The sequence below is a fragment of the Deltaproteobacteria bacterium genome, assembly GCA_016874775.1.
In the GTDB taxonomy this organism is placed as follows: Bacteria; Desulfobacterota; Binatia; order Bin18; family Bin18; genus VGTJ01.
Genome location: VGTJ01000024.1, coordinates 1 through 43,129 on the forward strand (window position 1 = coordinate 1; position 43,129 = coordinate 43,129).

Consider the following 43,129-nt stretch of genomic DNA (forward strand, 5'->3'; position numbering starts at 1 on the left):
TCTTCCAAATGCTCGGCCAGATACGTACAGGTGCAATTCTTCGGCGTGCTCACCAAATATTCGACGTACTGCTTCTTGGTAATCATATCCCTAAAATGATACTTGTGGTCCTCAAGCGTAAGTCCTGTATACGTTGCCATCCATGAAAACGTTCCATGAGCGGGAGCCAACGATGTGAACACAGAACAGGCATCAGTGTATTCGCTACGGACGAAACTCCTCTTCTTTGCCACCGCACTTGTCCTCGTCCCAGGTGGCATCTACGGGGCCATTACGCTATCGAGCAGTCGAGCCGCCTTAGCTCAGGTCATTGGGCGACAGCTGGTTGAAGAAGCACGCCATAGTGCCGATCGTCTGGCCTCCACATTTCGTTCTGAACGCGAACGACTCGCATCGTTTGCTGCTCAGGACGTTATGCGCGAGGTTCGCATTGCTGATCTCGACAAACGGATCTCCTCATTTCTCATCTCTGCCAAGCTTGGCTGCCCGGCATGTATTGACCTGTTGGTCTTCGACCGTAGCAACCGGGTCGTTGCTTCAAGTAACCCGTCCTGGATTGGGGAGAATGACCGCTTGACGCCCGGCGGAGGGGTTACACAAGAAACGATCGAGGGACCGTTCCGCACGACCAATGCGGTCAATGGCCTTATTCGCCTCACGGTACCAGTGCCAGATCCAGAATCGCCCCAGGTGCAGGTTGGCCGTCTGGTTGCCCTGTTCGACTGTGAGCAAGAAATAGATGCGCTCTCGCGTCTACGCGAGAACCTTGCGACGGTCAGTCTCGCCGCTGATGTGCTTATTCTAGACGATCGTGGCATCGTCATTGGCGCCGCGCCGCGCTCAGGAGGACGGTGGCAGTTGGGAGACACTGCGACTCTCCGACTAGTGAAGAGCGAAGGGCCGACCGCGACCGGTCACATTGATTCTGCCGCGCACATGTTAGTCGGTCATGCGAAACTCCCTGATGACCTACCTGCCTGGACGGTTGTGGTAGCTGTACCGCTCGCCAACGCCTTTGCGCCGGTGCAACGTATGGCAACGCGGTTAGCAACAGCTCTCGGGGTAACGTTATTGATCGCTCTCACTGTCGCGGTCATTGCCGCCCGCCGAGTGACACGCCCACTCGCGGAACTGACACACGCGGCAGAGATGGTTGGGCGTGGTGCACGGCCAGTGTCGACCGTGCCGGTACGTTCCCGTGATGAGATCGGAACCTTAACCGAAGCCTTCAACCGCATGGCAAGCGATCTCACCCGAGCCGAGCATGAGCTAGTCGATGCGGCAAAGTTTTCTTTCGTTGGTGAACTTGCGGCGGGGGTCGCGCACGAGGTTCGCACCCCGCTCGGCGTGTTGCGCAGTTCAGCGCAGCTCTTGGAAAGGTCGCTCGAAGTGAAAGATGAGGAGTCACACGAACTCCTGCGACTGCTGCAAGATGAGGTCGATCGCATCGAACGGATCGTCTCGGCCCTGCTTGAGCTTGGCCGCCCGCGTGAGATGCATGCAGAACCCTCACCATTGGGCCAGATTCTGTTTCGTGCCGCCGATTTCATTGAGGTGCAAGCGCGCCAGAAACAGATTACTCTTCAGCGTTCTCCGCTTGAGCCCGACCCGATTGTGTACTGTGACCCAGAACTGATTTACCAAGTGGCCTTGAACCTGCTCGTCAACGCCGTACAAGTGCTCCCCGAGGGCGGCACGATCGCCATTGCGCCACTGCCGGCGCGCGGCGGTTATGCAGGCTTTGAAATTCGTGATGATGGGCCCGGGATGCCTGAAGACGTTCGTGCCCATGTGTTTGAGCCGTTCTTCACTCGTCGTGAAGGCGGAGCCGGGCTGGGACTCACCTTGGTGCAGCGCATTGTCCACGAGCATCGTGGTCGGGTCGCTGTTGAAAGTGCAGTGGGACAGGGCACCGTTTTTCGCATCACTCTTCCTGTCGCGGAGGTTACCACGTGAAACGCTTGTTGGTTGTTGATGACGATGCGAGGTTACGCCGGGTGTTGCAGATTCTCGCACAGAAGATCGGCCTCGCTTGTGTGGCTGTCTCGCGGGCTGAGGAAGCGTTGGCCGCATTTCGCGCCGAACGTAGCGATCTGGTGATTACTGATCTGAAGATGCCAGGGAAAGATGGGATCGAATTCCTGCGAGAGTTGCGCGCGATCGATACCGACGTTCCGGTCATCATCCTGACTGCCTACGGCACTGTGGCAACCGCGGTGGAAGCAATGAAGCTCGGTGCAGTGGACTATCTGCAGAAGCCATTCGACGTTGATGCACTTGAACTGATCGTACGCCGTGCGCTCGATCACTCTCGTACTCGCCTTGAGCATCGCTTTCTGCGTGAACAAGCAAAAGGAACACAGCGATTTGGTGAGATGATTGGGAGCGCACCAACGATGCTGCCGATCTTCGACCTGATCCAGCAGGTCGCACCGACACGGAGCACCGTGCTGATCACGGGAGAGACGGGCACCGGAAAGGAGTTAGTGGCGCGTGCCATTCACGAGCTGAGCCCGCGCAAGGACAAACTTTTCGTTCCTTTGAACTGCACAGCTATTCCCGCAGACCTCCTGGAAAGTGAACTCTTTGGTCATGTCCGTGGAGCATTCAGCGGGGCACAGAGTGATCGTGTCGGCAAGTTTCAGGCGGCTGACGAAGGGACCCTGTTTCTTGATGAAATCGGCGACATGGATGTGCAATTACAGGCGAAGCTCTTACGTGTCCTGCAAGAAGGCGTCATTGAGCCACTTGGCACCAACCGTCGTGTTACTGTCGACGTACGTATTGTTTCGTCAACCAATCGTGATCTTGAGCAGGCCATGCGCGAAGGAAAGTTTCGTGAGGACTTGTATTTTCGACTCAACGTCTTTCACGTGAAGCTCCCACCGTTACGCGAACGCACGGAAGATATTCCGGCGTTGGCTGACGCATTTCTTGCTGGATTCGCACGTGACCTCGGCAAACCGACTCTCCGACTTGCACCAGCAACAACCTCCGTCTTGCAGGGCTACGGATGGCCAGGGAATGTGCGAGAGCTACGTAACCTGATGGAACGCGCGGCCGTCCTTTGCAAAAGCGACAGTGTTGATGCGTCTTTGATTCGCCCGTTTTTGCCTGGAGAACCTGGGCCGGCACGCACCAGTCTGCATCTCGACACCGCGCTCGCTCACCTCGAACGTCAAATGATCGTCGAAGCGCTTCACACAAGTGGTGATAACAAACTTGCTGCCGCGAAGCTCCTTGGTATCGGCGAACGTACCTTGTGGACCAAGCTAAAGAAACATGGACTCTGAGTGTGGTCCCTTCGGTGGAGCGTTACCAGTCACAACTTAAAAGACTGTCCCTGTCTTTGAGGCACTGCGCACCGCGTGTGGGTCCCTTCTCCCACCGGGAGAAGGTCAGGATGAGGGGAGCAAGTGACAAGAACCTTTATTTTTCGTCCCCTCACCCTAGCCCTCTCCCTGAGGGCTAGGGCGTTAAGTTAAGGAAGGGCTGTCATTGCGAGGAGCCGTAGGCGACGAAGCAATCTCACGGCCAGCAGAGGCGAAAACCGAGATTGCTTCGCTCCGCTCGCAATGACAGTGGCGTTAACTTAATACCATTGCTCCCTGAGGGAGAGGGAATTACTACCTAGCCGAAGGCTTAGGTTGCGACTGATGGTGTAGGTGCGCACGTGTTCTCTTAGTTAATCCCCTCTCAATCCTGCCGATAGCAGCAGGCGCCCTGCCGATTTCGGCAGGCGCCCGCCCTCGTATCAGCAAAAAATCTCGCAACAACGGCACGGTGAAGTGCGGCCTGAAAGTTGCGGAAGACTCTCTCAGGCGACGTCGTTTAGCAAGTGGAAGTCTGCACTACATTAACAGGAGGAACACGTATGCACCCCAAAGGACATGACCTATATCTCGTGCTGTTTGTCGTAGCAATTGGTCTGTTGTCAATTGCTGCCCCGATGGTTCACGCGGCTGAATTTTCCGAAGCGGAACTGTATGTTGAACTCAATAACACTGACGGTGATCTTGGTATTCACGGATCGATCGATGGTGGAGCGTATTCCCGATTGGAAATCGAGGATCCAACTGGACGCAAGATTTTCAATTTGCGTGCTGGCGGGCGCTTGATCAAACAAGGGCTGACCCAACTATTTTTTGAGAGCGCAGAGCCCAGGTTTAGCGAGCTACCACCTGCGGAGTTTTTCCTCCGCTTTCCTGAGGGCGTCTATGAGATTGAGGCGCTAAGCCTAACGGGAGGGGAAATCGAAGGCGCCGTGACACTGAGTCATGTCATGGCAGCTCCGGTAGGAAACATTACCGTGAACGGCATTCCGGCAGCAATCAACTGCGATGCGCCTTCCCTTCCCGTCGTGGGCGAACCCGTGATTATTGATTGGGACCCGGTGACGACATCGCACCCGACGATCGGTAAACAGGGACCGGTCGAAATCGTTCGCTATCAATTCTTTGTTGAACGTGAAGGCGTGAAGATCTCGGTCGATCTCCCACCGACAGTGACGCAGCTCGAAGTACCAGAAGAGATTCTCGAACTCGGCGATGAATTCAAGTTCGAGATTATCGCGAGAACCGCCACAGGGAACAACACAGCGATAGAAATTTGCTTCACGCTTCAGGAGACAGAGTGACGTGACCGAGTGTCCTCGATCTTATTGTGATTTTCCCTGAGCAAACACGCTAAATTCTTGCAACACCTGCAAGGTCTGCGTTAGCTGCGGTTGCGATGCCAGCCAACGCAGATCTTCACTAGAATCGACATCAAAGGCAATACGCGGAATTTCAATCGTCTGACAAGCAACATGGTATTCGTGGGCAACCTTGCGGTGAGCCTCTAAACTTGGCCCCCCAAACCGTGTCGGGACTATTTCGGGTGGAGTACGTAATAACGCATTCGTTCCGTCGCCTTCCTTGCACGGAACTACCACTATCTGTGATTTTTCTCTAATCTGCTGAAAAACGCGCTCGACGTCCTGCGCCATGACAAGGGGTAAATCCGCCAATAACACTAAAACCGCGGTCGCCCCAAGTTGCAAACAGAATTCGGTCCCAACCGCAACCGCACCATTGAGACCACGTGGAGATCCCTCATCCACCGGATCTGCCCCAAGCTGATGGGCAAGTTCCAATAAAGAAGGGTCAGAAGACACGACAACCACGCGATCAACGCCAATTGCCCGGCGTGCATTTGTCACAACGTCGGTTAACATAGCGCGTGACAATGCGTGACGTTCCTCAGGCGAAAGCAGCGTTGAGAGGCGGGTTTTTCCCTGGGCAAGGGCTTTGACTGGTACCAACACGCAGTTCATAGAGGCTTTCATAGTGGCGAACTTTACCTTGCGCAACAAGGGGGAATGTGGTTAATCAGGAGACCTAATCTATCGCGGGAGGATCACCACCATGAGAGAGGTCGCGGTTATTGGCGCGGGCATGACCCGCTTCGGCAAACATATCGATCGCAGTATGAAAGATCTCGCGCGTGAGGCCATTGAAAGCGCTCTCAACTCCTCGGGTGTCAGTAAAACTGCGCTTGAAGCTGTCGCTGTGGGCAACGCCATGGCCGGTCTGATTACCGGACAAGAGTGCATTCGCGGCCAGGTTGTCCTGCACGAGATGGGGATTGGTGGAATTCCGGTTATCAACACCGAAAATGCCTGCGCGAGTGCGGCGACAGCTTTTCATATCGCGTGGCTCTACATTGCCTCCGGCATGTACGATACCGTCCTCGCAGTTGGGATGGAAAAACTCTTTCATGCAGACAAGCAACGCTCTTTTGAAGCAATCGGTAGCGCCATCGATGTCGAACTCATGCAACAGACGTTGGAACAGATGAAGAACGCAACGCCAGAAGGTGGAGAGGGTGCTGGCGCTGGCAAGTCTCGCAGCATGTTCATGGATTTCTATGCTGAGTTCGCGCGTGACCATATGCGCAAGTACGGCACGACCAAAGAGCATTATGCGAAGATTGCGGCAAAGAACCACACGAATGGCAGCCTCAACCCGCACGCGCAGTTCCAAACACCACGCACCTACGAAGACGTGCTCGCTTCACCAACGATTGCTGATCCACTCACCCGCATGATGTGCTCACCAATCGGCGATGGTGCAGCAGCGGTGCTACTCACCAGTGCCGACAAAGCGCGGCAGTTCACCAGCAAACCGGTCTATATTAAAGCGTCAGTGCTCGGCTCGGGCAGAGACCGTCAAACTGGCGACCCTGAAATTAATGAACGCGTCGCACGCAAAGCCTATGAAGTGGCTGGCCTCGGACCACAAGACATTCATGTTGCTGAAGTACACGATGCATCAGCACCTGCCGAACTCATCATTTGCGAAGAACTGGGCTTCTGTCAGCATGGTGAAGGTGGTCGTCTGATTGATGAAGGCGCAACTCTACTCAGCGGTCGTATTCCGGTAAACCCGAGCGGCGGTTTGCTGGCGAAAGGTCATCCAGTGGGTGCTACCGGTACTGCGCAGATCGCCGAAATCTTCTGGCAACTGCGCGGCGAAGCTGGCAAACGCCAAGTCCAAGGCGCGAAAGTCGGCCTCACCGAAAATGGCGGCGGGATGATTCGCGGCGAGGCAGCGGCACTCGCTATTCACGTACTCACCGTTTAGTTCTTACTCTCCGTTAACAGGAATTAGCCATACAGAATGGGTGAATGGGTGACTGGGCGACTGGGTGAATGGGCCAAAAAACGGGTGGGGAGGTCTCCGGTTCTCCCTATCTCCCATTCTCCGTTTCGTTTTTAGAGTCTCCCGCTCTCCCATTCATTCTTGACCAATTCCTCCCCCTTAGTCCCATAGCCCCCAATATGCGAATTATTTCCGGCACCGCCGGTGGCCTGCAACTCAAAGTTCCCAAAGGCCACAAAATCCGCCCGACGGCTGATCAAGTCCGGGAAGCAATTTTCAACATCATTACCAGCCGCTTTACACTGGAAGGAATCGCGGTTCTTGACTTGTTTGCTGGCACCGGTGCTCTCGGCATTGAAGCGTTAAGTCGTGGTGCCAAATCCGCTGTTTTTGTTGACGCTAATCCAGATGCCCAGCGGCTGATTCTTGAAAATCTTGCGCTTACCAACTTTCGTCGTCAGGGTCGGTTGATTCGTGCTTATGCCAAAAAAGGCATCCGGGTTGTCGAAGAGCAAGGGCTCCGTTTTGGCGGCGTGTTTCTTGATCCTCCCTATGACGAAGGCTGGGTTGATAAGGTTTTACGGGCGTTGGCGCAAAGCGCGATCCTTGAGCCACAGGCATGGGTCGTCGTCGAGCATAGCCAGCATGAAGTTGGCAAAGATACGTATCCGCCATTGCTCTTGACGGACCGACGCCGTTACGGCACAACCGGGGTGTCTTTTTATCAGCGGCAGACTGAGGAGGCTGCGTGAAACGTCGGGCAATTTATCCGGGATCCTTTGATCCTCCTACATATGGCCATATCGACATCATCCGTCGCAGTTTACAGATGGTTGACGAGGTGGTTGTTGCAGTTGTCTATAATCCACAGAAATCTGACTTTTTGTTTACTCCGCAAGAACGGATCGACATGTTCCGCGAAGAACTCAAAGACGTCGATACACGAATTGAATACGACAATTTTTATGGGTTGTTGGTCGACTATGTCGACAAGAAGAACGCGACGATCATTGTTCGTGGTTTACGAGCGGTTTCGGACTTTGATTACGAGTTTCAAATGGCACTGATGAACCGCCGGATGAAACCACACATCGAAACGATTTTCTTGATGACCGGCGCCGCACATTTTTACACCGCGTCGCGTCTGGTCAAAGAGATTGCCAGCTTTGATGGTAACGTCGATGGTCTCGTCCCGCCACATGTTGTCAAACGGCTCAAAGAGAAGTTCGCCAAAAAGACCTAAGCGTAAATTTGCCGTGTCTGTCAGAACATACCAGGAGGGGCACGGCACACCGTGCCCCTTCGCATTTGTAGAGGAGAGCTATGCAACTCGCAAAACGTTTACAACTGATTAAACCCTCACCTACCCTAATGGTGACTGTTCAGGTCGCTGCCCTGCGTCGCCAAGGCATCGAAGTCATCGACTTCGGTGCTGGCGAACCGGACTTCGATACGCCTGAGCATATCAAAGAAGCCGCGATCACTGCGCTGAAGCAAGGCAAGACGAAATACACGCCTGTTGGTGGCACGGCAGAATTGAAAGAAGCGATCATCACAAAGCTGCAGCGTGACAATGGCTTGACTTACAGTATGCAGGAAGTGACCACCAACTGTGGCGGTAAACACACCTTATTCAATGCCTTTCACGCACTGTTCGGTGAAGGCGATGAAGTCCTGATTCCGGCGCCGTATTGGGTGAGTTATTCTGATATGGTCATCCTTACGGGGGGAACACCGAAGTTATTGATGACCGACGAGAAAACCGGCTTCAAAATCACTGCAGCGCAATTGCAAGCTGCGATTACCCCACAAAGCAAGGCGCTACTAATCAACAGCCCATCCAATCCAACTGGTGGAGCCTATACTGAGAGTGAGTTACAGGCGATTGCTGATGTCGTCGAAAAGAGCAACCTTTTTGTCATCTCCGACGATGTATATGAGAAGTTTCTCTACGACTCACCGAAGTGTCCGCATATTTTGGGGTTGAAACCACATTTGCGCGATCGCGTGCTGATTACCAACTCGGTCTCGAAGACCTACGCGATGACAGGTTGGCGCTTAGGCTACGCGGCTGGTCCGAAGGAGCTGATTTCTGCGATTGAAACCTTACAAAGCCAGAGCACCTCGAATCCGACCTCGATTGCTCAAGCTGCAGCAGTAGCTGCACTGACCGGAACGCAAGAACCTGTGGGTATCATGGCCAAAGAGTTCGCCAAACGGCGCAACTATGTCGTCGAGCGTCTACGGGCGATACCTGGCATTACCTGTACGTTACCCGAAGGTGCATTCTATGTGTTCCCGCGCGTGTCGTCATACTTTGGTGCCAAATGGCAAGACAAGACAGTCTCGTCCGCGATGGATCTTTCTCTCTACTTGTTACAAGAAGGGAAAGTTGCCCTCGTCGCTGGCGAAGGCTTCGGCTCTGCAGAACACGTACGAATCTCTTATGCCACGTCGATGAAGAATCTTGAGCAAGGTCTCAATCAGATGGAAGGAGCGTTGAAGCGGTTGAAAAGCTTGTAAGGAAATTGAGTGATTGAGCTATCGGGTCATTGAAGAACAGACTTTTTCAATCGTTCAATGGCCCGATCATCCGATCACTCAATCGCGCAATGCCTCAATACTGCACCCTACGGCCTCGTCGCCCGTAGCTGCGTCATCTTTTCTCGGATCTGTCTAGCATCTGGAGCGTTAGGAACAAGCTGCAAATACCGACCATAGGTTTCGACGGCTTGAACCACGTCGCCTTGTTCTTCAAGCGCCTGCCCGAGATTCTTCAGGGCGCCGGAGAATTTGGCATCGAATTGTAAGGCCATGTTATAGGCGCCAATCGCTTGTTCGAGGTCACCTGCAGTGCGGAAGGCAGACCCTAAAGCGTTGCAGGCTTCAGCATGATTAGGTTTGAGTCGTAGGGCGGCAAGAAATTCGATGATCGCTCCCTTTGCGTCTTGTTTAGCCAAGAGGTCCTGACCGCGCTGAAAATGCGTTTTCACGGTTCCACCTGCTGGTGTGGGAAACACTCCTTTCTTTACCGCTTCGTCAAGGAGTGCCGCTTCAGGTGCGTTCGGCGATGCCGCGAGATACCGTTTGTACGCCTCAACTGCGCCAGTTTTATCGCCCTTCTGTTCGAGCGCATTGCCAAGATTGTAATTCGAGATGGGGTTCAGTTGCGCCGCCGCACGAAAGGCGGAGATGGTCTTGTCAAGGTCGCCTTTCTCGTACAACGCTAACCCTAATCCATGCGCAGCATCGATACGAGTTGGGGCAAGACGTAGGGCCGTTTGAAACGTCGATATCGCTGACTCAAGGTCGCCTTTGAAATAGTACGCCATCCCTAATGTGGCAGTAGCCTCAGCATGTTGTGGATTGATTCGTGTCGCCGTGGTCAGGGACTTGATCGCGTCATCCCATCTTCCTTCGCTCAGTAACGCAGCTCCATAGCGGGCGTGTTCGTCGGCAGTCTGCGGAGTAGGATCAGCCGCAAAGAGCACCGGTCTAGGCAATCCAAGAAGAAAAAAAAGCAACACGAAGAGTAAATAGGATTTCGTCGAGTCCATATATTTTCGTACCAATCGTGTGATGTCCAGCAAAAGGACAAATATCAGGTGACGTGCTCCGATGACCACGGAGATTGTTGCGGCGACGAGCGACGACGAGGGAGAATCAGTAAAGCGCCAGCAACAAAACCGCCAACATGTGCCCACCAGGCGACCCCTCCATGCGTTTGCACGGACGTAGCAACAACACCACTGAGCAACTGACCGAGAAACCAGAGCGCTAAGAAAACAACCGCCGGAATGGTAACGATCTGGATGAAAATAAAAATCGGTAAGAGCGTAAGAATCCGCGCACGCGGGAAAAGCACGAAGTATCCACCCATGACTCCAGCGATCGCTCCACTCGCCCCGATCACTGGCAGCCCAGAGGTCCGCTCCGTCAAGTAGTGGAGATACACCGCCGCTAAACCACTAGCGATATAGTAGAGCAATAACCGCACCTTGCCTAAGCGGTCCTCCACATTGTCACCGAAGATCCACAAGGTCCACATGTTGCCGATGAGATGGAGCCAACCACCATGCAGAAACATCGACGAAAACATCGGCCCAAAGCGGGCAAGCAAACTAAACGGTTCTGCAAGAGAGGTGTGTAGGTAGACGGCGGGCACAAACCCGTAATGCAACACGAACTGTTCTTCTCTCGGACCTAAACTGATTTGATAGAAAAAGATGAGTGTATTAAGAATAATTAGGCCAATGGTCACTACAGGAAAGGAACTCGACGGAATCGTGTCACGTAAAGGAATCATAGCACCGCCGTCACTATAGCCCCCCGCTCGGACAGCGCAAGGGACTTGTTGGTTGGTTTGTGCTATGCTTTCTTTACGACCTGGGCAGAGAGATGTTTTCCATTACTTCTCCAACTTCTCTTATCACGATGGTGCTCGGTAGCGTCTTTTGTGTTGCTGCCGTAGCTATCGGGGTGTATATCGTGCGGTTGCTTGCAGCGGCCTTCTCGCAATCGTTTGGCGGCGTCTTTGAGCGCGCAGCCTTCCAGCGCTGTGGGACCCGCTGTGCGCGCGGTGATGAGTTGCTGGAAAAAGGTGATCATGTCGGTGCCATGCAGGCCTTTGCCGATGCCTTCTTTCTGCGACCGGTGCGGCGAGACCCAGACCTTTTGTCTGATGTAGCAAACTACAATACTGGCCTGCTCAGTCGCCTTCTCACTATTGCTGACGAGTTAGGAAAAGGACGTGCCCGGTTATTGTCCTTAGCACGAACCGATCGCCTGCTCTCTGAACGGTTAGGAATCCAATTGGACTACTTTCGTGCCAGCAAGCGTGAAGATTACGAGAAACTGCGTGAAATTGAACGCCGTCTGCGCGAGAACCAGACGCAGGTCCGTACGGCGATTACACGCCTCATTGAAGAGATTCGCTCATCTGAAGAAAAGGTCATGTACCATTAGAAGAGTCGTCAGCGATCAGCTTTCAGTTGTCAGCCAGAGCAAAAACAGAGAAAGGTTTACCTCACGACTGACACGAGGCAGAATGTCAAAATGCGCAGCTTGTTGTTCTCGCCTGAACACTGATAACTGATGACAGTATACTGTTTTGCTGAAAGCTGATCGCTGATGGCTGAGGGGGAAGGAGCGATCATGTTTAACATTGAAGTTGTCCGCGCTGATTTCCCTGGGATAACCCAACAAGTCTATCTCAACACTGCCGGTGTCGGTTTACCACCGCGTACGGCTCTTGATGCCGTCCATCAGGTCACCACTCTCCTCGGCCAAGGGCCGGCAGCAATGGGATATAAAGCCTATTATCGCGCTATTGGTGAATCGTCAGTCAAAGCTCGTACAGAAGCTGCCCGCCTACTTCAGGCTTCCCCAGAAGAAATTGCCTTTATTGACGACACAACCATGGGCCTGAACATCGCCCTGGCCGCCATTCCGTTCGCTGCAGGTGACAACATCGTGCTGTGTGATCTCGAATACCCACAGGTGGCGGTCAGCGCGTCGTATCCACAGCAACATCAGCGTGTAGAAACGCGAGTGGTCCGCCATCATGACGGCATTGTCACGGTCGACGACTATGCGAAGCTGATCGACAAACGCACACGCGTACTCCTTGTGAGTTCAGTGCAGTGGATCAACGGACTGCGTATGGACATGGCCGCATTCTCCCAACTTGCCCAGGAGCGTGGTTGCTTTCTGGTTGTCGATGCTATTCAGCAGCTTGGCGCGATTCCTCTTGACCTCTCGGGGCTGCAAGTCGATTTCCTGGCCGCCGGTGCACAGAAATGGCTCAATGCACCGTTTGGCGCGGGACTTCTCTATGTGAACAAAAAGGCGCAAGACAAGCTCACGCCTGGACTCGCGCATGGACTGTTTGCATTTGCTGAGCCAGCTGGAGGTTGGGTACGCTACCTGGGCGATCAGCAACTGACCCCGTTTCTTTCGCTGCCATTAGCTGCCGATGCACGACGATTTGAGATTCATGGCATGCCCAAAACGATTGGGACAGCGGGGCTCGCTGAGTCGTTGGCGTATGTGAACAGTCTCGACCGTCATGCAGCCACCGAACATATTATTGCTCTGGGCGACTTTCTCATCGACGAGCTGAAGCGACGCAGGATCAAGGTGTGGACACCGACTGCACATCATCTCCGCTCTGGTATCGTAACATGCGAACCGTTTCCTGATGCCGAACGGGTGCATCAATTGACCCAAGCGCTCGAAACGCACCATATCTATCCAACTGTAAGATATTGCTCTGGAGTAGGTGGACTGCGTATTTCGATTCACTACTATACAAGCCGGGGAGATATTGAAGCGTTGCTGGCGGCGATGGACGACGTTATGAAAGGTTTGTAACTCGAAAAGCGTAAGGCGTAAAACGTAAAAAGGGAGCAGTGGTGGTTACGGATTACGCATTACGGATTACGTTTTCTTCCCTGGGGCGGTTACGGATTACGCATTACGATTTATTCTTCTTCTATGTCTTTCCATCAAATCAAAGCCATCTTCTTCGATGCTGCCGGAACGTTGTTCACGGTCAATGGATCAGTAGGTGAAATCTACGCGCGGATCGCGCGAGCACATGGGCAAGAGGTATCAGTGACGGACCTTGAAGCTGGCTTTCGGCGTTGCTTTGCCACGGCTCCGCCAATGGCTTTCCCTGGTGCTCTGGTAGACCAGCTTGATGATTTAGAGAAACAGTGGTGGCGAGACGTTGTGCAGAACGTCTTTGCTCCACTCGGACCATTCCCTCGCTTCTCTGAATATTTCGCTGCACTCTTTACCTACTTTGCCCAAACTGAAGCGTGGCAACTGTACCCAGAGGCGAGGGCTACGCTGGTCGAGCTTCGTGATCGTGGCTTCAAACTCGGCGTGATCTCAAACTTCGACTCACGCTTATTTGGCTTGCTCGAAGGCTTTGGCATTGCCCCGTTCTTCGATCCGATTATCATCTCAACGCGGGCAGGCGCAGCGAAACCTGACGGGGAGATTTTTACTCAAGCACTGTCTTGTCTTGGACTCGACGCCGAAGAGGCACTCCACGTCGGCGATAGCATACATGCCGACATTGTCGGAGCACACGCTACCGGACTTCTCCCGGTTCTGATTGATCGACGAGGAGCTGAGGCCGATGCGGCCCATTACCATCGCATACAGAACCTGGCTGAGTTATCGACAATAGCTCACCTTCGAGAGTAATGGCGTTCAGTTAAGGGCGAGTCCTCGTGCTTCGACTTCGCCGCTCCGCAGCTACGCTCAGCATGAGCAGTGATTTTTCCGTTCGTCCCGATCGTAGTGCAGCGAAGTCGAAGGACACTCTTCCCGTTGAGTCATCGAATCAGTGGAGTAAATCACCACTGGTTTTTTCTCCGTGCTCTCTCTCGTCATCGCAGTGGCGTTCGCCCTGTGCACCGACAGAAAGATAGGGTGAACCAGTGCCGAACCTGCCTGCCACCACAAACGTCGCGGCTGAAATTCGGTTACCGAACGTGCTCAACCGCTCATGCACAGTACCGTATATGCTGTGAAACACATGCGTAAAGCGAGGCATGGTCAACGTCCCTCGCGATTTGATAAGCCACAAATATGTCCGCGAAGTCTCTGCGAGCCTCAGGAGATGTTGGCTCTCGATCCCAGACTGTTCACGGTCACTGCTACTAAACAGTTCGATCGTAGCTGGAAACACCTCATTGATCATGAACGTTTCAAACGTCTGCGGATCAATCTCGGGAAAAAGCTGAATCGCATAGATCCCGCCAAATCGGGCCATGAACTCCTCCTCCAAATCGCGAATGCAAATCAGAGGAGCAAGATCGATGCCACAGTGTAAGCGCTATTTTCTCAAGTTCCAAAGCACTGGCACGACAACGCAGCTTTCCGATGCAAATTTTTTTGACACCGGAGACAACCGAGAGACGACACGCGAGAGCAAGTGTTATGCTCTGGGCAGACAAAGAATTTCCTTATACATTCCCAGCATCAGGTCCAGCGATACACAGGAGGAGGGCCGTCGTTATGGCAAAGACGAAATGGAAGAAAGAGGTCCTCAAGCTGAAAGACGATCATGGATGGAAAGCCAAACCTGGCCACCGCATCTTTGTCGCCGGTCGCGGCGCGGTCCGGTTTGACATTCCTCAAGCGTGGCTCCTTGACCCGCAGCAGCACTCCTTTCAGTTTCATGATCGCAAACCTCCACACGACGACTGTCGCCTGGAAGCCTCATATATCCATCTTCCCCCTGGCGTTGACTGGAGCAAGTTGCCGTTAACCCAACTCCTGGAACACACGATCAAAGAAGACCCACGTAAGCCCTATACTCACAGTGAATTCCATACTAAGCAAAGACCAGACCTAGAGTACGCCTGGGTCGAAATCTATTTCGTCGATCCTGCGGAAAAGCGTGAAGCACTCTCCCGCTTGTGTTTTGCTCGTGGGGCCAATATCCAAACCTTCATCACAATGGACTTCTGGCCTGAACATGCCGAACGTTACACACCGGTATGGGACGAAGTCCTGCGCTCACTCCAGCTCGGCGTGTACGTCCAAGACCCCACGCGCGGACTGACGCTCCACTGAGTGTGAAGGTGAGCAGTCAGCAAAACCTCAATCCAACCACAAGAGATCGGCCGATACACCTTGTCACTCTGAGTGTAACGAAAGGTCTCTCTGAGGGATTCTTCGCTCCGCAAATCGCTTTAACCACTTGTCCGCAACAGCTCCCCTACCCGGCCCTCAGCTTTGCGGATGTCTTCTTCGTGCTTCAACACCAGATTGAGGGTACGTTTTATTCCTGGTGCATCGAGTTCTTTCACACCGAGTGCGACCAATGCTCGCGCCCAATCAAGCGTTTCAGCAATGCTGGGAGATTTTTTGAGGTCAAGTTTACGCAACCCGTTCACAAACCGTGCAACTTGACGTCGCAATCTTTCATCAAGATCAGGAACCTTCAGCGCGATGATGCGTGCTTCGTCTTCAAAGCCAGGAAAATCGATGTACAAATGCAAGCATCGTCGTTTGAGCGCTTCAGACAACTCACGCGCTCGATTCGACGTGAGAATCACCACTGGTCGGTGTACTGCGCGAATCGTGCCCAATTCTGGCACACTCACCTGAAAGTCACTCAACACTTCAAGCAGAAACGCCTCGAACTCTTCATCAGCTTTATCAATCTCATCGATCAGCAGCACCACTTTGCGTGGCACGCTGATCGCGTGCAACAGCGGGCGTTCGAGCAAATATTCGCGTGAGAAGATGTGCGACGAAACCTCGTCCCAGCCTTGCTCTTGCGCGGTATCGGCCTGGATACGTAACAGTTGTTTTTGATAATTCCATTCGTACAGCGCCCGCGCTTCGTCGAGTCCTTCGTAGCATTGCAGACGCACCAGTTCCGTCTGCAGAAGCTCAGCCAACACTTTGGCGACTTCTGTTTTTCCCACTCCGGCGGGACCTTCAATAAGCAGTGGCTTTTCTAAGACCAGCGCCAGATAGATCGCAGTTTCAACCTTCACAGTCGTAATATAGCGACTGTGCTTCAGACCCTCATGGACAGAATCGAACGTCATCTCCATGCTGACATCTGACCCTACACGTCGATCACCAATCCATCGTGAGCACATTCGATCGTCACTTCGTTGATACGTTCCAACACTTCGCGCCCGATATGGCTGAGCACCAAACGTTTACAGCCCAGTCGCCCCTGCTGATACGCCTGGGCAATTTGCGGGTAGCTGACATGGAAGTTCGTCACGGTGCCAAAGTAGCAACACTCACAGATAAACAAATCCATGCCTCGCGACTGCGCTATCAGACTGTCATTCCAACCACAGTCCCCCGAGTACAGAATCGCTTTGCCATCAACTGCAACGCGGTATCCAAGGGAGATATCCTTCTCTTGGTGTGGAACACGAAACGGGAGAAGGGTCACTCCATGAGATGTTACAGCAGTCTCTGGGGTTACTTCGACAAATTGGAGAGGAAACGCGATCCCACGCGCAGCAAGCTCGCGATACATAGTGCTGTGTAACGCAAGGACTCGTTCTTCGAGTCCAGGTGGACCAATAATCACTAACGGCTTGGTCCGAAGCTTTTCATACGTATATTCGAGGAATAGAAACGGTAGTCCACCGAAGTGATCGCCGTGCAAATGGCTAATGGCGATAAAATCAATGCGTTCGGCGGCAATTCCAAGGGCCTTTAAGCCTAACAGTGTGGTGGCCCCACAATCCAGCAGGAAGCCAACCTCTCCAGATTCAACGAAGTACCCACTATGACGCCGACCGCCACTACAAAATGCATCGCCAGCGCCGAGCACAGTCACTCGCATGCGCGCTCACTTTCCGGGGACGACTCACAGGTCTTTTTTACCCCCTCTTACTGTGTTAGCGCGTTTGCCGCGGCCAAACAAGTCGTCGATATCCTTCATGCCTTCAACTTGCGTCACAACACCCGAGATCAAGTCGTTCGACCATCGTAAGGACATGAAAGCACTATCACCCTGATACACAGCAGTTAGACTCTGCTATGCGTTTCCCCCAACGTATTCGTAACGCTAATGAGTTTTGCCATTCAGAGTCGGTAATCCTCGGCTGATAAAATCCCCCCTCGCCCCCTTTCTATTATCCAGTGAAATGCTGCAGTCTGCATGGGTTAAAAAGGAGATCCAAATTGCTCACGAGGCTCATAAACCTATGATCCTTCGTTGGACGCTCTTGGCTTTATGCAGCTTCGCATTAGCGCCCACGACGGGGAGCTGCGTGAAGAGCGGGACCGGGTGCGTCCGCTCGAGCGTGTCCAGGAGTTCCCGGAAGAGCCCGGTCTGTTTGCGAGACCACAGACAATGTGGCTAAGGTGGCGCAGCTCCACCGGGTGCGACACCCTCCCCACACCCGCGGCGCCGTTTTGAGCAGCGCTAGCACCGACCGTTTCAGAGATGGCGTGAGCAGCCGCAGTCGTCGTTGCGGGAGGGCGCGCTCGCGGCCTTCCTCGCAGGTGAACGTTCCGGCTCGGGAGGCGCGACCAATGCGATACCCGCTGGAGCGCGAACACAAGATCACCGCCGCGATGTCGCTCGGGGCCCGACCAGCGGCCCCAGGAGCAGGACATGCAGGGCGAGCAGGTCTCCATACCGGGCGCGACGGAATTCAGCCCGCCTGCGGACTTGCTCCTCGGGGGGAATCTCCACTATCGTTGGTCTCGGCACAGCACCTCCTCGTTGCTCGATCGAAAGATGTCACAACCTTTGCTCTATCAGCGTGTGCGTCGCTGTGCCAATCTCCTGTGGTCCGATTTAGAAGACACCGAAACCATCGTGAAGGAAGTGCTCTCACGGGTCGAACAACAGTGCGGCACCTCGGTTGGAGATTGTAATATCTTCCGCAATCTCGGCTCGTTCGTCGTCTCTGCCAAACCTGCTCTGCTTCGGGAGTTACTTGGGCAACCAGAAATCGCGTCTGCCATCGCCAATCGGCAACCAGAATCTGCCTTTATTGCGCCGAGGAAGAAACGAAGAGTCACCTGAAGGCAATACCTGCCACTCCTGTTTCAGGTAATGGTATGCTGTGGTCTGACTTCGGGTTCTTCCTGACTATCCCCCTGCGTGTGCCGCTTGTCTATTTTCCCTCCTCAACATTTTTGTATACGATGCAAGAAGTGTTCACACCCACATCCCACATTTTGTGTTAACACCTTTCATGTTTCCTGCTTGCATCGAGGAGTACACGTATGGGTTCCTGGCTCAGTGACTGGAAAAATTTGACTATTGCCGCCCTCACCGTCGCCGTTGTCGTTTTATCAACTGTTCTGTTCCAAGCCCGCCACTCTGGAGAGAGCCAGCCGGTCCGAGGGAAACCGGCGAAAGGAGCCGTAGCGGTCCTCGACATCACTATTGATCAAGCCAACCAGCGAGGCCTCAACATTATCTTTGATCACCCATTAGGCGAAGGACAGGTCGGCGAGGTCCTTGGGAAGGACCCGGCCATTATCAAGCCAAACACGGGTGGGTCATGGAAGTGGCAAGGGGCAAATGTCTTGCGCTTCGAGGCGACCGATCGCCTCGCGATGGCTACCGAGTATCACATCGCCCTCATACCGGAACGACTGCACAAGACAGGTCAAACGCTGAAAGGAAAGAGTGAATTCACGTTACACACTGAGCGCTTCACTGTCGAGCGCATCGACATTACCGAAGAACCTGTGCTCGACGCCAAACACCAAGTTATCCTCCGTGGGAGTGCCCGTTTTAATACCGTGGTCAATCCTGAAGTGTTGGCGCCTAAACTCCGGCTCATCGACCCGCTCCGTGGTGCGCAAGACCCACTTCCCCTCGAACTGGAGACAACGTACCGCAGTCATGTGATTGGCTTTCGTAGCAAAGCAATCGAAAAGCAGAAAACTCCACGTGACTTACAGCTCATCATTCTCTCGAATCTCACGCCCGAGGGTGGCAGCGTCACATTAGCGAAGGATTGGGAGCAGAAGATCACATTGGGTTCTTTTGAGAAGCTGGACATCTGGAGTGTCTCTGCACAAGCGGGCGAGCCAGATTCTACTATCCGCCTTCGCCTGTCTTCACCGGTCAATCCGGCAGTGGTCGATAAATACATCAGCCTGAGCCCTGCGACCAAGTATCGCCTCTCTGCAGAGGGGACTGAATTGATTTTGACCGGAGGTCTCATTCCTGGCCAGGAGTACACTCTCGTTGTTACCCAAGGGTTGCCGGCAACTGATGACGCAGTGCTACAACAAGAATACAAAGCCACGACCACTGTTCCTGACCTCGACCCGGCGATTACGTTTCAGAGTCCGGGCATGTTCTTATCTGCCAGCGGAGCGCGAACCGTTGCACTCAAAACGGTCAATGTGAACGAGGTACAGCTCACGATCGACCGGATTTATCGTAACAATCTGTTTTTCTTCTTCGATCGTAGCAGTGGTGGATACGAAGACGAAAACTATTATGACTCGACGGTTTCGCAGGCATTCGGCGATCGGCTTGTCACTGAAACCCTATCGCTGAGCGCAGAACGCAACAAAAGCGTGCTTACCCCATTAGGGCTTGATAACTATGTGAAAGAAGAAACACCTGGTTTGTATCGTATCGGGGTTGTGCGCCCCGACTCATCCCGTGGCGCGTCCCGCTGGCTCCTCCTGACCGATTTAGGCATCGTGGCAAAGCACGGCAAAGATGAGTTCCTCGTGTGGGTGTCATCGTTTGCCAATCTGGCCGCTATCGATGGCGCAACGGTTCGCCTCATCAGTAACCAAAACCAGACCATTGCCGAAGGCCAAACCAATGCCGAAGGACTCTGGCGGGTCCACGGACTGGCAAAAGCGTTCGAGAAACAGACACCGTACATGGTCACCGTCGAGCGGGGTAACGACTTCAGCTTCTTGTTGCTCGATCAAACAACCATTGACACGTCGAGTTTTGATGTCGCTGGCGCGGACCTCTCCAAAGAAGGGTATTCTGCGTATCTGTACGGTGAACGAGATATCTATCGCCCTGGGGAGACTGTAAACGGTGTCGCCGTCGTTCGCGACCGTAGCCTGCAAGCCCCACCCACTATGCCGCTGGTTTTACGTCATAACGACCCGCAGGGTAACACGCGCGACACGCTCAAGCTCACACTCAACGATCACGGTATTGCCTCGTTTGCCATACCAATTCCATCTTACGCTCGCACTGGCCATCATAACCTGGAGTTAGTTGCCGGTGAGGAAGTCATCGGACAGTACCGCTTTCAGGTGGAAGAGTTTGTTCCGGATCGCATTAGGGTCGACATTACTGCCAAAAAGCCAGAATTCAGTCCAGGTGAAGAGTTTGCCTACGATGTCACCAGTGCCTATCTCTTCGGTCCACCAGCCGCCGGCCTCAAAGTGGAGAGTCGCGTGCGACTCACTCCTGCAACCTTTGCACCGAAAGGATACACGGAGTTTACCTTCCATGACCCTGAACGAAAGTTTGCCGACCAGGAGTTGCTCACTAGCGAAAGCACGCTCAATGAAGCTGGGAGTCACATCTTCACGGCAACTGTTCCTTCAGGGCTTCGCGTTCCTTCCTCCCTCACGGCAGTTGTCACTGCACGAGTACAGGAACAAGGGGGACGTGGTGTCGCTGCGTTACAACGCGTTCCGATTCATCCTTATCCGTACTATTTGGGAGTGCGTCGTATTGGTGACGGATATGCTGAACCACGCCAGCCGGTTACGCTTGAATATGTCGCGGTGACACCCACCGGAACCGAAGTCACGGCCAAAGCGCTGCGTGCAGAGTTATTTCGCGATCGTTATCACACCGTGCTCCGTCGAACCGACGCTGGGAATTACCGCTACGAGTCAACACGGGAACCGGTATTGCTCGATAGTCAAACTCTCACCGCCGGTAATGCTCGTGGGCAGTTTACTTTCACCCCGCCTGAATTTGGGGAGTATCGAGTCACCCTCATCGACACTGATACTGGTGCATCCACGCAAGTCGAGTTTTTCGTCAGCGGCTCAGGCTATTCTCCCTGGGCTATCAAAACACCAGGGCGGTTAGAATTAGGGCTCGACAAGACAGAATATCAACCTGGTGAAGAAGCCACCGTACAGATCAAAGCCCCATTCGCGGGGAAAGTCTTGGTCACAATTGAACGTGACGGTATTACCCACACCCAGATTCATGATCTCTCAGGTAACACCGCAACTGTCAAAGTGCCTCTCGTCGCTGAGTATCGCCCCAATGCCTACGTCACGGCAACACTGATTCGTTCAGCAAAAGATCTAGAGCCAGGCACTGCAGGGCGAGCCTTTGGCGCGATTCCATTGAATGTGGACCAGACGAGCAATCGTCTCAAAATCGACATTGCTGCACCAACCGAAGTCCGTCCCTTTTCTCCACTGTCAGTCAATGTCACTGCGAGTCCTGGCGCTGATGTAACCGTTGCTATGGTTGACGAAGGGATTCTGCAACTGATTGCGCAGCAAACCGCCGATCCGTTTTCCTACTTTTATCGCAAGTTGGCGTTGGGGGTTCGTGCGTTCGATATTTTCTCGCTCCTCCTGCCAGAGGTGAACGTCCAGGGAAAATCGCTTGCTGGTGGTGATGCTGAAGGAGACGCTATGGAGTCACAGGTGCGAACAGAAAGCATTCGTCGCACCAAGCCAGTCACCTTCTGGTCTGGGGTGGTCACTGCGGACCACGAAGGCAAAGCCACTGTCACCTTCGATGTTCCGGAATTCCAAGGAGCCTTGCGTGTGATGGCGGTGGCTCACAACGGCAAACAGTTTGGATCTGCCGCCCATACGACGAAAGTGCGTGACCCGGTTGTGTCGTTGCCGACCTACCCTCGCTTCCTCTCATTCCAGGAAACCGCGCTAATTCCCGTCACCGTCCGGAACGATACGGGGACAGATGGCGATTTCGCGGTCACACTCGCCGTCGAGGGGCTCGTCACAGTCGAAGGGAATACTACACAGAAAGTGACAGTCACGCATGGAAAAGAACAAACGATCTATTTTGCTCTCAAGAGCGGTAATCGTGCCGGAGACGTGCGTTTGCTGTTGACCGCGGAAGGGAATGGCGAGAGAACGCACTCAACTGGGGAGTTCTCACTGCGCGCGGATCTGCCAGCGCGAACGATCGAGCGTTCAGGAAGCATTACGGACAAAGCATTCGACTTGGCTGCAGAGGGCCTCGATGCGTTTCGGCCAGAAACGACGAAGCGCGAGCTTCGACTGAGCCCACTGCCGTTAGTCCAGTTCACTGGCAAGTTGCGTTATCTTCTGCATTATCCGTATGGCTGCGTTGAACAAACCACATCGAGCGCTTTTCCTTTGGTATACTTCAGCGACCTCGCGAAGGAACTCGATCCTGAGTTGTTCAACAAGAGCGATCCTGACGTGTTTGTCCAGGAAGGCATTCCTCGGTTAGCGACGATGCAGTTATCGAGTGGCGGCTTCTCGATGTGGCCAGACGGCGACACCATGCACCCGTGGGGCAGCATTTACGCTACGCATTTCTTGGTCGAAGCGCGCCGAGCCGGGCACCATGTCGATACCCTCCTTTATGATCGTGCACTCGAATCGCTTACCAAGGATAGCAAACCCAGTGAAGCGCCAAATCAGGAGGAATTACAACGTGTGACATACGCGTTGTACGTGCTCGCGCGTGCGAGTAAAGCTGATCTCGGAACGCTCGACTTTGTTCGCGACCGTCATCGCAATGCCCTCAGGCCGGAGTCACGCGCATTACTCGGCGCAGCCTATGCTGCCACGGGTAATACCAAAGTCATTGAAGAATTGACGCGTGGACTTGAAGACGCCGAGCAAACAACACGGCAGACAGGAGAGAATTTCAATTCAACTGTGCGAAACCGTGCGCTCTTATTGCTTGCGTTTCTCGATGCGACACCACACGATGCACGAGTGCCTAAACTCGTCCAACGGCTTGCTCGCGACGCTCAGGCTGGCGGCGAGTGGAGTACTCAAGAAAGTGCGGTCGCTTTTGTCGCGCTCGGACAGTTCTTTACGCAACAGGCACAGAAGAAGCCGTATGCGGGGACCGTCTTTGTTGACAACGCACCAATCGGCACTTTTACGAATAAGACAGTGACCTTCCCAAATATTCAGGGAAATGGAGTGATTACCATTGTCATGAAGGAGGGCTACGAACCGGGTGCAGCGTTCTTTGCTCTGCATAGTCGTGGGATTCCGACAGATGCGAAGTTTGCGCCAGAGAGCTGGACTCGAAGTGAACCGCACCTTCTTTACGCGCGATGGTAGTGCACTTGACCCATCGGCGGTGTCACAAGGAGACCTCATCGTCGTAAAAACCCAGGTTCGCAGTCTCTCCGGCAAGCTTGATAATGTTGTCATTCAGAATCTGCTACCGTCTGGATTGGAAGTGGAGAATCCACGCCTGAAATCGACCGAGACACTGCCGTGGGTGACGGATGCCAATCTTGAACCCGCGCATCAAGACATCCGCGACGATCGTGTGTTGCTCTTTACTGATCTTGCCGAGAAAGAGTGGCACACGGCGTATGCGCTCTTGCGCGCAGTCGCGCCTGGTACGTTCCGACTTCCGCCAGTCCAGGCCGAGGCGATGTATGACCCAGCGATTCGCGCAACCGGCGAACGGGGAACGATCGAGGTGAAGGTAAAGAAGTAGAAAGGCGCGGCTTATAGGGACACGCAACAGTGCAGTAGAGCTACACTGCTTCACACCGCGTGCGAATGATCTTGAGGATATTGTTCTGGATATCGCGCATAATGAAATCAGTCCACCAACTGGAGTAGAAATTGAAGCGTGTTGATACGCGATGGGTACTCTCTAAATGGAGAATCACTCGTTGTTCTTTAATCGGCTCGATCCAGTATCGACCTTCAAGGACATCGAAGTATTCCCCACCAATGGTCACGTGTGGATCAAGCGTCGTCGGTGGAATCGAAGCCGTATCGGCTTTGATCGAGAAAACCAGTTCCTTCTCTGGCTCCCAATGAGTAATGGTTTCAATGAATAATACCCCACCAGCGAATGTCGCATGTCGGATCCCTCCAACTCCTGGATGGGATAATGTGGCCTCGACTGGTCGTGGAAAGCCGATCATATGTACAAAGCTCACCCCCTGTTCTTCAGGTTGTATAGCGGGAACTCGCTCAATGTTCTGCCAGACGGTTCTCGGGGTCGCGTTGATCGCAATTTGAGTTTTCACTACGCGTAGAGCGGATGATACAGACAGTTGGTTTTCCAAGGGAGCTGCAATATACGGGAGGAAAATGACCATCGAGACGACAAGAGGCGGAAAGGTATTTACTGCCTGTCTTCTCCGGAGTATCAGGGTTGCGCAGAGTCCCCCTAAACACACCGACGGAAGAAGAACAGGAAGCGCTAAGACGATACAAATGCCACCTTCTTTTCCTAAGACAACAGCAAGGAGCAATAAGAACAGCAAAGGTTTGAGCGGGGTAACCAGTCCATGTCTCCAGGAGCCTTTGTTTTCAGCATTACTCCAATACACGGCAAGAAAACCGACCACGAAAGGGACCAGGAAAAGAAAGCTTAAGGACATCAGCGGGAGAAGGATGCTGGCGATTCGTTCTTCCGCGGATTCAGCAAATGCATAGGAAACGCTTCCATACAGTACCGCGACAAAGATGCTTAGTCCGATTGGAGATCGCCGTCGCATATGTTGAACGCTAGCAAAGCTCCACAGTATTGTCGATTTCGCCGTGCGATCGGGCTCGGACTATGTGTGATCCTCGGGCCGTGGCTGACCTTCGTCCTGCTCGACTGGTGGTTTCCGTTTCCCTTTGCCACACTTCACCGTCAACCAGCAACAGTCGTCACCGACCACGAAGGGGTGCCATTACGTATTTTTCTTCCCCCTGACGAACAGTTCCGTATTCCAGTGACTCTCAGTGAAGTTGCACCGGTTTTTCTCAAAACTCTGATTGCTTCGGAGGACCGGTGGTTCCATTCCCACCCCGGTGTCAACCCGTTCGCAATCGGTCGTGCCCTCTGGGCCAATCTACGACATAGTCGCATTGTCTCCGGCGCTTCGACAATCACCATGCAAATTGCGCGCTTAGCAGAACCCAAACCCAGAACGCTCTGGGCAAAAGGCCAAGAGCTCTTTCGCGCCTTACAACTTGAACGACGCTTCACGAAAAACGAACTGCTTGAACTCTATGTTAACCTCACCCCGTACGGCGATAATATCGAAGGCATCGGTGCAGCCAGCACAGTCTATTTTGACAAAACACCACAGCAACTCTCTCTTGGTGAGGTAGCACTGCTCGCGGTGTTACCACGTGCACCCAACGCCTACAATCCAGTACGAAATCCGCATACCGCACTGGCGGTGAGAAACCGCACCTTGGCGCAACTCCAACGCTCCGGAGTCTTCACGGCAGCGGAGATCACCGGTGCCCGCCAACATCCCGTCAAAGTTCCGACCTGGCAACCTCCCTTTGTCGCTCCACACTTCAGTCAAATAGTTATTGATCGTTTCTCTCGCGAACCGCAGATCGTTACGACACTTGATCGACGCGTGCAACAGATAGCGGAAACGCAGGTTGCAACCCGCATCGCTGGGTTACGCGAGCGCGGCATCGGTAGTGCTGCTGTAGTAGTGATTGAAAACGACAGCCGTTCCGTACGCGCCCTGGTCGGGTCGCCAGATTTCTTTGCGATAGCAACTCAAGGGCAGGTCAATGCCGCCACTGCTCGTCGTTCGCCGGGCTCTACGTTGAAGCCGTTCTTATATGCGATGGCAATGGATCTCGGCCTGATTCTCCCGGATACCTATTTGGTCGACGTACCAACGGATTTTGCTGGCTATGTCCCTGAAAATTACGATGGCCAATACAGCGGATTAGTCACGGTCCGTGAAGCGTTGGTGCGTTCGTTGAACGCTCCGGCGGTGCGCTTGCTCGCGCAGATCGGGCTCCCAACATTCCACACGCTTTTGCAGCGCGGCGGATTGGCAACACTTGATCGCCCAGCAACGACGTATGGCTTGCCACTTATTTTGGGCAGTGGCGAGGTGACGTTGCTGGATCTTACCAATCTGTACGCGACACTCGCAGCAGGGGGAATGCATCAACCAATTCGGATCACGACAAATCCATCGGGGAACAGCGCAAGCCATGAACACCTTTTCTCGCCGGAGTCTGCACACCTGGTGACGAGAACATTGACAGGCCTCCAACGCCCTGACCTTCCTCGCGCGTGGCACCTGACACGTGAGGTGCCAGTCGTCGCGTGGAAGACCGGCACGTCGTATGGCCACCGTGATGCGTGGAGTCTTGGGTTTTCTGCCCGCTACACTATTGGGGTGTGGGTTGGCAACGTGAATGGTCGAGGGCAGAAAGGGCTTTCCGGTGCTGAACATGCAGCGCCCCTCCTTTTCGATTTATTTCGTGTGATTGAAGGGGGCACAGCCCAACTGCCACGTCCAGAAAATTTACAACTGGGAGAAGTGCGTATCTGCGCCCATAGCCATGAACTCGCTGGCCCGTACTGTCCGCTCACTGATGCAGTCACTTCATTATCTGGGCGCTCAAAACTCTCCTTCTGCTCGTATCATCGTCGTATTTTCGTCGACAGCGAAACCGGCGAACGGCTTGCGGGTGCATGTCTTGCGCAGCGTCCCCACCGCGCGACGGTCATTACAACCTATCCCGCAGAGTTGTTAGCGTGGCGCCAAGCCCAAGGATTACCCGTTCCGTCCTTTCCCCCTCTCCACTCGCTCTGTAGTGATATCCCCGCCAACGAACCTCTCAAAATCGTTTCTCCTAATGCCACCACGCCGTATCATTTGCGTCGCGATACGCCACACGAGTATCAGCAAATCGCTCTCCGCGTTGAGGGAGGAGCCTCTGCTCGGTACCTCTATTGGTATGAGGACGGTGCGTTGATCCGTACTGGTTCCCCTGAGACAAAACTCCTTCTTCCCCTCCGCCTGGGTACACACCGGCTTGTTGTTGTCGATAACACTGGGCGCATGGATAGTTTGTCTTACCATGTTGAATAGTGATAAGAAGAAAGAAGATCTGGGGGGAACTTCCCTATCTTTCGCAGCGAAGTGATAAGAGAAGCCGATCAGTTGAGTTCTCCGGAGGGGATAGGGAGAAAGAAGAACGTATGGGCGAGAGTTACAGGAGCACCTCACCGAGAGGAGTGGACGATCATCCGACTTTCGACGTACCGGAAAAAACACCAGCGAGGCCTCTCCCTCAGACTGAAGAACATTACCGCACGATCTTTGAGAATGCGAACGATGCGATAGCTTTTATCGCCTTGGATGGCACGCTGACGAGTGTCAACCGTAGTGCCGAGCGCCTTGCCGGTTTGCCGCGGGAACAGCTTATTGGTCGCTCGTTTACTCAATTTCTGACGCCCGTGTCAGCGCTGTTTGCTCAGGAACGTATTGAGCGAGCCCTCGCTGGCGAACCGCTCCCTTCGACCTTCGAACTCGAACTCCTCCGCCCCAACAGCCGTACTGTAGCAGTTGAGGCGCGCACCCGTTTCCTGCGCGACACACAAGGTACGATCGTCGGGATTCTTGGTATTTATCGTGATATCACCGAGCGAAAGCAGGTCGAGGAAACCTTACGACAAGCGCACGCGGAATTAGAACAACGCATCCAAGAACGCACGGCAGACTTGGCGCAAGCGAACGCGGCGTTGCGCGCTGAGATCGCAGAACGAAAACGAGCAGAGGGCGTAGCACGGGCAGCTGAGCGTGAGTATCGCGCGTTATTTGAGAATGCGGTTGAAGGCATTTATCGGTCAAGCCTTGATGGCCATCAACTTCGTGCCAACCCTACTCTTGTGAGATTAAATGGTTATGAGAGTGAAGCGGAGATGCTCCTAGCAGTAAACGATATTGCGGGGGAGTGGTACGTCGATCCGAACCGACGCAACGAATTTCAGCGCATTTTGGCAGAACACGGGACCGTGACCGAGTTCGAATCTGAAGTGTATCGACACAAAACTCGTGAGCGAATTTGGATTTCCGAGACTGCCCGGCTCGTCCGAGACCAACACGGCACTCCGCTCTATTATGAAGGCACAGTCCAAGACATTACCGCACGGAAACGGGACGAAGAGCAGTTGCGTACGTCAGAGGGTCAGTACCGCCTCTTATTTGATCAGAACCCACATCCGATGTGGGTCATTGATGCCGAGACACTCGCAGTCCTAGCGGTGAATGACGCTGCGATCGAGCACTACGGCTATACGCGGGATGAATTTCTTGCGATGACCGTCCGCGAGATTCATCCGCCAGGGCAGGTACAAGCGGTTGAGAAACACATCGAGCAAATTGCCTCGCGTGGCATCACCACGAGAGTGTGGCAGCACTGCAAAAAAGACGGAACGCTCATTGATGTTGAAATCACCTCGCACGACATTCCCTTTTCCGGTCGCCCTGCACGGGTTGCGCTCGCGCATGACATTACGACCCGCAAACAGGCAGAAGAAGCCCTACAAAAAGCTCGCCTGGAGTTAGAACAGCGCGTCCAGGAACGCACCGCGGCACTGACACAGGCGAATCAAGCGCTACAAGCAGAGATCGAGGAACGGAAGCGCTTTGAGGAAGCATTACGAAAAAGTGAAGAACAGTATCATGATCTTTTTGAGAATGCCAATGACGTGATTGGTACCAGCACGCTTGATGGCATCATTACCAGCATCAATCGCCGCGTCGAGCAAGTGCTGGGGTACTCTCCAGCAGAGATCATTGGCAAACGCGTCCTCGATCTTGTCACACCAAAATCACAAGAAGTCATAAAAAGGCGTACCCTCCAGCGGTATACCGGCAAAGAGATTCCGAGCACCGTCGAGGTGGATTTTGTCCGACGCGATAAAAGCATTGTCACGGTCGAGGGGAGAGTACGGACGATTTTTGATACGCACGGAACCCCAACCGGCGTCCACACGATATACCGAGACATTACCGAACGGAAAAAGGTCGATCAGATGAAGGACGAACTGATCTCGACCGTCAGTCATGAACTGCGCACCCCATTAGCAAGCCTGCGAGGGTTTACGGAGTTGATGCTGAAACGTGAGTTCCCTCCTGAGAAACAACGAGAACTCCTCTCAGTCATTCATAACGAGTCGCTCCGCTTGTCACGGTTGATCGATGATTTTCTCGACCTCCAACGGAGTGAAGAAGGGTATTCCTTCTACACGTTCGCCCCGGTCGTCCTTGAGCCCCTCCTGCAGAAGACATCCGAGTTCTTCACCAAAGAACTGCGCACCCATTCGTTACGGCTCGATATTGCACCGGCCTTGCCCGCTGTGCGAGCAGACACCAATCGCCTTCAGCAAGTCCTGAGCAATTTACTGTCAAACGCGATTAAGTTCTCTCCTCACGGAGGTGAGATCGTCGTCGGAGCGCGAGTAGAAGCACCGCAAGTGACAGTATGGGTCGCAGATCACGGCGTTGGGATTCCCCTAGAAGCCGTCCCCAAGCTCTTTACCAAGTTCTTCCGTGTCGACAACTCCGATACTCGCAACATTGGCGGAACCGGGCTCGGGCTGGCTTTGGTGCGAGAGATCATCAACGCGCATCAAGGGCAAGTATGGGTGGAAAGCACCCTGGGAAGCGGAAGTACCTTCTTCTTTTCCCTTCCTATTGCAGAGCAGGATACATAGGCGTGTCGTCTCCTATGCGGGTTGTCGTCATCATCAACCCCATTTCTGGCACCGGGAGTAGTCCAGCAGTCGCGCGCCAACGCGCACAATTCGCAACGGCCATCCTTTCCGCTGCAGGCATAGAGTGCGACGTACGGGTCACCGAGCGGGCCGGACATGCGTACACAATTGCCCGCGAGGCAGTTGAGCGACACACGACGCTTGTACTCGCATGGGGCGGTGATGGCACCATGAACGAAGTGGGCCGCGCACTGGTATGGAGTCCGACTGTTCTCGCGCTTATTCCAGCTGGTTCAGGCAATGGTCTCGCTCGCGAACTACACATTCCATTCGATCCAACGCAAGCGTTTCACACCGCACTCCACGGCAAGGACCGCACTATTGATGCTGGAGAAATTGGCGGACAGTTATTCTTGAACGCGGCAGGGGTTGGCTTCGATGCTCAGGTTACGACGCTGTTTAACAATCGTCCAAAAGGACGACGAGGATTCTCGTCCTATGTCACAATCGCGATGCGAGAACTCCTGACATACGAGCCAGACGTCTATACGATTATCATCAACGGAGAAACGCTTCATCGCCATTCCTTATTCATCGCTGTCGCCAACTCTCAACAATATGGCAATGGAGCCATGATTGCTCCGAATGCAGACCTCAGTGATGGACACTTGGATCTCGTGATCATCCCCAAGCGTTCAGTAAGAGAAACGCTCTGGGAGGCGCGACGCTTGTTCAACGGTACGATAACCAAAAGTCCTGGGGTCGAGACACGTCGCATCACTCAGGCAACGATTACAGGACAAAGACCGCTCTGTTTGCATGTCGACGGCGAGCCCGTCGCCAATACTGCCACTGCGCTCGTTGTTCGTACCCATCCACTCGCGCTACGAGTGAGAGCCGCGCAATGCGACTGACACACGGTTGAGCCCACGTGGCTCGACCGTCTCGCTTTCCTCCTCATAGCATCGCTTCATTCTTAGTGCTAAAAGAGGGCAGTTGTGTGAATCTGTAGACTCCTTCCTCTTACACCTCCCCACACTTCATCTCGCGATACTTCCCTCGCTACCTGTATTACCTGTCGTCGAATAGAAGTCTCCAGACTCCTAGAGGATATCACTTACCCCTCTTGAAATTTCCTGGTGGGGAGTGTAATGACCGATCGCCTCCACCGTTATTTAGATAAAAAAATACCCCAAAAGTGCACATATAACCGACAATATTTTGCCACCTGTAACCAGAAGGAGACCAACATCGTGCATCGGCGTATCAGAATCTTCGGATTGGGGCTCGTCTTCGTCGTAGGAATGCTAGGAAAAGATAGTCAGGCAGTGACGCTGACTGTCGACGCCAGGGCCAATATCTTTGGGGCTGGACTGCTACACCACCAGCGCCAGGTGGAGGCGGTGGCGGCATCCTCCCTTCGCTCTTTTCCTTTACTACGGGTCCTGACCAGATTCTTACGTTCTCGCAGGTGACGGGAACCGTATCGTGTTGTAGTGGGGGTAATACCTTCAACGGTCCTGATGGGAATGGTTTTGCTACTGGCAATACTGACATTCTTTCTTTTGGAGGCATTTCAGGCATTGTACACGATAGTAAGACGATGTTCCTTGTTGGCGTCTTCCTTAGCGATCAAGAACCCACTGACCCAGCACCGGAAAGATTGGATTTTTCGCCTGCACAAGCGAACCTCGCTCTTACTCCTACACAGGCGAACTTTGCTCTTGCTGCTGCTCAAACGCCAGATATTTTTACCCAACTCGCCCCCCTGCTCCATCAAGTTTTTTTCATCGGAGATGGCCGCACAGACACTGGCAGTATCCAACAGTTTATAGTCCCTGATAACGCGACCAGACTCTTTCTCGGCTTTGCTGACGCTCTTGAGTTTGGTAGTCCCTCAAGCCAACCTGGGCACTATGATGATAATGTAGGTCAAATACAGGCTATTTTCACTTTGACAAGTCGCACCACCCCTATCCCAGAACCAAACACCTGGCTCTTGTTGAGTTCAGGTCTCATTGGCATCGTCTTGTGGCATCGGCGTCGCTGGGAAACATGATTTCCTGAAACAATCAGAAGAACAGAACAGTGCAAGTTCTACGGCTGTTCTGTTGATTACCATCGATAAAAATTTCTATCCTACTCGTTTGCTGCGCATCCGTTGTTCGTCATCATCACCCAGCTATTTTCTCCTTTTCAGCCGTTCACACGATATGTAACGTTTGGACTACGGCATGTTACGCAACGTTTTGCTTCTCTCTGCCTCCGCTGGCGCTGGCCATCTCCGAGCTGCCCAAGCTCTCGAGCGTGCCTGTCTTGCTCTGAACGCTGCACAAGAAGTTCGACACATCGACGTCTTAGAATATACTAACAAACTGTTCCGCAACTTCTACTCCAAGACCTACATTGAGATGGTCAACACCATGCCAGACGTATTGGGGTGGTTGTATGACTATCTCGACAAGCCGTGGAAAAACGAACGTCGTCGCTTAGCCTTCGATAAGCTCAATACACGACCGTTCGTCAAACTGCTCGAACAAGAACAACCCGATGTGGTCGTGTGCACGCACTTTCTTCCAGCAGAAATTATTTCCTGGCTCAAAGCGAAGGAGCGGATGAACACGCGGCAGGCGATTGTCGTCACTGATTTTGATGTACATGCCATGTGGCTTGTACATCATGTCGAGCATTATTTTGTTGCGTTGGAGGAAACGCGCGTGCACCTGCAGCAGCTTGGTATCTCAGCCGAGAAGGTTACTGTTTCTGGCATTCCCATCGACCCGATTTTTGCCGAACAGAAAGACAAGCGTGCCATGCGCCGCAAGCATGGTCTCCAAGAAGACCGGACGACAATCCTTATTGCCGCAGGTGGATTTGGCGTTGGTCCGATTGAACATCTCGTGCAGTCACTCCTGGACCTTCACCACCCTGCGCAGATTGTCGCTGTGTGTGGTCGCAGCAAAGAATTGAAAACACGACTTGACCGTATCGCGGCACGACGCCTTCCTCAACAGATATCACTACACGTGACTGGTTACACAACCGACATGGACGAATACATGGCGGCTGCTGATTTGCTGGTAGGTAAGCCTGGCGGTTTAACAACATCCGAAGCCCTCGCGAAAGGATTAGTGTTCGTGATCGTTAACCCCATACCTGGCCAAGAAGAACGTAACGCTGATCACTTACTGGAAGAAGGAGCAGCTATCCGCTGCAATAACCTTCCTGTCCTCGCCTATAAGATCGACCAACTGCTTGACGATCCGAAGCGGCTTGCAACCATGCAAGCTAACGTCAAACGCCTCGCCCACCCGTATGCAGCACGAGACATCGTGACTACCCTCCTTTCGCTTGAGCGCAGTGCGGCAATGAAAAAGTCCGGCGCAGGGGCAAGGTAAGGATACGCAACACCTATAGGACTATCAGCAAGGTGCAAAGGGTGGACTCTTCCTCATAATCCAGGCTGGATGGTACACTTGCCAACGTGATTAAGCGATTCTTTGCAGGACCTTCACGGCTTACCTGGCATCATTGGTGGCAATGCGCCCTTCACGTAAGCGTTTTCTGTTCTTCCCTTGCGTTGGTCTTCGGACTACGTCGTGCCTTTTTTCTCTTGCTGATACTCCCCTTAGGTTTCATCCCCTTCTCGTATGCGCGGCTACGGTTGCAGCGGATTTTCGATCACGTGCTGAGAACACGACCATTCATGAAACGAGGCCTGAGTGGTCTCGGGGTTGTGTGTGATGTCGTTATGGTGGCCCAACTGCTCACCGCAAGAACAGGAGAGCCACTCTTGTTGTTACACGGTCCTGGTATTTCCTGGGTGGGTCCGATCTGGTTCAGCGCCCATGCCCTATTTTTTCTCGGTGACATGGGGATCACAGTTGGCAGTATGGTAGTTCGTCGGGTGAGCTCCCTTGTGCCTTCTCGTGTTGCCAGCACCCCAGAGGCGATTGCGTCACCAGAACGCCGCCAATTCCTCCAGGGGATGGGTATTGTCGGTGCAGGGGCACCATTTTTCATCTCGTTGTCCAACATCAAGCTCTCGTATGATTTTCGTGTCGAAGAGCGCGAACTCTTTTTCCCCCATTGGCCAAGAGAACTTGACGGACTGCGCATCGCCCATCTCTCCGATATCCACGTGGGTGGGGCAATGAATCGAGCCCGCTTGCTTCGTATGGCCGCGCTGACCAACGCGGCGCGCCCAGCTATCGTGATGCATACCGGAGATTTTCTGGTTCACCGGACCGGCGATTTTGATGCGCCTCTCTATGAAGCATTGGCACGGATTCGTGCTCCTTATGGCCAGTGGGCGTGCTTGGGCAACCATGATTTTGATGCACCAGAGCGATTGGTACAGCGTCTTGAGCAAGCGGGAGTGCGCATCTTACGGAATATGCTGGTGACACTTTCGATACAGGGTGTTCCGCTCGAAGTCGGCGGGATAGATTACCTGCGTGGCCGCACCACATGGGAAAAGCGTTATGCACAAATTGTGTCGTCCTGGCCCTCACGCACGGAGGCCCCTCGCATCCTTCTGAACCACGATCCCAGTGCATTTATTGCCCTCCCACCGCGATGCGCCGACTTCGTGTTGTCTGGCCACACTCACGGAGGTCATGTTGGAGTGCAAATCAGTCGTGACTTCGCACTCACCGTTGTCGGACTCGCTGGGGTTCCAGATCAGGGAATTTTTCAACGCCCAGAGATGACGATGTATGTCACCCGTTGTGTCGGATTCTATGGTTACCCCATGCGGTTAGGCATTCCCCCAGAGATTGCGATACTCACAATTCGGACGCAGGAGCGATCGATGGTATAGAGACCTGAGTGAAGAGAGCGGAAGCAAACTACGAAGGATGAGGAAGGGAAGACCATGAACTTTCTTTCGGTACGCTCAAAGCGGTAGCTAAGGCCCCAGCACAAAACCGTTGGCCCACGGACCTGGACTCTCAGACAGCACCGTGCTAAGTCCGCGAAATCATTCTGTGGAGGAGGATGGGGCCCGGTGGCCCCACCGGTCTTCAAAACCGAGTTGCGCGGCGTAACGTTGCGCGGATGGTTCGACTCCATCCCTTCTCCGCCAAGATGAAGTCTCATTCTTCTTCCCCTCATCCTGACCTTCTCCCTCAGGGAGAAGGAACCTGGTGCTCAGTGAGGTAAGGAGCCCCCTGGTCATTATGGCTGCAGAAGCAATTCTTCAGCGGCAAAAATCCCGCGCAGGTCAAGGAAAAATGTACCGTCATGAATGCGCCCAAGGATCGGGGAATCCGAAGCACGAAAGCGTACCGCGACTTTCTCGGGTGATAACTTGGTGTGACGTATAGCAATCGCGCGGCTGGAAATCTCTTCTTCTGGAAGCGTGCCACTGCCAATCTGAGCTTTGGTGTCCTCGACGGTGATCGTAAAGCCATCGCCGAGTTGCTGCTGTAGTAAAGGTACAACCTGCGCTGCGATCGTATCCATCTCTGCACGTGAGCGAGTCAGCCAACGTAATGTTGGGAGAGCAGCTACTAAGTCTGGATCCCGACGATAGAGGCGTAGCGTTGCGCTCAACGCTGCAAGGGTCAGTTTACCAACACGCAACGCACGTTTGAGTGGGTTTTTCTTGATGCGAGTAATATATTCTTTGCGTCCGACAATGATCCCCGCTTGTGGTCCACCTAACAGCTTGTCACCACTAAACGTGACCACATCAGCTCCCGTAGCGATTCGCTCGGCAACAACGGGCTCTTTCGGTAAGCCAAAAGCAGAGAGATCGATTAACGCTCCGGCTCCGAGGTCTTCCATCACTGGGATCTGGCGCTCGCGACCAAGGCCGACTAATTCGTTCAGATCAACCGCACTGCTAAATCCAATGATCCGATAGTTACTAGGGTGAACTTTGAGTAAGACGCCAGTTTGTGGTGTAATCGCATCCGCGTAATCCGAAATTCGCGTACGGTTTGTCGTGCCAACTTCATGCAGAGTGACACCGCTCTTACGCATGACATCGGGAATGCGGAATGAGCCACCTATCTCAATCAACTCGCCGCGTGAGACGATCCCCTCTTTCCCCTCAGCAAGTGAGTTCAAGGCAAGTAGAACAGCAGCCGCATTGTTATTGACGACAGTAACAGCTTCGGCGCCGGTTAACGCAAGGAGGTCGTCGGCAACAACATCATCGCGATCTCCACGTCCGGCTTCGCTCAGATCATATTCAAGCGTAACCGGCGACCCGCCGACACGAACGATTTCATCAAGCGCAGCCTTGGCCAATAAAGCGCGACCAAGATTCGTGTGTAACACCGTACCAGTAGCGTTAATCACTGACTGTAACGGCGAACGATCTTCCTGAGCAACGGCACTAGCGACGTGGCCCGCAATCTCGCTCTCGCTGAGCGTAACCGGAGTTGCATTCGCACGAATCTCTTGTCGGATCGCCATCAATGTCTCGCGGACCTTGTCGGTGATATAGGAACGGTTGTATCTCTGTAGCAGGTGACCTACAGTGGGCGTGGAGAGTAGCTTTTCGACCGAGGGGAGTGCACGTAATTGCGCGTGTTTGGTTTCGTGTATTTGTTCCATTGCGGCTGCAGCTTGGCATAGGGGTCTCACACGCGCAACAGTAGAGGAAGAACAGCTTCTTTACGCTTTTCGGAGGAGGAATGTATGGCAACTTCGGCAGCACCATATCGGACAACCATTGGACAACAAGAGGAGAAGATTGCCCACTTTCTCCGCACGTTTGAAGCGCAACAAGAGAAGATTCACCTCGCCAAAATCCATGAGAGCAAACAAGCATTGTTCGATGCGTTGGGCGATCTGTTTCCCCCCTTGAATGCCGAATTAGAGGGACTGACACCACCGGCAGGAGAGGAGAAGTTTCACCAGCAATGGAAAGACGCTGTTGCCTCTCTCGAAGATGCGTATACGTCGTTTCTCTCCGGCTCTGCAGGCAACTTTATGGCTGCCTATTTTCAGAGTCGTCATGCCTTCTCGCAAGGGAAGTATCAACTGTACAGTATGCGTACCCAGTTACCGACGGTGCACAAGTATTGGGTCTTGCCTGAAGCAGCCGCGCGCTTAGCCGAGTTAGAGACACCAGCCAGCGCAAACCAAGCAACTACTGGTGTGCTGCATCGTCCCGTTTCGGATCAACATGGTGAGTATTCTTTATATGTCCCAGAACATTACGACCCCAACCGCCGCTGGCCGCTGATTATCGCGCTCCACGGTGGACATGGTCGTGGCGATGACTATCTCCTCACCTGGCTGCGCTCGGCCAAGAGCAATGGCTACATCGTGCTCTCACCGAAATCCCTGAGCAACACCTGGTCACTGATGCAGCCCAGTATCGATATTCGCTCGATCCTGACAATGGTCGAGGAACTCATGGATGAGTACACCATCGATACCAGTCGCATCTTTGCGTCTGGCCTTTCCGACGGTGGAACATTTAGTTATGCCATCGGATTGCATTGCCCCAAGTTGTTTGCCGGTATTGCGCCGATCGCCGCCTCTGGCGTGTTTCCTGGCTGGATAGGCTCGCCTGACGCAAAACGGTTACCGATGTATGTGGTCCACGGTGGACAAGATTTCATCTTTCCAGTCGCGATGGCGCGGGCAACCACGAATCAACTGATCGAGAACGGCTTCAACGTCATCTATAAAGAACTCCCTGAGTGGGGACATGCGTGCACGTATTCGATTAATGAAACGATGGTCTTACCGTGGTTCGATAACCTCCCTTCCCGACCGGGAGCATAGGCTAGATGTCCGATTACCTCGTACAACTAGTGACCGATGTAAAAGTCCCATTTTTCTTTGTTATTTAAGACTTTGGCGCCACGCCCCGATACGATATAGTAGAGACGGCAAAAAAGTACCGGGGGTTCACGTCGTTCTAGTGACGGGCAGTTGGCAACTTCTATGGAACAACTTGGTGTCATTATTCTCGCGGCTGGGCTTGGCAAGCGTATGCGCTCTACCCAGCCGAAAGTGCTTCACTCATTAGCCGGGAAACCGCTTCTCTCACGAGTCATCGCCGCAACACAGCGGTTACACCCTGATCGCCTCGTTGTTGTCGTGGGCCACAAAGCCGAGGAGGTTCAACGTGTCTGTGGTGGTGAGGGCATTCACTTTGCCATCCAGCGTGAGCAACGTGGGACCGGCGACGCGGTACGTTCAGCACAAGCAGCGTTGCGCGATTTTCAGGGAGATATCCTCATTGCTTGTGGGGATACTCCGTTGTTGACCACAACCACCCTGGCACAGTTCGTCCAGGAGCATCACGCGCGCAAAGCGGCACTGTCGGTGCTCACCGTCGAACTCCCTGATCCTGGCAATTATGGACGCGTCATTCGCACGTCAACTGGACAAATTGTGAAAATTGTCGAGGCTCGTGATGCTTCCGCTGAAGAACGGGCAGTGCGAGAAATCAATTCTGGTATCTATTGTGTCAAAGCGTCCTTCCTGTTTCCCGCACTCGAAAAGTTACAACCCCAGAATGCCCAAGGAGAATACTATCTTACCGATATTATCTCCCAGGCGGTTGCCGCCGGGTTGCCAACCCAAGCGGTCTTAACAAAGAACGCTCACGAAGTCGAAGGCATTAACTCCAGAGAGGAACTAGCAGTTATGGAGAAAACTCGACAAGCACAATTACGGAGTCATTGGATGTCGATGGGCGTCACGCTTGAAGACCCAGATACCGTGTACATCGGCGAAGACGTCACTATTGGCCAAGACACGGTCATCGGTCCAAACACCCAACTGAAAGGTAAGACAACGATCGGCTCACGTTGCCGGATCGATGGCAGTGCCTACATCGAGGACTGCACTATTGGTGAGGATGTCCAGGTCTACTTTTCCGTCGTCCTCCGGGAGAGCGAACTTGGGAATCATACCAGCGTCGGCCCGTTTGCCCATTTGCGCGGTGGAGCAACGCTCGCGACAAAAGCAGAGATTGGCAACTTCGTCGAGGTGAAAAAGTCGTACATCGGTGAACATTCAAAAGCCAAACATCTCGCCTATCTTGGCGATGCAGAGGTCGGACGAGACTCAAACATTGGTGCAGGTACGATCACCTGCAACTACGACGGCTTCACCAAGCAGAAGACCAAGATTGGCGATCGTGTCCAGGTCGGGTCCGATACCACACTGATTGCGCCGATTACCATCGCTGACGATGTCTATATCGCAACGGCCACGACCGTTCGTCAAGACGTTCCTGCCGGAGCACTTGTCTTCAACACACGTGAAGAACAAACCCGTGCGGGCTGGACAGCAGCGAAGCGGGCGAAAGAAGCGGCAAAGAAGGCAAGTTAAGAGTGAAAAGTGAAGAGTGAAGAATGAAAAAGGGACCTAGGTGGAATCGCCTTTTTTATTCACTCTTATCTCTATTCTTCACTAACCGCCTACTGACTACTGAATGCTGACTACTGACTACTTACTATGAGGTTTTTATGTGCGGAATCATTGGCTACATTGGGCACCGTGAAGCAGCCCCAGTTCTTCTGCAAGGATTGAAGCGACTAGGATATCGCGGGTACGACTCCGCCGGAGTCGCAGTCTTTAACGGAAAAATCGAAGTCCGTCGCTCAGTCGGCAAACTCACGAATCTCGACCAACTTCTACGCGAGAGTCCGGTTCACGGCGCCATTGGCATGGGTCATACGCGCTGGGCCACTCATGGTCGGCCATCTGAAGCCAATGCCCATCCCCATCGCGCTGGAAAAATCGTGGTGATTCACAATGGCATCATTGAGAATTACCTGGAGCTGCGCCGTGAGTTAACGGCAAAGGGACGTACCTTTAATTCTGAAACTGATACCGAAGTCATTTCTCACCTGATCGATGAATTCGTGAAGGAGGGGCTCTCCTTCGCACAAGCGACACGGGCAACATTACAACGGTTAGAAGGCGCGTTTTCTATCGTGACTCTTTGTGAGGACGAACCCGGTAAAATTCTCACTGCAAAGAATGCAACCCCAATCGTCATCGGCCTTGGCGAAGGGGAGAACTTTGTTGCCTCCGACGTTCCCGCTGTGCTCGATTACACACGCAAGGTCGCGTTCCTTGATGACGGCGAAATGGCAGAGATCACCCGTGATAACGTAACGATCACCGATTTTCACGGTCATCTGATTGAGCGTGCACCGCGGCAAATCACGTGGGATACGCTGACCGCGCAGAAAGGTGGTTACAAGCACTTTCTGCTCAAAGAAATTCACGAACAGCCGCAGGCGATTATCGATACGATGCGTGGCCGCTTGCTCGTCAATGATGGCGAAGTGTCACTTGGTGAGTTAGAAGAACATGCGGAACTGCTTGACTCGGTCAAACGCATCACACTCGTCGCTTGTGGCACTGCCTGGCATGCGTGTCTGGTAGGCAAATTCTTTTTGGAAGAGCTTGCCCGTATTCCTGCAGAAGTCGATTACGGCAGTGAGTTTCGCTACCGACGGTCTCCCCTTGATTCTGGCACGTTGGTACTGGCGGTATCTCAGTCCGGCGAAACCGCAGATACACTTGCAGCCCTTGAGGGTGGACGTGCATGCGGAGCGAAAACCTTGGCGATTTGTAATGTCATTGATGCCTCGATTCCACGCAAGGCCGATGCCACGATTTACACCCATGCTGGACCGGAAATCAGCGTCGCTTCAACCAAGGCATTCACCACCCAGGTAACCGCGCTATATTTACTTGCAGTCTATTTGGGTCGGCGTCGTGGCGTGCTCGACAAAGCCACCAGCAGCAAGCTCATTGAAGACATCGTCAATCTGCCACATCAAGTGCAAGAGGTCCTGAAGAAAGACAAGCAGATAGAAAAGATTGCCAAAAAATATGGCCAAGCAAAGGACTTTCTCTATCTCGGTCGTGGCGTGAATTATCCTATCGCACTGGAAGGTGCTCTCAAGCTGAAAGAAATTTCCTATATTCATGCCGAAGGTTACCCGGCGGGAGAAATGAAACACGGCCCGATCGCATTGATTGATGAAGAAATGCCAGTGGTCGTACTGCTACCGAAAGACCCAGTCTATGCCAAGACCTTGAGCAATATGAAAGAGGTTGAGGCTCGTGGGGGACGGATCATCGCTATTACAGACGCTCCCTCCCCAGAGCTTGAAGAGATTGCCTGGGAAGTCATCGAAGTTCCCAGCACCAACCATCTGCTTATGCCAGTCCTGATTACGATCCCGCAGCAGCTGTTGGCCTATCATATCGCGGTCTATCGCGGGACGGATGTCGATCAGCCACGTAACCTGGCCAAGAGCGTGACGGTCGAGTAATGCCTGCCTTGTAGAGACGCGACAAGTCGCGTCTCCCCACCCGGCTCTCCCCTTTCCCAATCCCCAGAACAACCCTCTACGCTCACAAACACCGTGTGTGCTATATATTGTCCCGCTCGACGGAAGAGAGGGACGTTATGGGATTGCCACTGCACCGCAAGGTATTCGTGCGAAAAAAAATTATCACTGTTAGTTTCACCATTATTCTCGCCAGTATCGGGTTCACAATAGGACATTCCTCTCCCGCCCTGGCAGATGCGCCATTTGAGAAGCCACCCGTCATCGACGCTGAGGATTTGCTTCCAGCAAAATTCCTCAAAGGCAAGCGATATGAAGTCGAACGGAAAGTTCCCACCAACGGCTTCTTGGGACGGTTCACGCTGCGCACTGACTACGGAACAATGGAGGTTCGCGGACGTGACCTCTTACAAATTCGTGTAGGTGAAATCCGCTCCATCAAAGCGCTCCACAAGAAGGGCAAAGTCAAAGTGTTTGCCTCTGCCGCGAAAGATGCAGCCCTTCGTCCTATCAACGCGGTCAAACAGGTGATCAAAAACCCGGAGGAAACCCTCGACGGCATTCCTGCTGGGGTTGAACGGTTTTTCCACAACGCCTATCGGTCAGCCAAAAAGACAACCATGAATGCGGTTGACGCAGTGTCAGACTACATGGAAGAGAAACCAGACCAGGCAGAGCCAGCAGAGGAAGAAAAAACCGCCGAGGAGCAAGCAGCGGAAAACGTGGAGATGGCAGAAAAAGTGGTCAACAAAGCTGGTAACGTAGCCAAAGACTACTTTGGCTATAACAAAGCACGACGACAGTTGGCAAAACAACTCGAAATCGACCCGTACACCACCAATCCAATCTTGAACCAAACGCTCGACGAGTCCGCCTGGGCAGCCTTCGCCGGAGGCATGGCCTTTAAGATGGCAGTGCCTATTCCTGACGCCGTTTCCTATACCACGAAAGTTTCCAACCTGGTGTGGGACCTTCCACCGCCAGACCTCGAAGAAATCAATCGGAAAAAGCTCAAGAAGATGGGGATCAAAGGGCGACCCGTACGCGATTTCTTTCGCAACAATGCCTTCTCGCCAACCTTGACGACTTCGCTTGTCGCCGCTCTCGATCAACTCGATAGAGTTACAGGACGAGAAGAGGTCATAGCACTGGCAACGGATACTGCCTCTGAAGAAGAAGCACGGTATCTCACAGGCTCAACCCGACTCCTTGCCCACTACCATAAAACGGTTTCCCCGCTGATCGGGATTACTATCGTCGGCACCATCGTCGGCTGGAATCAAGAGGGAAACATCATCGTCCCTTCTGACGTCGATTACATTGCCTGGACGCGAAGAATTGCTGAGTTTGCGCAGCATCCGAACCTGCAAACTCCAGAACGCCATCTCTGGATCTCCGGTAAGTTCTCGCCGCTGGCTAAACAAGAACTCCGCTCGTTGGGATGGACCGTGCGAGAAGAGATTCGTGCAGCGGACCGACCAGAGTAGCCACACGTAGAGTGCAAACCCACATGGTAACGAACATTCAGCAATTGCTGACCGACCTGGCTCATACCCCGGCACTGATATGCACGGTTGGACGTGACACAGCTATCAGTGAGTTATTTCTGGATGGCACGCCAAAGCGGGTCGATTTTACTGATTCCTGGGTAACGGTCGAATTTAGTGGCTGGCATATTCATGTGGACCTCAGTACGGTTGCCACCGTACGGTTCGCGTACGCGCAAAGCCACGGTGACTCCACCAGTCTGTTTATTTCGTTTGATGATGTTGAGGGGAAGGCAGTGATGCGCTTTTACTTTCCGCATGAGAGCCATACGCATCGGACGTACAGTTCTGAGGAGTTGCAGCTGTATAGCAGCTTCAAGGAGCGGTACGGAGAGGGCGGGAGTCAGGCGCCGGGGGCAGTTAGGCATGGGCAAGAATTAAGTTACCGATTAAGAGCGAGGAAGAAGCGTATAGTTCCAATCGCCATGAAACTTACCGGGTTTGATATTGAGCGCTTGAAACTCATCGTCGGAGACCTGTAGGCCTTTG

33 protein-coding genes are annotated in these 43,129 nt (G+C 53.4%); 25 read left to right on the top strand and 8 right to left on the bottom strand.

Going from position 1 to position 43,129, the window contains the following annotated elements:
- The first annotated feature begins 174 nt into the window (after positions 1-174).
- From FJ147_06055 to FJ147_06065, 3 genes are all read left to right on the top strand, one after another.
- Positions 175-1,956: a HAMP domain-containing histidine kinase gene (locus FJ147_06055; GenBank protein MBM4255446.1), complete on the top strand. Its 1,782-nt coding sequence runs from the start codon at positions 175-177 to the stop codon at positions 1,954-1,956.
- Positions 1,953-3,293 (top strand): sigma-54-dependent Fis family transcriptional regulator, encoded by a 1,341-nt coding sequence (locus FJ147_06060; GenBank protein ID MBM4255447.1) that lies wholly within the window; start codon positions 1,953-1,955, stop codon positions 3,291-3,293. The genes FJ147_06055 and FJ147_06060 overlap by 4 nt, the downstream gene beginning before the upstream one ends.
- A 581-nt stretch (positions 3,294-3,874) precedes the next feature.
- Complete coding sequence (locus FJ147_06065) at positions 3,875-4,636, top strand: hypothetical protein (GenBank protein MBM4255448.1); 762 nt, start codon at positions 3,875-3,877, stop codon at positions 4,634-4,636.
- Between the two features lie 21 nt (positions 4,637-4,657).
- On the opposite strand, the gene cofC is transcribed toward FJ147_06065, so the two are convergent.
- Positions 4,658-5,326 (bottom strand): 2-phospho-L-lactate guanylyltransferase, encoded by a 669-nt coding sequence (gene cofC / locus FJ147_06070; protein MBM4255449.1) that lies wholly within the window; start codon positions 5,324-5,326, stop codon positions 4,658-4,660.
- Between the two features lie 79 nt (positions 5,327-5,405).
- Here cofC and FJ147_06075 point away from each other — a divergent pair, with 79 nt between their 5' ends.
- From FJ147_06075 to FJ147_06090, 4 genes are all read left to right on the top strand, one after another.
- A complete protein-coding gene (locus FJ147_06075; protein ID MBM4255450.1) occupies positions 5,406-6,623 on the top strand; it encodes a thiolase family protein in 1,218 nt (405 codons plus the stop codon).
- Positions 6,624-6,691: 68 nt separating this feature from the next.
- Positions 6,692-7,393: a 16S rRNA (guanine(966)-N(2))-methyltransferase RsmD gene (gene rsmD, locus FJ147_06080; protein ID MBM4255451.1), complete on the top strand. Its 702-nt coding sequence runs from the start codon at positions 6,692-6,694 to the stop codon at positions 7,391-7,393.
- Positions 7,390-7,884, top strand: coding sequence for a pantetheine-phosphate adenylyltransferase (coaD, locus tag FJ147_06085; protein MBM4255452.1), 495 nt, complete (start codon positions 7,390-7,392; stop codon positions 7,882-7,884). The genes rsmD and coaD overlap by 4 nt, the downstream gene beginning before the upstream one ends.
- Positions 7,885-7,964: 80 nt before the next feature.
- Positions 7,965-9,164, top strand: a complete 1,200-nt coding sequence (locus FJ147_06090) for a pyridoxal phosphate-dependent aminotransferase (protein ID MBM4255453.1) — start codon at positions 7,965-7,967, stop codon at positions 9,162-9,164.
- 107 nt (positions 9,165-9,271) lie between these two features.
- On the opposite strand, the gene FJ147_06095 is transcribed toward FJ147_06090, so the two are convergent.
- Both FJ147_06095 and FJ147_06100 read right to left on the bottom strand, forming a co-directional pair.
- On the bottom strand, positions 9,272-10,198 hold the full coding sequence (locus FJ147_06095; GenBank protein ID MBM4255454.1) for a tetratricopeptide repeat protein: 927 nt from the start codon (positions 10,196-10,198) through the stop codon (positions 9,272-9,274).
- Between the two features lie 44 nt (positions 10,199-10,242).
- Positions 10,243-10,947 carry a rhomboid family intramembrane serine protease gene (locus FJ147_06100; protein ID MBM4255455.1) on the bottom strand — a complete coding sequence of 235 codons (705 nt, stop codon included), beginning with the start codon at positions 10,945-10,947 and terminating at the stop codon, positions 10,243-10,245.
- 92 nt (positions 10,948-11,039) lie between these two features.
- On the opposite strand from FJ147_06100, the gene FJ147_06105 reads away from it, so the two are divergent.
- From FJ147_06105 to FJ147_06115, 3 genes are all read left to right on the top strand, one after another.
- Positions 11,040-11,606 (top strand): hypothetical protein, encoded by a 567-nt coding sequence (locus tag FJ147_06105; protein ID MBM4255456.1) that lies wholly within the window; start codon positions 11,040-11,042, stop codon positions 11,604-11,606.
- 165 nt (positions 11,607-11,771) lie between these two features.
- Positions 11,772-13,013 carry an aminotransferase class V-fold PLP-dependent enzyme gene (locus FJ147_06110; protein MBM4255457.1) on the top strand — a complete coding sequence of 414 codons (1,242 nt, stop codon included), beginning with the start codon at positions 11,772-11,774 and terminating at the stop codon, positions 13,011-13,013.
- A 123-nt stretch (positions 13,014-13,136) separates the two neighbouring features.
- A complete protein-coding gene (locus tag FJ147_06115) occupies positions 13,137-13,856 on the top strand; it encodes an HAD-IA family hydrolase (GenBank protein MBM4255458.1) in 720 nt (239 codons plus the stop codon).
- A gap of 139 nt (positions 13,857-13,995) precedes the next feature.
- On the opposite strand, the gene FJ147_06120 is transcribed toward FJ147_06115, so the two are convergent.
- A complete protein-coding gene (locus tag FJ147_06120; protein ID MBM4255459.1) occupies positions 13,996-14,427 on the bottom strand; it encodes a hypothetical protein in 432 nt (143 codons plus the stop codon).
- A 245-nt stretch (positions 14,428-14,672) separates the two neighbouring features.
- On the opposite strand from FJ147_06120, the gene FJ147_06125 reads away from it, so the two are divergent.
- Positions 14,673-15,233, top strand: a complete 561-nt coding sequence (locus FJ147_06125) for a hypothetical protein (GenBank protein ID MBM4255460.1) — start codon at positions 14,673-14,675, stop codon at positions 15,231-15,233.
- A 119-nt stretch (positions 15,234-15,352) separates the two neighbouring features.
- On the opposite strand, the gene FJ147_06130 is transcribed toward FJ147_06125, so the two are convergent.
- Both FJ147_06130 and FJ147_06135 read right to left on the bottom strand, forming a co-directional pair.
- A complete protein-coding gene (locus FJ147_06130; protein MBM4255461.1) occupies positions 15,353-16,225 on the bottom strand; it encodes a MoxR family ATPase in 873 nt (290 codons plus the stop codon).
- Between the two features lie 14 nt (positions 16,226-16,239).
- A complete protein-coding gene (locus FJ147_06135) occupies positions 16,240-16,980 on the bottom strand; it encodes an MBL fold metallo-hydrolase (GenBank protein ID MBM4255462.1) in 741 nt (246 codons plus the stop codon).
- A gap of 777 nt (positions 16,981-17,757) precedes the next feature.
- Here FJ147_06135 and FJ147_06140 point away from each other — a divergent pair.
- From FJ147_06140 to FJ147_06150, 3 genes are all read left to right on the top strand, one after another.
- A complete protein-coding gene (locus FJ147_06140) occupies positions 17,758-18,174 on the top strand; it encodes a hypothetical protein (protein MBM4255463.1) in 417 nt (138 codons plus the stop codon).
- Positions 18,175-18,377: 203 nt separating this feature from the next.
- A complete protein-coding gene (locus FJ147_06145) occupies positions 18,378-23,417 on the top strand; it encodes an alpha-2-macroglobulin family protein (GenBank protein ID MBM4255464.1) in 5,040 nt (1,679 codons plus the stop codon).
- Positions 23,386-23,805: a hypothetical protein gene (locus FJ147_06150; protein MBM4255465.1), complete on the top strand. Its 420-nt coding sequence runs from the start codon at positions 23,386-23,388 to the stop codon at positions 23,803-23,805. Before FJ147_06145 ends, FJ147_06150 begins: the two co-directional genes overlap by 32 nt.
- 40 nt (positions 23,806-23,845) lie before the next feature.
- Here FJ147_06150 and FJ147_06155 read toward each other — a convergent pair whose 3' ends face one another.
- A complete protein-coding gene (locus FJ147_06155) occupies positions 23,846-24,259 on the bottom strand; it encodes a hypothetical protein (protein MBM4255466.1) in 414 nt (137 codons plus the stop codon).
- A gap of 564 nt (positions 24,260-24,823) precedes the next feature.
- Between FJ147_06155 and pbpC the strand changes: the two genes are divergently transcribed.
- The 6 genes from pbpC to FJ147_06185 all read left to right on the top strand — a co-directional run bounded on the left by pbpC (position 24,824) and on the right by FJ147_06185 (position 34,624).
- A complete protein-coding gene (gene pbpC, locus FJ147_06160) occupies positions 24,824-27,172 on the top strand; it encodes a penicillin-binding protein 1C (protein MBM4255467.1) in 2,349 nt (782 codons plus the stop codon).
- 110 nt (positions 27,173-27,282) lie between these two features.
- A complete protein-coding gene (locus FJ147_06165) occupies positions 27,283-29,802 on the top strand; it encodes a PAS domain S-box protein (GenBank protein MBM4255468.1) in 2,520 nt (839 codons plus the stop codon).
- On the top strand, positions 29,730-30,716 hold the full coding sequence (locus FJ147_06170; protein MBM4255469.1) for a diacylglycerol kinase family lipid kinase: 987 nt from the start codon (positions 29,730-29,732) through the stop codon (positions 30,714-30,716). The genes FJ147_06165 and FJ147_06170 overlap by 73 nt, the downstream gene beginning before the upstream one ends.
- A 689-nt stretch (positions 30,717-31,405) precedes the next feature.
- Complete coding sequence (locus FJ147_06175; protein MBM4255470.1) at positions 31,406-31,861, top strand: PEP-CTERM sorting domain-containing protein; 456 nt, start codon at positions 31,406-31,408, stop codon at positions 31,859-31,861.
- A gap of 175 nt (positions 31,862-32,036) precedes the next feature.
- A complete protein-coding gene (locus tag FJ147_06180; protein MBM4255471.1) occupies positions 32,037-33,200 on the top strand; it encodes a glycosyltransferase in 1,164 nt (387 codons plus the stop codon).
- A gap of 308 nt (positions 33,201-33,508) precedes the next feature.
- On the top strand, positions 33,509-34,624 hold the full coding sequence (locus FJ147_06185; GenBank protein ID MBM4255472.1) for a hypothetical protein: 1,116 nt from the start codon (positions 33,509-33,511) through the stop codon (positions 34,622-34,624).
- Positions 34,625-34,980: 356 nt separating this feature from the next.
- Here the strand turns inward: FJ147_06185 and selA are convergent, their stop codons facing one another.
- Positions 34,981-36,369 carry an L-seryl-tRNA(Sec) selenium transferase gene (selA, locus tag FJ147_06190; protein MBM4255473.1) on the bottom strand — a complete coding sequence of 463 codons (1,389 nt, stop codon included), beginning with the start codon at positions 36,367-36,369 and terminating at the stop codon, positions 34,981-34,983.
- Positions 36,370-36,453: 84 nt separating this feature from the next.
- Here selA and FJ147_06195 point away from each other — a divergent pair, with 84 nt between their 5' ends.
- From FJ147_06195 to FJ147_06215, 5 genes are all read left to right on the top strand, one after another.
- On the top strand, positions 36,454-37,551 hold the full coding sequence (locus FJ147_06195; protein MBM4255474.1) for a hypothetical protein: 1,098 nt from the start codon (positions 36,454-36,456) through the stop codon (positions 37,549-37,551).
- Positions 37,552-37,713: 162 nt separating this feature from the next.
- Positions 37,714-39,111 carry a UDP-N-acetylglucosamine diphosphorylase/glucosamine-1-phosphate N-acetyltransferase gene (gene glmU, locus FJ147_06200; protein MBM4255475.1) on the top strand — a complete coding sequence of 466 codons (1,398 nt, stop codon included), beginning with the start codon at positions 37,714-37,716 and terminating at the stop codon, positions 39,109-39,111.
- A gap of 137 nt (positions 39,112-39,248) precedes the next feature.
- Positions 39,249-41,075: a glutamine--fructose-6-phosphate transaminase (isomerizing) gene (gene glmS, locus FJ147_06205; GenBank protein ID MBM4255476.1), complete on the top strand. Its 1,827-nt coding sequence runs from the start codon at positions 39,249-39,251 to the stop codon at positions 41,073-41,075.
- Between the two features lie 137 nt (positions 41,076-41,212).
- Positions 41,213-42,580 (top strand): hypothetical protein, encoded by a 1,368-nt coding sequence (locus FJ147_06210; protein MBM4255477.1) that lies wholly within the window; start codon positions 41,213-41,215, stop codon positions 42,578-42,580.
- Positions 42,581-42,603: 23 nt separating this feature from the next.
- The gene (locus tag FJ147_06215; GenBank protein ID MBM4255478.1) at positions 42,604-43,122 is read left to right on the top strand and encodes a hypothetical protein; all 519 of its coding nucleotides are present in this window, start codon (positions 42,604-42,606) and stop codon (positions 43,120-43,122) included.
- Positions 43,123-43,129 lie beyond the last annotated feature (7 nt).

Coding starts and splice junctions, on each gene's coding strand:
- FJ147_06165 (MBM4255468.1), top strand. CDS start 27,283: ATGGGCGAGAGTTACAGGAGCACCTCACCGAGAGGAGTGGACGATCAT.
- FJ147_06115 (MBM4255458.1), top strand. CDS start 13,137: ATGTCTTTCCATCAAATCAAAGCCATCTTCTTCGATGCTGCCGGAACG.
- FJ147_06105 (MBM4255456.1), top strand. CDS start 11,040: ATGTTTTCCATTACTTCTCCAACTTCTCTTATCACGATGGTGCTCGGT.
- FJ147_06140 (MBM4255463.1), top strand. CDS start 17,758: ATGCAGGGCGAGCAGGTCTCCATACCGGGCGCGACGGAATTCAGCCCG.
- FJ147_06090 (MBM4255453.1), top strand. CDS start 7,965: ATGCAACTCGCAAAACGTTTACAACTGATTAAACCCTCACCTACCCTA.
- FJ147_06175 (MBM4255470.1), top strand. CDS start 31,406: ATGTTCCTTGTTGGCGTCTTCCTTAGCGATCAAGAACCCACTGACCCA.
- FJ147_06095 (MBM4255454.1), bottom strand. CDS start 10,198: ATGGACTCGACGAAATCCTATTTACTCTTCGTGTTGCTTTTTTTTCTT.
- glmS (MBM4255476.1), top strand. CDS start 39,249: ATGTGCGGAATCATTGGCTACATTGGGCACCGTGAAGCAGCCCCAGTT.
- FJ147_06185 (MBM4255472.1), top strand. CDS start 33,509: ATGAAACGAGGCCTGAGTGGTCTCGGGGTTGTGTGTGATGTCGTTATG.
- FJ147_06065 (MBM4255448.1), top strand. CDS start 3,875: ATGCACCCCAAAGGACATGACCTATATCTCGTGCTGTTTGTCGTAGCA.
- FJ147_06130 (MBM4255461.1), bottom strand. CDS start 16,225: ATGGAGATGACGTTCGATTCTGTCCATGAGGGTCTGAAGCACAGTCGC.
- FJ147_06215 (MBM4255478.1), top strand. CDS start 42,604: ATGGTAACGAACATTCAGCAATTGCTGACCGACCTGGCTCATACCCCG.
- rsmD (MBM4255451.1), top strand. CDS start 6,692: ATGGGCCAAAAAACGGGTGGGGAGGTCTCCGGTTCTCCCTATCTCCCA.
- pbpC (MBM4255467.1), top strand. CDS start 24,824: ATGTTGAACGCTAGCAAAGCTCCACAGTATTGTCGATTTCGCCGTGCG.
- FJ147_06110 (MBM4255457.1), top strand. CDS start 11,772: ATGGCTGAGGGGGAAGGAGCGATCATGTTTAACATTGAAGTTGTCCGC.
- FJ147_06170 (MBM4255469.1), top strand. CDS start 29,730: ATGGGTGGAAAGCACCCTGGGAAGCGGAAGTACCTTCTTCTTTTCCCT.
- FJ147_06135 (MBM4255462.1), bottom strand. CDS start 16,980: ATGCGAGTGACTGTGCTCGGCGCTGGCGATGCATTTTGTAGTGGCGGT.
- FJ147_06075 (MBM4255450.1), top strand. CDS start 5,406: ATGAGAGAGGTCGCGGTTATTGGCGCGGGCATGACCCGCTTCGGCAAA.
- FJ147_06120 (MBM4255459.1), bottom strand. CDS start 14,427: ATGGCCCGATTTGGCGGGATCTATGCGATTCAGCTTTTTCCCGAGATT.
- FJ147_06100 (MBM4255455.1), bottom strand. CDS start 10,947: ATGATTCCTTTACGTGACACGATTCCGTCGAGTTCCTTTCCTGTAGTG.
- glmU (MBM4255475.1), top strand. CDS start 37,714: ATGGAACAACTTGGTGTCATTATTCTCGCGGCTGGGCTTGGCAAGCGT.
- FJ147_06145 (MBM4255464.1), top strand. CDS start 18,378: ATGGGTTCCTGGCTCAGTGACTGGAAAAATTTGACTATTGCCGCCCTC.
- cofC (MBM4255449.1), bottom strand. CDS start 5,326: ATGAAAGCCTCTATGAACTGCGTGTTGGTACCAGTCAAAGCCCTTGCC.
- FJ147_06210 (MBM4255477.1), top strand. CDS start 41,213: ATGGGATTGCCACTGCACCGCAAGGTATTCGTGCGAAAAAAAATTATC.
- FJ147_06180 (MBM4255471.1), top strand. CDS start 32,037: ATGTTACGCAACGTTTTGCTTCTCTCTGCCTCCGCTGGCGCTGGCCAT.
- selA (MBM4255473.1), bottom strand. CDS start 36,369: ATGGAACAAATACACGAAACCAAACACGCGCAATTACGTGCACTCCCC.
- FJ147_06125 (MBM4255460.1), top strand. CDS start 14,673: ATGGCAAAGACGAAATGGAAGAAAGAGGTCCTCAAGCTGAAAGACGAT.
- FJ147_06195 (MBM4255474.1), top strand. CDS start 36,454: ATGGCAACTTCGGCAGCACCATATCGGACAACCATTGGACAACAAGAG.